Here is a 57,671-nt window from a genome sequence, read left to right on the forward strand (position 1 = left end):
ACTTTCTTCCTCTACATTCCATCGGTCTTTTCCCATTTTTTGTTGCATGAGTTTTGAGATGGCGTCTGCTCCCATTTGAAGGATTACTGCACCCAAAAAAGACAATACGGCATAAATGACCTGATAAAGATTCAGCGCAGGTAAAATTTTAGGGAGTTTGGAGTTTCCTGCCTCGTTTTGCCAAACGAGTGAAGAAAAAATCATCAACAAGCCCAATATCATGGGGATTACGATTTCCGTGGCGATGTTCAAATCCTTTTTCTTCTTCGCCTTTGTCCCGACAGCGACCAATCCAATGAGAATCAGGGTCGCAAACTTTGCGTTGATGGGTGGGTAAAAGAAACTCATCTTCGAAAAATTTTTCAATAGATTTGAAACTACAGGAATATCTGCATCGAGGTAGAAAAGGGACGCACAATCCAGTGCCACGACCGCATAAACCGCCTTTTGAAGGAATCCGTAGATTTTAATTTGGTGTTGTTGTTCCTGCATTACTTCCTATAAATTGTAGTTTTTTAAAAACTCTTTCTCTTTTTCCTCTATAAGGCCTTTACCATAAATCTTCACTGCAATCTCCTTATACCACGCTTTCAGATAAGCCATTTTCATAATTTCCATTTCTATTTCCTTCTTTGCTTTTCTGAGACGGAATAAAAAAATTATGGATATGCAATACGCGATGAAAACGATGAACGTCAGGAGAAGGGCAATAATGAATTCTGTTGGAAATGGGTTCATGACTAAAATGTATCTGCTTTTAAAATGTCTGAATAATTCACCTTCATCTCGATGGTTCTTCCCGAGAGTTGTTCCTCAATCAGGCGGATCATCATCACCTTGCTGTTCGGAAAGGTGAATTTTTTGAAGACATAGATGTTTCTGAAATTTTTCCTGAAATGTTTCGGGGCGTAAAGTCTAAAAACCGGTGTCATCTCGATGCTTTGATTGTTGGTCGCCTTGTAGATTTTTTTGTCCTCGATGGAAAATTTTAGGTCTTCGATATCGTAACTCAGGTTCGAGCTGTTTTTGAAGGTCATATCGAGAAAGATGTAGTCGCTGATAACGTACACATTGTTGAGCTGCATACTGAGTTTAAGGTCTTTCTGCTCCCTGATTGGATTTTCCTCCGTCTTCTTCTTTATGATGTCCATCGCAAACTTGGTCAGCTCCAAGTTGGAAAAGCGGGTTTTGTCCAGTTCAATCGGCTGCATCTCTTCTGGCTGGATATGGATGTTGGTCACGGTGTTTTTGTTTTCCGAATTTCTATAAACCGCCTTATATTGGGCTATAAAGGACTGACCTACGACCGTGATAATTCCTATTTTGTCGCCATTCAATAAAGAAGTGGATTTTGTTTTTTCTTTTGGGTCGGCGTTGGTAGGAGCATCCGTGATCTTGATTCTCGCAATATTGGTGTTCGGTAAATCCCCCGTGAGTTTTTGGGTGGACAAATCCACATATTGGATGGGTTCCGGTGAGATGATGTGCAGGTTGACGCCCTCCGTAATCACGAGTACGGGCAAGTCCGAAATGACTTGTTCCTTGGTTGCGGTTTGGGCAATAAAAAGGTTGGATATAAGGAATAATAGGATATTGATTGCTGTTTTCATTTTTATTTTTTTTGTTGGTTTTGTGAGTCTTTAAGCTGTTTTTCGTCGATGAGAAATACATAAGAGTTGTATTTCAGTTTGGCTTTGTTGGTTTTAATGAGGTTGGCGATGGATTTTGATGTGGACGTGAAGAGTTTGGAGCCGATGCTCGTGAAAAATCCCTGTCCGCCCATATCCATCTGCGTTCCCTGTACGGAGTTGCTTCCCATTTCCCGAATCATGTCCCTGAAGACGCTTTCGGGAACATAAAGCCCCTTCATGCCGTCAATGTCGTAGATGGAGAGGTTGACTGGTAAAATTTCTCCCCTTGTAAATACCGAGACAATCTTGAGGTCAACCCGCTGCATGGAAAATCCAGAGATTTGTCCGTAAAGGATGGAACCTTTCTCAATTTTTTTGTTGCCGACGAAGATGTCTTCCAATAATCGGAACCGGATTCTGCTTCCCAGAAATCCCTTGTTGTTTTCATCAATGACGGCTTTGATAAAGCTGTTCTCATTTTCCCTGTAGAAGGCATTGAACTCGCTGTTGATTCCCGACTTGCCGACATTGAAGGTAGAATTGAGGAACTCGTCCATTTTTTCCTTGTTGGCTTTGAGTTTCTGTTCCGCCAATAGTTTGGCTTGGTATTCGGGATCCCTCGCTTTTTCTAAGGAATCCATGACGAGCATCTGCTGTTTCAGATATTTTACGGGGTCTTGCTGGGTATTTTGATTACCAGATTTTGTATTTTCTGATAATTGCTCATTTTCCTGTTTTCCGTAGGATTTGTCGTTCAGCATTCTAATGATTTCGGAAGACCTTTTAAAGTCCTTGTCCTCGTTTTGTTGTTTTGGATTGTAGTAGGAAGAGTTGCCTCCTTTTGACGCCTGCTGATTTTGTCTGCTCGATACCGCCTTTAGTGAGTCTATTTTTCTTTTCTGGTCCAAGGACAACTGGTCTTCATAACTGAGCAGGCTATCCTGTTCCTTGTCCAATCCTCCGAGCATCGTCCTATTGTCGTCCTTCTTGAAAAAGGCGTCGTAGGCATCATTCTTCGTCATGATGGAGTCCCGTGTTTCTCCCAGAGATAGGGAAAGTTCTTTCGGCTTGTCTTTTTTAGAGGTGTCCTCTTTGGTAAATTGGGCACCCACATACACAAAGAGCAGCAGGAACGGCAATGCCAGAAGGGGCATCACATATTTTTTTTCCTTAAAGTTGATTTTATTCATTGAGTTGTTATTTTTGGATAAATTGACTCCGGTGCTACCGGCCGTTTTTTAGTTCTTGGTATTGGTTGTACAGGTATTCTATTCTCAGGCTGTCTTCTTTTTGTAGTTCCTTTCGGTCTCTTTTCAATTTTAAAGTTTGAAGTTCATTCACTATTTTTTCCATTTCTTTCTCTTGGTTTTTGCCCACCTGTTCCGATTTGTTACTCTTGGAATACAGCATTGGAGGTTTAATTTTAAATGCCGATTCATTCGGGAAGAAAATTCCCTGTACCAGCGATCCTATAAATGACACGGAGAGAAATACCATCGAATAGGTGAAAAACTTCTTCGGATTTTTTGCCGCCCATTCCAATCCCTTTTTTGCGTTTTGTTTTAGAAAATTTTTCATCTTTAATAAGAATTTTTGGTTTGGTTGGAGATTTCCTCGTTGTCGATGATTCTCCAGTTCTTCAGCATCACACCGTGAGGATTGTTTGGGCTTCTGATGATGTCGTCAAAGAATCCTTCGGTGATCAATTTCCTTGTAATCACGGCGGACTTTCTGGTAATCATCTGCTTTCCGAAGAAGGAGAATTTCTTTTGCTCCATATCCAATTGAATGGAATCGGCATGGATACTCACCATAGAACTGGAAGCCACAATCTGGTTATAGAAACCTTTCTCCTTGAGGTTGGTGTATTCCTTTTTTCCACTGTCGTCAATGAGATACAGCGATTTTTGGATATTTTCCTTGATGTAGGCATCATCGGGAGCCAAAGTGAAAAACAGTCGGTGGAAGAGCTCGATTTGGGCTTTGTATTCCACGGGACGGTTTAGCAGGACATCGGTCTGTTTTGCCAATACCGGAACGCCATTGTCCAAAATGTAGATGGACTTTCTGGAATCCTGAATCATCCTATAGGCAAAGAAGAAGCCCGCCAATACGATAATTACGGCAAATGCCACGGTTCCCAATGAAACAATCTTGTTGACTTTAATTCTTTGTTCAATATTTTTAATCAGCATTGTATATTTAATTGTTGTTGGTTGATAGTTGTCGGTTTATTTACTTCTGTTTTTCATTGCGGTATTGACCATTCCCGATGCGGAACCTGATATGGCTGACTTCGCGACGGCTCCAGCCACTGAGGCTCCGCCAGTTTTTGCGGCTAATACCGTTGTTTTGGCTGCATTCGCCATTCTTCCTGCCGCACTCTTCATCTTGGTCATTGCACCTGCGCCTCCCGCTGTAACGATGGTGTCGGCGATTGTAGGCGTCATCAATACCCCGATTCCCGTCACGATGTAGGCGACACAGGTAAAAAGTCCATTGTAAATCATTCCGGAATTGCTCACATAGACCATCAAGGCGTCCAGATTGGTGATGGTTCCGTTCGTTAAAAGGGTGTCGTATCGCTCAATCTCCATCTCGTAACCCGAAGCGATCAGTTGCTGACCGATATTGATGATGGTATAGGCAACAAAGGTGTACAGGTTGATGTTGATGAACTTGGAAACCCAGCTGTACAGCGAGTTTTCAAATCCTGGAACGAGTGCCATTCCCACAGCGATAGGTCCCAGAATAATAAGGATGTAGGCCCAAATTTTTTGGATGAAGAAAATAAGGTAGACACAGATTCGAAGGATGGAAAGGCAAACGAACTCGATAATTTCTGCAACCAGTTTTTGGAGTTGGAACTCCATCCGTAACTGCCATTCCTTGATTGGCTGAATGAGTTTATCCAGTCCCTCGCTGATGTCGAACCAAGAGTCGTCGGCATCTTTGCCGGTATTGTTGATGACGTCCTGCTTCGCATCCTCGTCAGCTTTGAGTTTGATGACGGCATCGAGTAACTGTTGCTGTTTCTTGAATCGTTGAATCCTCAAATCATTCACTTCGGACTCGATGTCGCTGAAGATGGCGATTCCCGGTTCTGCAATGGCTTCAAAGGGTGCCTGAATCAGATTGACAAATCCACTCCAGTACACCAGGGTAAATCCAATAAGGATGGGTTTGAGCATCGGGGTGATTTCCCATTCCCGGTCGCCTGCCGCCATTTGCCAACCCATGTATCCGAGATACATCAACGCTCCCAGTCCTCCGATAGCCCTTCCGACCAAAGCGGATCCGACAGCACCGTCTTGAACGCTGTTGTCCAGTTTGGTAAAGACCTCCATAAACCATTTCTCAAATGCGCCGTCGCCCTTTAGAAATTGGAGCAGGTTGCTGTAGTCGCCGTCGGTTTGGGCAAAGCCGATTATCGGCAGCAATATTGCCAAGAGGCAAAATAAGGGTGTAGTATTTCTTTTCATCACTAAAATTTATGTTTGTACTGCTGCATCGTGTTGTGGATGATCTGCTTGTCGGAAGCGGGAGTCCAAGCCTGTGGCAATGCATAAGGCGAATGGTTTTTCAGAATATTTTTATAGTCCAAAAGAAGTGTCGTCTTATCGTTGTGTTTCCTTAATTCCAGCACGAACCTTCTCCATTTGATAAGGGTGTCATGGTACATCAAAAAGCGTTTTCCTCTCGGCATATCCATCGACCTCGACATTGAATATTTTTCCTTGATTAAGTCCAATTCCTCCTGAAGTCTTTTTAAGGTTCCAGTGGTATTGAGCGTTTCGTAGGTTTGTTGGTTCTTCAGCCTCCATTCCACAAAATTTTGTGGCGTGTCTGGAAATTCGGTAATGGGTCTCAACATCCGTTTGTAGTAGAGCAACCAGAGCGGGTCCGCATCAACCGTCGCAGAAGTCCAATGGGCAAAGTCTTGGACGCTTCTTTTATAGATGGTGTCGGAAGCCGCCTTTATCTTTTTTGCCTCCTCTTCCTGAAATTTGACCTGCGCAAAACGCTGGTTTTGAAGTCCCGTAGGTTTTAGCGGCCGGATGTCTTCTCCATCCTTATAGTCCCTGTTTCTGCTGGGAGCCCACATTCCCCAAACCGTGGCATACGCAAAGTTGGTCTGAATGCCCAAAAGATATTTTGGATAGGGACGCCAGTCGCCCCAACTCTGGAACACCATCCTTTTGTGCTGGGCAACGATGGAGGGATCGTTCAACCGCTTTACGGTAAACTGTCCGAATACGCCGACTGCTGTCAGCAAAAGCGGAACGAGGGCAAATTTTTTAACTAATTTTTTCATCTTTTTAATTGAATATGTATTTGTATTTCTGGATAATGTCTCCGACAATCGCCCTGTCGATATTGAGGTAGTTTCTTAGCACTGGAACCTGGTACAGGTACGGAATCTTCTTGGCGTTTTCTAACCGCAATATGATGTAGAGGATGTTTCCATTGATGTTCCGAACTCGGGTAAACACCTTTTCAATAAGCATCTCCCTGTCCATCGGATCCATCAGGAAATCCTTGTTCTCGTTCAAAATATCCTGCGTGACTTCCTGCTTGAGTTTTAAGGTCTGTTTGCCGATTTCGACATAGTATTTGGAAACCAAGACGGCATATTCCGGATGTTGCGCCGATAAGTCCAGCATCTTGTTGGAGTTGTTCGCCACCTTTCCCAGATATTGGTACAGGTAGATTAACTTTTTGCTCTGCGTAAGTGCCGAGTTGACATTTTTTAACTGCTGGTAGATGTATTCCTGAATGGCTATGATCTGTGCGGTCTGGCTTTTAATGTCGTCGTACAGTTCCTTCTGTTTTTCATAAGAGTTTAGAAAAGCCTGCTCGCTTCCCAGCCTTACGCCGTGATTGGTGGTCATCTGCGCCAAGAGTTTGTCGTTGATGACAATCTGCTGTCCGCTTACCAAACCAACAGAAAAAAACAAGATTCCTCCAATAAATAGTTTTCTCATTTTTAAAAGGATTTAATGTTTTTCATAATGTTCTCGACCACTTGTTTGTCCCGATTCACATAGTATTGAAAGGCTCTTTTGTTTCGTAAAACTTTTGCCTTGATGTCCCGAATCTTTAAAAGCATATGGGTAGAATTTCTGCTCAGCGTCTTGACTTCTCCCAAGGCATAATCCAATAAAATCTTGCGCTCCGACTTTTCCATCTGGTTCATTGCCCCATAGGAAACCACAATCCCGACAATCAGCCTCGTCACCATTTGCAGATCGTCCACAAACTGAACTTGCGAAGGCAGAACCGCGATGATGGAATAGGGAGCCGTACTGATTTCATGGATAATGGCTTGTTGGTTTTGGGTGATTTTCGTAATCTCCCTGCTCATCGCAATTCCTGTGGGAATCGCTTGAATGGCGAACGATACGATTCGAAGTCTGTCCTGAATTTTGGTCACCTTGTCCTTGAAATTGTTCCACTGGGTTTTGTTGGCGGTTTCCACCGTGGCATTGGCAATTTGGTTTTTCCGCATCTCCTTCTGCCTCTCGTTTTCATCCATCGTCGCCTTGATTTCTAGGTTCATCATCGGAAAGGATACGTTTTCCTGCTGCCAAGACGGCGTGGAGCCGCCACTGGATGAAGTGAGCACAAAATAAATCAGCAAGCCCCCAAACCCCCGAAGGGGGCTTTTTAAAGCGTTAATTATGGGATGTTTCATTTTCATCTTATTTTTTTACATTGTTCCCCTTTGGGGACAGGGGCTAGAAATTTCTTTTGTATCGGTTCATAATATTTTCTACAATTCCCTTGTCGGTATTGATGTATCCTGCAAATGGATTGATGGAGTTCCAGAATCCCAAACGATTGGCTTTTTCCAGTCTTAACTTGATTGCCAGAAGCCAAAGCTTTAGGTTTTTGACATTCTCGGAAATGTTGTGCAATATCTTGTATCGGTCTCCCGCAGTGGCAAGGTTCAGCTCTCCCGAGGCGAGGATGTCGGAGACATCAGTCACTATTTTTATACTCTGTTCATAGGTTTTCTGTGAAGCCTTTACCCCGAAAATGGCATATTGTGGATGTGCCGATGCCAACTGAACTACCTGCGATGAATAATTGTAGCATTTATTGAGTTCGGAGTAGATTTCCTTTACCTGTATGCCGTTCTGCAAGGTTCCCGAAACTTCCTTCAGACCTTTCAGAATCTTATTCTGAATGTCGTTGGCAACCACCATCTGGGTTCCCACCCACGCTTGGGCATCCTTGAGTTTGGAGGTTTCATCAATCACGTCGTTCTGCTTGGCTTTCAGGTTTTCTGAATAGAGAATCATTGCCGCCGTTACCGTCGGGTCGATGTAGGTGTTTTGGGAGAATGCTTTCACACCCAAGAGTGGGAAAAGCATCATCAGCATTTTTAGACTAAACTTTTTCATATTCCTCGTGTTTTTGGTTGATTAATTCTGAAAAATGGATACTTCGGTTTTCCAGTTCCTGCGATATGATTTTGAAGAAATTTTGCCCTTTGTGGCTCTTTTTCATCATCATGAAATAGGAAACCACCTTTTTGTCCAATGGCTTTTGATAAAGGTTGACGAGCGATACCAAGTTTTCGAGGCTGTCTCCAAAATTTTTCAAATCATCCACAATCTTGAGCAAAGCCTCGTCGTAGTTTCCGTATTGTTGGACATAGTATTCGACTGCGGATTTTTCGGGTTTTTCCGTGGTGTAGGTTAAATACTGCTCCAAGGAAACCTCATTGCCGTAAACTTCTCCTTTGGAACCCCGCTTCAGATAAAATTCCTTGAAACGGCTTCTTCCAAACTTGTTGTTTAAATTATTGATGGTGAAAATCTTGTTTTGCTCCACCTTGTTCAATGAAAGCAGTGAGGCGATCTTGTCGAAGTTGTCCTTAAACTTCGTCTGGTCTAACAATATGAAGGTATCGGAGTTGTTGATGATGCTGTCTTTCACGACGGCATTTCCGATGATGTCGTCCAATTCCTGTGTAACGACCACGGCTTCTCCCCAAAATTTCCGAACCGTCTTGTAGAGATAGAGAATATATCCGCCCATCAGTTTGCTGGCAATAGCCTTCCACGCTTCCTCGATGATGAGCGCCTTTCTGCGGTCTTTTCGGAGCCGCATCTTTTGGATGAACGTGTCCATGATGATGAGCGTCACGATTGGAAACAGTTTCGGGTTGTCCTTTACATTGTCGATTTCAAAGACGATAAATGGTTCGTCAAAGAGCGTATTGTCTGCACTTTCGTTGAGTGTAGTTCCGTATCTTCCGCCTTTGTAGAAATCCTTTAACACGAACAGGAATGTCCTTAAATTAAATTCCTTTTCGGTGATGTGGTGTTTCTTATTGTTCAGGTAAAGGGGAAGAAATTTATCGCAGTAGTCATAGAATCCGTTGAAGGAAAGTTCTTTTGCCTCCAATTTTTCTTCGAGTTCCTTTATCTTTTTGATAATGGTTTTTCGGAAGGACTCGTTCCATTCTTCCGTCGTTTTCGGCTGCCTGATAATTTCATTGGACTTGATGAGAATGAGTTGCGTCTCATTATAAATTTTTCTCTTATCTTCATCGTTCAGGGTTTCATAAGCTTCGTAAACCTTGTAGAATTTTTCGCTGTCGTAATTCGGGTTGTTCATATTCTTGTCCGGATGATATTCGATGGCGAGTTTTCGGAAAGCCTCCTTAATCTCGTCAGAACCTGCATCGAAAGCGATTCCCAAAATATCGTAATAGTTGTACTGTCCGTTCGACTGGTTCTCAAAATCTGAAATAATGTCTTCCTCGTGGATGTTGTATTTGTTCAGATAGAGAATGAGTTCCTCCGAGGTCTTATGCTCATACCACCTGGTTCCCGAATTGAAATATTGGTGGTAATACGACATCAGCACATTGTCCAAAATAGATTTTTGTGCGGACGACATCGTGGCATCGGGACCTTGCCAAATCAGGAAAATCAAATTGGTCAAAAATTCTATTTTTTCGATGTTGAACTCTTTCTTGTCCATAAAAAAAGGATTCATGGTGATTGGTTTTTCTTCAGTGTATTGGATGTATCTCCCGCCTTTGTATTTGCAGGTTCCCGAATAGGAATCTCCCGTGTCCACAATGACCACGTCATAATTGTAGGTCAGGTATTGCTCAACGATATTGTTCATCAGGAAGGACTTTCCAGAACCTGACGGACCGAGGACAAACTTGTTTCGGTTGTTGATTCTTCCTGTCTTCATCGGCAAGTCCGCCGGATCAACTTTCAATGGAACGCCTTGTCGGTCGGTAAAACGCAGATAAAAATTGGATTCCTCGTTCACGGGGTAACTTTCTTTAAAAAAAAAACACAAGGCCGCTTCGCTTGTCGTCATAAATAAATCGTATTCCCGAAGTTCCGTGGCATTGCCTGGAATGGCGGAGCGAAATAGTTCGAGCTGGTTGTAGGCGTTCTTGGAGACGATAATCCCCTTCGTAAAGAGCTTGTTCTCGATCATCGACTGTATTCCTTCCATTTTTTCCAGTGTATGTGTTGAAAATATTAGGGAGAAATGGGCATTGACCACGAGTTGTCCGTCGATGGCGATATTGTGGAGAAGCGTTTGGATTTCTTCCGCAATAATGGCGTTGGATGGAGAGTTGTTTGCCGCCCCCTCGTGCTTCTTTTTCTTTTTGTCGAGTTCCCGCTGTTGTTGCGCCTGCAGAGGAATGGTGATGACCTGATTGTAGATGATGGTTTCGTAATCCTCCAATTCGTTGATGAAGGTGAAGTTGTCCACCGCCGTTTCCGAGGCTGCTCCGTTTCCTCCCAATATGGAAAAAGGATCTATTTCTGAAGGCAGGTCGATATTTTCGACATCCACATAGGAAATATTTTTGACGAAGCGGTTTCCGATTTGGAGATATTCGTTGGTACTTTTGATATTGTCAAAAACCGGGGTTTCCGTAAACTGCATCGACAATACACCCGAAATGTAGTATTCAAAATCTTTCTTATATAAAAATTGGGGTTCGCAACCGCTCTGCTTCAAGAGCATCAACACCTTTTGGCATTTGTCGCGAAGTTCCTTGTAACTTTTTTCGGAAAACTGGTAGTGCTTGTTTTTCTTCTTGAGTTTGTCGTCCACAATGTCCGTAAACAGGAGTACCGTTTCGATGGTTTTAAATAGTCTTCCGTCAAAATGCTCGGAGTATTTCTGCTGGAGGAACTGGTTGGAGGATTCGGCGGTATATCTCTTTTTGGAAAAGATGTCGAGTTTTTGAACGATTCTTCCTTCGCCAATAATGGATACGACTTGATTCAGCACGGTATGGAAGTTCAGGTAGTTGTCTGGGTCGGCGGAATACTGTTCCACAATGTTCTTAGTTCTGATGCCGATAATCGGATTCCCGTACTGTCCGAAGAGGACATCAAAATCCCATCCAAAATCCTTTCCGTAATCGTAGCCGATGAAGGGAATGTCAAATGCCTGTTTCTTTGTCTTTACCATCTTTTAAAAATCTTTTGTTGTTGAGTTTTTTTGGAAAAATGAATATCTGGTCAAAATTTTTGGTCTTGTCGTAGAGTCCGTTTTTGTCCTGCTTCTTGAAAATGAGGTAGACACCTCCTGCGGTTACCAATAAACCTAATAATGAACCCAGCAATCCGAATTTGGATAAGATGAGTGCCGCAACCACACCTGCGCCGATGACGGCTACCGCATAAATGATGTATTTGCCTTTGAGTCCGAAGAATACAAGGGGTTTTTTGAGCCCCTTGTACAGGTAGTATCCCATCTTAAGCAAAGAATGCGGTTACAAATTCCGGAACCACGATAAGGAAGATCATCGCACCGCCGTAGCCGAGGATTTCTTTGTTGACATCCTGGTCGCCGTTCGTCCATTTGTTGTACACCCTCAATCCTCCGATAAATCCTACGAGTCCACCGACTGCCTTTAATATCAGCTTGATGGGGTCCCAATAGTCCTTAATGTCGGAAGCGGCATTGGAGATGGCGGTCGCTCCGCCCTGCGCAAGCATCGGGGTCATTGCCAGCATCACCAAGGCAAGGGTTAGAACTTTCTTTTTTGTCACGTTTTTTCTGATAAAATTTTTCATCATTTTTAAAATTTAGGTTAGTTATGTATGGTAAATTGGTTAAATCGTCGAGTGGTAAACCTTTTGTCCCTCAATATTGTCCACCAGTTTTACGTTGGTTTCAGAAAGGTTGACAAATTCTTTCCATTGGTCTTTCTTGCTCTGTGCATCATTTTTTTTCTTGGAAACTATTGGCTCAATAATTTCTGGCTTTTTGCTGATTTCCGTTTGCTGTGGCGGATTTTCATGGTGTTTGGTTTCGGGCTGTTTTGAGCTGGTCCCATCCAAATCCTCTTCCTCTTCAAATCGTTTCCTCAATTCTTCCAAACTGGGATTGTCTTCAAAATTGTTCTGTCTTTGAATCGGAATGGGTTCGCTTTTTAGGAATGATTTCGGGGTTTTGAGATTTTCCACATCCTCGATGCCGATCAAGGTGGGTTCCTCATTCTCCGCCTGTGCAAAGTCGCCGAGTGAGTATTCTTCTGCAACATCGGTCTGAACGGTTTTCTCTTTTTTTAGGAAAAGGTCGTAGACGATATTTCCGGCATAGTACAGAAAGTAGGCTCCTAAAAGGATGAGTGAGTATTTTAACATAATGTATTGATTTGAGGTTTGTGGTTTATGGATTATTTTTTTCTTGTCTCTTTTGTCTCTCGTTAAAGCGCAACTTTTTTGACCTCGCTGATCTGCTGTATAATTTCGTCGAACGGCTTCTTTACGGCGTATTTTTGCTCGTAGGTGAGTTTTCTCGTGTCGATGGTTTGGAGGCAGTTTCTCTTGAACACGGGATTTTCTAGTAGAGTTCCGTATTTTGCCAACTCGATATCCATTTCCTTTTGGTTGAGATATTTGTAGCCCTTGTCGTATTTGGAGCGGATGAAGATTCTTTCCGCCTCGCTTTCCAACAAACCCAGAAGATTTTTGAATACCAAGGTTGATTTTACGGACACATCGGAATACTCAAAGGGAATGATGATGAAGTCGCTGTACACCAAAACATCGCTGTATCTCTGGTCCAGTGTTCCCGCCAGATCGAACAGGAACAGGTCTTTGCTTTCTTTCAGGTCGACAACCTGTTCCAAGTCCTCGAAAGGCGGCTCATCGTCATCTTCGCCAATGACTTCCACCTCGTAGAGTTTGGGCAGTTCCGAGTCCGCATCCTCCCTCCATTTGTTGAAGAAGGATTTTTGGTAGTCGAAATCAAACACCTTGATCTTCCTTGTAGAAATTCTGGAGAGATAGTTGGCGAATGCGATGGCGAGGGTGGTTTTCCCTGTTCCGCCTTTTTGGGTGGCAAATGTGATGATCATTCTTATGTTCTTTTTTTATTTTTGCGTCTTTTTCTTAACTCTTCTTCGGCGGGGTCTCTCCCTGTTCCTCCCGACGGTTTGGTGAATTGGAAAATAAGGTCGTCTATGGTTCTATCCAGTTCCTTGGAAAGATTTTCATCTCTACTTTCCGGTGTCAATTCTTTGCTTGGATTGAGGAATTTTTGATAGGCATTCTCTCCAATTAAGTTTTCCAATGAACCCACATAATGCAGTTTGGAGTGGACGGCATAATATTTTCCATCTTCCGATTTTATGAGGTGGACATCCTTGTTATTCTGTGATTTCACATAATCCTTTACATCGTTTTTTATGGAGTTGAAAACCTCCCTGTTTTTTATTTTCTTGGACTCGAAAAGCATAAATTCTTTTACTACGTTTTCGGGATTCTGGCGTTTCAGGTGCTCCATTAAAATCTGTTTTAAAAGACTGTCCGCCAGATTGTAGTCCTTTTGGCTTTCAAATAGTTTCTTGTCTATTTTGTCATCGGTCATCTCAAACAGGTCGTTCATCTTCATAACTTCGCTTCCCTTGAACACCTTTCCCGACTTGTGGTCGATGATGCTGTATCCGAATGGTTTATGTCCGTCCTTGTGGTGGAAAACCACATCCAGCCCGAAGATGTCCCGCAACTTTTTTTGGAGTTCGCTCTCGAACTCAATCTTGGGTTTCCAATGCCCGTTGTGTCTTTCCTCTGGTAGCATTGATTCCTGCAACCTTTTATCCTCTACCTTGAAGACTTTGTTGGAACAGAGGTCTTTATATCTGCTCAAAATGGCTTTCAGCTGTCTCTTTCGCCCGTTGTCCGAATTGGGAGTAAAACTGATTTGGTTACCGTAGATGGTTTTAAGTTTTACCCCGTTCTTCAGAATGGAAAAGTCATTTTCATTATTTGTGTCTTTGGTGAGTTTGAACCCGCTTCTTTCAAGTAGGAGTTCCAGTTGGCTGATGGAACCGATTTGATAGTTTAGCAGTTTTTCTAATTTTTCCTCGGAACTTATTCCGTATCGTTTTTCCAGTAGGTCAGCAAGTGCTTTTTGGGCTTTCAACCGCTCGTAACTGTCGTTGATTTTCTTTCCAGTCTGCTTGTCAACCCTTGTGGAGACTATATGGACGTGGTTGTTCTCGGTGTCGCTGTGGTAAACCACAATAAACGGCTGTTTTCCATAGCCCATTTCCTGCATGAAGTCTTTGGCGATCTCGGTTAGTTCCTCTTTGCTATGGTTCTGATATTTTGCAGAAATCACGGCGTGGAACTGGGGTTTCTTTACCTTTTCATTTTTTGAGATGGATTTGAAGTAGTCCCGAACCTGTTCCGGACTGCTGTCCCCATTGATGAAGGAGGGAAAGTTTTTCATCAGCATCAGTTCTCCCGTCCCTTTCTCCACCTTTTTGTCGTTGTATTGGACTCCGTGAAAATCCGTGCCTGAAGCAGGAATAATCTTGACAATCATTTTGCGAGCATTTCATAGATCTTTTTGAAGATTTGGTTTTGCTGCTTCTTCAATTTGGTGATTTCTGAAAGCTTTGCGGTGAAGTTTTTCAGTTCTGATTCCGAAATAAACTTTTGTCCGTTTGCAATTTTCGCTACCTGGTTGATGTTGGTCTCTATCTTGATGAAGACGTTGTCTTGTTTTTCAATGAACGCCAGTATCTGTCTTCTTTCGTTGTCTAAAATTCTGTTCTCAACTGATGCCGTCAGTAAGTCGGTCAATGTGAGGTTTCTGTCTTTGCATATTTTTTTCCAGTCCTGTTTTTTGGTTTTGGATATTCTGAATTTTATGTAGTCTTCTTTTTCCATTAAGGACTTTGTTGAATCATCAATTAGGGCAGATAAGGCTTGATCCAGTTGGAATATCCTTGAACTTCTCCGTAGGTGTAGTAGGATGTGGACATTGCGTTTAGGGAGGTTTGCGGAATCTGGATGCTGTAATTCTCCAGCAGGGCTGGAAAATATTGCGTGGAATTTTCCGTATGCAGTAAGACAATCTGGTTGGGAATGTATCCGATGTCGCTGTAGATGCTCGCAATGCTGATGAAGGCGTTTCCCGTAATCGGTGCGGAATCAGAAGACCTGTACATCTGAAACCATACATTTACAATTCCCTGTACTTTTCTGAACAAAACCGCTCCCTTTAGTCCTCCGAAATTTTTGGTTCCGATGGTGTAATATTTTGAGGAGGTAAGATAGGCGTGGCTATTTCCCGAATAGTTTACAGGGGCGGACCAAGTTGAAGTTGCTGTCAGTGCGGCGGTGCTGTTGGGATCGAAGGTGAGTACAATTCTGTATTCGACAGGCTGTTTCTCCTTTGCGAAATTCTGCCATACGTTGCCGTCAAAATAATACATTCCTGATTCTGAAATATTGATGACCTGCCCCGAAAGATTGGAAGCCGGAGCGGTGGCAAATACAACCGCACCTTTTTTTGCCTGTGTGTAAAACTTGTTCGCCAACTGGTCGCCCGTTATCCTTGGAGGAATAATCCCGTCATGATGTGAGGTGTCGTTTGGTTTTCCTACTACATCAAAAGTAGTTTCGGGTGTCTGTGTGTTTATTCCGACCTGCGCATTGAGGTTGATGGCAAAAAGTGTCAGGAGAACATAGAGGGTTGCTTTCATTTTTTTGATTAAAATTTCTGTTGCAAAATTGGGACATCAAATCCGTGAAAACAATAGTGTTCATGGGGCGTGGGCTAAATAAGAACAATTTAGACGAGTTTAGATTCTCCGAAGATTAAAAAAGAATAATTTAGACGAGTTTAGATGCTTGAACCAGATTTGGTGATTAAAAAAAACAAGTTCCGCCGTTTTTTCCCCTTTTGCAAAAAGGCAAGACCGTCTTTGTCCCAAAACTTGAAAAGTTTGTGGGTACAAAGACACATCTTGCAACAAAAGTTTACTGATTTTTTTAGAGGTCTGAAAAGGTTCCTCGAATGCTTATATTAGGGTTGTTTTGCGGTTTTTTATGATAAAGTTGCTTTGGAAGGAAAAAAACATGGAAAACGGGGAGAATTGAGGTGTAACTTTTCTACCCACGTTTGCGAGTAGGATGTGGCTGATTTACGCAGGTTGCATGATAACCTGTAGCTAAATTACCCAACTTATTGAAAAAGATAAGTTTATTTGGTGCAGGTTTTGAAGGAAGGTGTGTCTTTTTATCATTGAAATTTTTGTCAGAATGCTTATCATTTAGGAAAATGTAGGGTGGGTCTATTTTACCCAGGTTGATTTTGAACTTGTGTCTATTTTTCGCAGGTGGTTACTTTGGGAGTGCATATTTAACAAAAGAATCGGAAGGACTGAAAATTCTGTAGATGATTATTTCAGAGTTATTTTTTAGATTTTAGTTTAGATAATCTTGGAATTAAAAATAATGAAAAAGATTCTCTTGGAAATGGGCTTTTTTACGCGGCTTTGTGATTGGGATGTGCCCAATTTACGCAGGTTGAAAAATTGCCTGTGGTTAAATCAGGCAGGTTTTTGAAAAAGATGACTTTATTTGTTGAGAATTTGCACTAATAATGCACGGAAATCCCTCGTTTCTGTAAGAAATCTTAGCATTAACAATTATTTTTAATAAAAAATGCAAGAAAATTACAATTGATTGTTTTTCAATGAGTTAAAACTCTATTTGAGTATATTAGGTAACGAATTAGTAACGGAACTCAATTCCCTGATTTGCATCGTTTTTCATTCACTTATAACGTAAGACAAATGTACTATTTATATTTTTTACAGGAAAATTATTGCATGAAAAAGGCAATGACAGATATTAATTTATTCCACTTTTATATTTTCTATTAACTACCTAAATTAAAAATAAATCTTTCCCAAGTTGGGTGCATCTTGGGAAAAAATGTAAATAGAAATAGTAAATTTTGTGCTTTAATTAGGGATAACCTGATTATAAACTCTGGCTATTCCGTCTAAAAATTATAAGCTATGAATTACTCTACCCAAAACATTATTTTAGAAATACATAGAAAGGAAGACAAGATTTCGTCACAGAGCAAAAGGCTGATTGATGAAGCACACGAAATGACAATGTATCTGCAAGACCTACTATTCTCGGTTAAAAACAGTATTATTTCTGAAGGCTTTAAAAGTGAGGATGAAGAGGTTAATTTCTTCCGAACCATTAAACCCCAAATATTGGGAAAGCTGATTTACTACAACAAGATTTACCGTATTGAAACAGCTTGTCCAGTAAATAACGGTAAGATATATGAAAACTATTTTTCTAACCAGTTATCCAATCTGAAACGGGAATATATGGAGCATATTTGTAATTCTGATTTTTATCGGTATTACCGCTCTGGAAGAACAGATCGAGACAATATATATTTTAAACGAGGACATATTAATTACCATGATGGATTGAATAGCATGGTGTTTGAGATGGACCCTTCCTTCTCTACATTTTTCGATTATAAGGTAGCAAGAATTATCAGTAATGAATTGTTATACACATATCTCATTTCAAAAATAAATCCCGACGAAAATCCTGATATGAACTTTCAAAAACCCGAAGGAACTAAAGATGTGTTTTGGACAGAGAGTAAAAATGCACTCATTGAAATTATTTATGCACTTTATGCTTGTGGAGCAATATCGCATGGTAAGATTGGAATCCGGAAAATAAGTCTGATGTTTCAAATACTTTTTCGTATTCCATTAGGTGATTTGCACCATGCTTTTCACCGGATGAAAACACGAAGTGGATCCCGAACAGCATTTTTAGACCAACTGAAAACTTCTTTAGAAGAATATATGGATAAAGACCTATAATTCAATCTACAAACGAAATACAAAAAGCAGTGCATCTATTGGACTGCTTTTTTATTTGCCCATATCTGCCAATTGGCAAAACCTACTATCCGAATACTTATATCTTCCTAAACGCTAGATAAACATAGATTTTCTACGCATAAAAATTTAAAAAAAACTGCCAAACCAATTGGTAAGCCTTGGCAGACATACTCCAAAAATATCTGGCTTCAGTTTTTTAAAGAAATATATTTCATCTTCTTCTTTGTCAAATCCTTTTTCCAGAACATATAGTTTAACTTCCTTAAGATAATTTAGGATGAGAGAAACGGATGCCTCTGCCAGTTGGATTGGTTCATCAAACTCAATTTTATATACTTCAATTCGTTCATCAAGTTCTTTTAGTTTATCTCTATAAAATTTATGCATTTGAAAAATATGATAAAAGTGTCAACAACGAACTAAATTATATTAGCTCGAACACTTAAATTATTGGTATTAATATGTTAGAAGTGTTTATCTATGGAATTTAGCGTAAAGCAAAAAGTACTACCAGCACCATACTCACTCTCTACCCAGATTTTTCCTCCCTGAGCTTCAATAAACTCTTTGCTGATACTTAAGCCTAAACCAGTACCTTCTTTTTTGGTGCCGGGAATGCGGAAATAACGTTCGAAGATTTTATTCAAAAATTGAGGTTGTATGCCTTGACCCGTATCTGTTACAGAAAATCTTATTTGATTTTCTGTCTTTTCAACTTTGACATCAATTGTAGCATTCTCATACGAATACCGAACGGCATTGGAGATGAGATTGGTAAGAACCCATGCCGTTTTTTCACTATCGGCAGCAACCAGTATATTATCTTCTATATCAACATCGATTTTAATATTCTTGTACTCAGCAGCAGATTTATTTGCGTTAACAGCATATTCAATCATAGGCTTTATTTCTGAACTAATTAAGTTTATTTGAATAGCCCCACTTTCAACCTGTGTGATGTTTAGTAGTTCTCCGGTAATTCTTAAAAGGCGGTCAGCATCGTCTTTTATACCATTAACCAGTCCTTTTTGTTCCTCATTTAAGTGACCTGTCTTTTCATTCTCCAGAATTTGAATACCTAACTGTATCGACGCAATAGGTGTTTTAAATTCATGGGAAACAGTTCCCATAAAATTGGTCTTTGCCAGATCCAGTTCTTTAAATGGTGTGATATTTCTCAGAAGAATAACCTGACCTATAAATTCACTGTCTGCTTCTCCGGTTGGAACGATGTTGATATCCACCACCTCTTTTTCAAAGTAGCTTTCCTTTCTGTCTGCATAAATCTTTAATTGTTCGGATTTAGCATTTTCGGGCTTTGGAAGAAAAATATCCTTGATAATACTTCTAATTAAATCATTGGTAACGGCTACATCCTGTATTTGTTTACCAATGAATTCTTCTTTTTTTAGACCACAAATATTTAATGCCTCTTCATTAGCGAAAAGCACTTTTTTGTTTTCATCGATACCGATAACTGGATCATGAAGATTATCAATTAACGTTTCAATTCGTTTTTTACCTTTTAGGATTTTATCGAGCTTACTCTCGGAATATTCTTCCAGCTTCTCCGCCATCGTATTGAATGATTTTGCCAAGTCACCAAACTCATTATGGCTTTCAAAATGCACCCTCTTTTTATAATTCTGCCCGGCTATTTCTTTTATACTATCGGTTAATTCCTTAATCGGGTTGGCTATATTAGAAGGCAAATTGACCAGTAAAATAAATGCAATCAGGAAGCAAAGTGAACCAGTAACTGAAATGATGACAATTGCTTTTTGAGCTGTATCATCGGCTATATCACTTTTTCGGTTGATCGCCTCCATATTTAGACGCATTAACTCCGTGATGTCTTTCCTTATGGATGATATAACTATAGAATCTTCGGGGTTTTCTTTTAAATCTTTAAAATGTTTAACGATAAGATTGGTAGCTTCGATTTCTCCAATCTCAGTTACATTCTGCTTTTGCAGATCGAGATTTTTTTGAAAAGTATCTACAGCGGATTTGTCTGAACGAACATCTTCCAAAGACAACAGCATGTTGCGGGCATACTGTAAGGTATTGTAATTGGCAACTAAGATATTATTAGTGTCTTTTTTCAGTTGGTTTACATACCAGCCACTAACAATTGCCAGTGCCAGTATCAGTAAAAATAGAGCACCAACTCCAACCGTTAATTTTGCTTTAATTCTCATTTTATGATAGTATTACGAGATCAATATTTTCTTGTGACAGCTTGTTCAGTAAGGCATTAAATGTGTCAGTTGCTAATATAATCTTAGCTAAGTTTAAATGTGGTTTACCTATACACACTGTTGTTATCTTACGATCTTCACATTCTTTGATGATTGCCTTAGTGGTATTTTTTGCTTTCACCTTAATTATTTCTGCCCCTAATTCTGTAGCTAATTTAAAATTATTAATCAAATGCCGTTGTTTATCTAGAGCGATTTTATCAGAACTTTCCTTAGGTATTTGCACATACATCACATACCATTTGCTGTTGTAATAATTAGCTAATCGTGCCGTTTTCCTAATAACGTTTTTTGCAGTTTTTTCGTTTGAACTGATACAGGCCAGGAAACGTTCTTTTTTGACACTTCTTGTAAATACTACTTCGGTTTCTACTTTTCGCTGCACCTGCGAAGCTACCTCCTTTAACGCCAACTCACGAAGCTGCAAAATATGCTCGCTCTTAAAAAAATTATTAAGTGCTGCTGTTATTTTAGAGCTTTCATAAATTTTTCCGGCTTTTAAACGATCTATCAGATCTTCTGCTGTAAGGTCGATATTGACTACCTCATCTGCCTGAGCGACTACGCTGTCGGGAATACGTTCCTGTACATCAATCCCCGTAATTTCCCGTACTTCTTCATTCAAACTTTCAATGTGTTGAATATTGACAGCACTGATGACATTGATACCCGCATCTAAAATATCGAGTACATCTTGCCATCTTTTTTCGTTATTGCTGCCTTCAATATTGGTATGAGCCAATTCGTCTACAATCACAACTTCCGGACGAAGGTTTATAATGGCTTGCAGATCCAGTTCTTCGAGTTCTTTCCCTTTATAGAAAAGTTTTCTGCGTGGAATGATCGGAAGCCCATCCAACAAAGCATGGGTCTCTGGTCTTTTGTGTGTTTCGATATATCCGATTTTCACATCGATACCGTTTCGCAATAGCGTATGTGCTTCCTGTAACATTCTATAGGTTTTACCCACACCAGCACTCATCCCGATATAGAGCTTGAATTTTCCTCTTCGGGATTTCTGAATGAGGTCTAAAAAATGTTCTGCACTTTTTCTTTCGTCCATACAATCTGTTTGCTTATATAAATTTACAAATTCCCCTTAGACAAATTGTCCAGGGGAATCATTAGTAAATGGAAATATTTAGAAACGTATCGCCAGCGATGTAACCGCCATAACGTTGTCTTTTTTCATATTGTCATCTCTGTTTAAGAAAATGGCATCTTTACTATTTAAGCTTTTAACTTCTGTTCTCCATACCAAATTAGGCAGAATTTGATAATCAACGTTGAGTGAAGCCCCAAATGTTTGAAATCCGTTTTCCGTTCCCGAGGCGATGATAACGCCATTCTTATCGTGGTAATATTCTCCTCTTGCAGCGATGCTTATTTTTTCAGTAGGGCTGTATTTCGCAATCAGTACAGGCGTATACCATGTATCATAGTCATCACTTGCTTTTTCTTTTTGTTGTGCGCCGATATCAAAGCCAGCGATCAATGCAAATTGATTGCTGATTTGAAACTGCCCATACAGATTGTGGAAGTAACGCATCTTACGCTCTTCATCAGGGAAGTCGTTGCCTATGAAAGAACTACTGTTTAAAGTCACTTTATCCGAAGGACGGTAAGTTAATTGATGACCAAAAGCTGGTGTGCTATTCCCTTCAACACGTTGGATACGTTGCCAGCCATTCAACACCAATATTGCCATATTCCATTTTCCATTATCGGTAGCATACGACAACTTAGCTCCGGTTTCAAAATAGGGCGAATTATCAGCCATCATACTTCTTGTCAATGTAAAGCAGTCCGCTCCGATAGCACTTTCAAAGCCAATGTGAGATGGCAAGATACCTGCATCTAACCATAAATTCTTCGTTTTAGATAGTTTCACACCTACATTTGCTTCATATATATTTTTCAGCACGCCTTCTTCGGCTGCATAATTAGCATTCATATAAGAACCTACTCCAAGAGCCAGATTTGCTCTCATATTTTCTGTTTCATAAGCTGCTTTTATAAATCCCAAATTTAGACTCACTTCATTGTTGCGGTTGTGGCTGTACACAAATCCGGGTCTGGTATTGGATTTCGGGTTATTAAAATCCTGCTGATAATATACCTCAGCATATCCACTGATGGTTAACGGCTTTTTTTCAGTTTCCTGAGCACATACACTTCCTGTTGCTCCCAGAAGAATAGCTGAGAACATAATTATTTTTTTCATCTTATTAATTTGATTTTTAAACGTGATGAAGCTATCAGATTTATCCTCCCTGTGTGGTTGAATAAATCATGATGGTTTCATTTTTGAATTATTAAAATTTTACTGTTTATTGAATTACTCCTACAAGGCATTTTCAATGGCTACACACACATTTGAAAACCTGTAAGTTTTTTTAGGAATTACTTATTTAAGTTGATCCAGAGCGATATTTAATTTAAGTACATTGATCTTTTCGGGACCAAACATGCCCCACAAAGGTTTTTCGGTTTGTTCATCAATTAATTGATTCAATTTAACCTCATCAATCCCCCTTGTTTCAGCGATTCGTGCTACCTGTACCTTGGCAGCCTGAACGGAAAAGTTCGGATCCAATCCACTTCCGCTGGCAGTAACTAAGTCAACAGGTATTTCAGATTTATCAATTCCGGGATTATGTACTAAAAAAGTATCAATTCGTGCCTGAACCTCTGCTAAATATTCCTCATTAGAAGGACCTTTGTTACTACCTCCTGAACCAGCAGCATTGTAATCTACGGCCGATGGTCTTGACCAGAAATACTTATCCTCTGTGAAAGACTGACCAATATTGACATAATGTTTCTTTCCGTTGTGTTCTATAATTTCTCCTTTTCCAGCATTAGGAGCAAACTGTGCGATACCCCAGACTGCAAGTGGGTAAATGACTGTAAAAAACAGGATCATAACAGCAGTCAATTTTATTGCGGGCAAAATATGTTTTTTCATTTTATCTAAATTTTATAAAGGATTAAAAGAAAACGGATATAAGCATATCTATCAGCTTGATTCCTACAAAAGGTATCAGTACACCGCCTAAACCATAAATGAACAGGTTTCTTCGAAGTAATGCACTTGCTCCAATAGGTTTGTAAGCTACACCTTTCAATGCTAATGGAATCAACATCGGAATGATGATTGCGTTGAAAATTACAGCTGATAGTATTGCACTTTCCGGACTGTGTAAATTCATAATATTCAGTCCTTGCAATGCAGGAATCGCTGTGATGAACAGTGCTGGAATGATGGCAAAATACTTAGCCACATCATTCGCAATACTGAAAGTAGTCAATGTACCACGGGTCATCAGCAATTGTTTTCCGATTTCTACGACTTCAATCAATTTGGTCGGATCGTTATCCAGATCGACCATGTTTCCTGCTTCTTTTGCTGCCTGAGTACCAGAATTCATTGCTACACCCACATCAGCTTGTGCTAAAGCCGGAGCATCGTTTGTTCCATCACCCATCATAGCGACCAAGCGACCTTCCGACTGTTCTTTTTTGATGTAATTCATCTTGTCTTCGGGTTTTGCTTCTGCGATGAAATCGTCCACACCTGCCTTCTCAGCGATAAATTTAGCAGTCAAAGGATTGTCGCCCGTTACCATGACGGTTTTGATACCCATTTTACGCAGCCGTTCGAAACGTTCTTGAATACCCGGTTTGATGATGTCCTGTAGCTCAATTACACCCAATGCGATTTCATTCTCTGATACGACCAACGGTGTACCTCCATTAGAAGAGATGGCTTTCACTCTTTCTTCGACCTCTTTTGGAAAGTTATTACCTGCTTTTGTAACCAGATTTTTTATCGCATCGGTTGCACCTTTTCGGATACGCACATTCTCATAGTCTATACCTGAACTTCTAGTTTCTGCTGTAAACTTGATGAATTGAGGATTTTTGACTTCGTAACTCAAAGGGTTGATACCTGCTAATTCGATAATCGATTTACCTTCAGGAGTTTCATCAGCCATGGAGCTTAATACAGCCGCTTTAATTAATCTTTTCTCGTCAATACCATTTGTTGGATGAAAATGAGTTGCTTTACGGTTACCAATCGTGATTGTTCCTGTTTTATCCAATAATAAGACATCGATATCACCTGCGGTTTCTACCGCTTTACCACTTTTTGTAATAACATTGGCTCTCAATGCTCTGTCCATCCCTGCAATACCGATTGCAGACAACAATCCTCCAATGGTAGTCGGGATAAGACATACAAATAAAGAGATAAAAGAAGCAATGGTAATCCCCACATTTGCATAATCAGCAAATGGCTTAAGCGTCACACAGACAATGATAAACACAAGTGTAAATCCTGCTAACAAAATGGTTAAAGCAATTTCATTTGGTGTTTTTTGTCGGGCTGCACCTTCTACCAAGGCAATCATCTTGTCCAGGAAGCTTTCGCCCGGTTGCGTTGTTACCTGCACCACGATTTTATCGGACAAAACTTTGGTACCACCGGTAACAGAACTTTTGTCGCCACCTGCTTCACGAATCACAGGAGCAGATTCTCCGGTAATTGCACTTTCATCGATGGTCGCTAAGCCTTCAATAATTTCCCCATCAGAAGGAATGATGTCGCCAGCTTCACAGATGAAAACATCACCTTTTTGTAATTGAGCAGAGGAGATCGTTTTCCCATTTTTTAATCTTGCAGGCGTTTCTTCTCTTGTCTTACGCAAACTATCTGCTTGTGCTTTACCTCTTGCCTCAGCAATTGCCTCGGCAAAATTGGCAAATAACAGGGTAAGCAAAAGGATAATAAAGACGGTAAAATTATAACCAAAACTTCCTTGTCCCTGAGCTCCTGCCAACGTCCATAAACTCACGACCAGCATAACCAAAGTACCGATCCATACAGTAAACATGACCGGATTACGGAACATGGTTTTCGGATTGAGTTTCACAAAAGATTGTTTCAGTGCTTCCTGAACCATATCTTTTTGAAACAATGATGTATTATTGTTCATTTCTAAATTCTTTAATCAGTTTAATAAAGTGAAAAGTACTCTGCAATAGGACCTAATGCCAATACCGGGAAGAATGCTAAGGCAGCTACGATTGCGATTACAGCGAATACCATTAGTCCGAAAGTTGCCGTATCGGTTTTCAGGGTTCCGTCTCCCTCTGGTATAAATTTCTTTTGAGCTAACAAGCCTGCAATGGCTACCGGACCAATGATCGGTAAGAATCTTGAAAGAATAAGTACAAATCCTGTTGCAATATTCCACCAAGGTGTATTATCTCCCAATCCTTCAAAACCACTACCATTATTGGCAGATGACGAAGTGAACTCGTATAGCATTTCACTCAATCCGTGAAATCCCGGGTTATTTAGAGAGTCCATAGTATATTGTGGTGATGCAGCGGCTAATGCTGTTCCTACTAATATCAGGAAAGGATGAAGCAAGGCAATAATCATGGCTATTTTCATTTCTCTTGCCTCCACTTTTTTACCTAAGAATTCAGGTGTTCTTCCTACCATCAATCCACTGATAAATACAGCAAGAATGATGAAAATAAAGAAGTTAAGTATTCCTACACCGACTCCTCCATAAAACGCATTGATCATCATTGCCAATAGCTCATTCATGCCTGACAATGCCATTGAGCTATCGTGCATAGAGTTTACTGATCCAGTAGAGATTACAGTGGTGACAATGCTCCAAAAGCCAGATGCAGGTGCTCCTAATCGAATTTCCTTTCCTTCCATAGCCCCCAAGGAATTGTCTATACCCATGGCTGCAATTGCGGGATTGCCATTCATTTCCATATTGATATTTGGAATGGCCAGCATTAAAAAACCTACTGTCATTACACCAAATATCATCCACGATAGTTTTCTTCTTCTGGTAAAATAACCAAAGGCAAAGATCATAGCCAAGGGTACAATCAGCTGAGCCACCATTTCGACCATATTGGACAGATAAGATGGGTTTTCAAACGGATGGGCAGAATTCACTCCAAAGAATCCACCTCCGTTGGTTCCTACGTGTTTAATAGGCACAAATGCTGCTGCGGGTCCTCTTGATACTTCCACAGAATCACCTTGTAAAGTGGTAATAGCGTCTTTACCTTCAAAAGTCATCGGAACTCCATCGAATGCAAGAATTATGGCAATCACAAATGATACAGGTAATAAAATACGTGTACATGATTTTATAAAATTGCTGTAAAAATTCCCCAAGGTTTCAGATGATTTGTCTCTGAATGCTCTAAATAGCACTACTGCGGCAGCCATACCAGTTCCGGCACTTACGAACTGTAAGAACATTAACCAGTATTGTCCAAGATAACTTAATCCTGATTCCCCGGAATAGTGTTGCAGATTACAGTTTACCACAAATGATATCACGGTATTGAATGCAAGGTCTGCGGACATACTTGGATTGTTATCCGGATTAAGCGGGAGGCTTCCCTGAGTCATTAGAACAACCATTCCCAACAGGAACCACACCATATTGATCGTGATCATGGCTACCATCTGCTGTTTCCAGTTCATTTCTGTTTGCGGATTGATACCGCTTATTTTGTAAAAGATTCGCTCTATCGGATTAAAAATCGGATCGAGCAGCGTTTTTTCACCGCCATAAACTTTTGCAATGTATTTACCGAAGGGTATTGCAAGCAATAACGACAGGGTAAACATTACGATTATTCCTAAAATTTCTGTATTCATTTTTATTAATTAAATATGGTTTTAAACATCCATCCGAACAGGCTGACCAATGCCAATACAATCAGGAATATCAAAGCAATTCGGGCTACATCTTTCATTTCAGTAAATATCTTTTTCATAGCAATATTTGAATTTTTAGAAAAGCCAGATAATGATCGAAATGAAGAACAGTATCCAGAATATAATGGATATCCATTCCTTGATTTTTCCTTTTGTATCTTTCTTCATCTGCTGAAGCGTTTTAAAATTTTTCCGGTTTGAGCAATACGTAACATATATAGGCAAATACACCTATGGCTACTATGAATAATGCTGTCATAGACTTGTTTTTTGTGTTAAATAATTTGTGTTCTGAAGCTGATAAACATGTTTCAGGTTATTGGGAATGAGCTGGTACATATAAATCCATTGTTCTGTAGTGCAACGTCTTTTCATTCCTTCAAAAGAGCGTACAAACAAATTTTCAACGATGTACTGTACATATTCATTACCTCTTTTATGAAGCCAACCGATGAACTTGATCTTTACCCCAATTTTCTCTATCTGTCCTTTGGAAAGCAAGAGATTGATGTGGTTGACGATTGCCTGAAATATTCCCGCAAAATTTTTTCGCATGGATAGTTCGTTGATCTCTTCTTTAATTTCACCGTAGTGATGTGCCAGGTACGTACTGGCTGCGTTTTCATTTATTTCATTCATTGATTTATAAACTTCTTTTTATTTACTGAAGAACATCGCATAGAAAATACAGAAGACAATAAAAGCTAAAAGTATTTTTGCCAATATATCCGTAACTATTTCCCTGTTTGATTTTCGTTCTTTTTTCATCTGCTTATTAATTGAAAGAATAGAAAGAAAAACACAAAGCCGATCAAAATACCTGCGAATCCTCCGAGCTTTACGCAAACGGCAAACAGGACAAACAATAAGATTGCTAATACTGCTTTTTTTATTTTAGCCGACCAATGTATTTTTCCCTTTAAAACTTTCATTATTTAATTAGTTTTCTAAAATGGTTTTGATATATCCTTTTCGTAATTCGATGGGAAATAAATCCATGTGTTTTTTTAGGCTTCCGGGGCTTTCTTCAAAAGACAAGGCTGTCAGAAACTCATTTTCAATGGCATTCCGGGTGTATTGATTCCCTCCCTGATATAAAAGGTTTATAACTTTGGCTATCTCCTGAACACGCTCTAATTCATCTTCCGATCCAGAACCTATTTTTTGGGAACAAACTTCTGCCAGTTTATGTAGTAACAGATAGTCTGCGATAGAATCGTCCAAAGTATCCAAATCAGGAATGAGTCTTGCGGCTTCAGGAGCCCATTGTTGTATCGTATTTATGATTTTTGTTTTCATTTTATTTTAGATTTTCTCAAAGAAGTCAATTGACTTAATGAACAGACCGAAACAGGCTAAACCTGCGAGTACTAAAACTATTGTTATCATTTTTATCTATTTTTAAGTGGTACTAATGTGCTTCATAATTGCTCCAAAAATCATGACCACAATAAAGGCAAAAAGCAATAAGTGGTATGATTTTAGCCATTTTGGAAACGAAGGAGGCTCTTTTCTTTGCTTCCATTTTACATTTCTTTTCCTCATTTTTAATTTCTTTTATATCCTCTATGCCAAATCCTATTCCAATAGAACTTTTTTGAATTTAAAATATTGATTTTCAATATTTTATCTCGTTATTTCAGGATTTGTTGATGCAAAAACCTTATCAAAATGATAGGGTAATTATCATTTTGATAAGAGCACAGATTTTTTGGTGGTAATGAGCGAAATCCTAAAGGACTATATCACCTTGATTAATACGGGGAATCGTTTTTAATTTTATATTTTCGTACTTTATTAATCATAGAATGACTGGTTTCTAAGTCATTTTCAGCACAAATCGGAGGGATAAGCAAAAAAAGATGAGTAAACAAAAAAAGACCCCTATTGAGAAAATCGTATCGCCAATTCAAAGCTTTATTAAAAATGAAAAAGCAGGTGGCATTGTATTAGGAATCAGTGTAGTGATTGCATTGATGTTAGCCAATTCGCCTTTAGCAGAAGAGTACCATCATGTTCTGGAACATAAATTTGGATTTCAGTTAGACGGAAGCACGTATTTTGAATACAATCTGCATCATTGGATTAACGATGGTTTAATGGCTATATTTTTCTTTGTAGTGGGTTTAGAACTAAAAAGAGAAATCGTTGGCGGGGAGTTATCCAATCCACGTAAAGCTTTATTACCCATCGCTGCTGCATTTGGTGGAATGGCTGTGCCAGCTGCAATTTATTTTTTTTTGAATCCAACAGGAGAAGTGCATAGTGGTTGGGGAATTCCAATGGCGACAGATATTGCATTTGCCTTGGGGGTACTATATCTATTGGGGAATAGAATTCCGCTTACACTAAAAGTTTTCTTAACCGCTTTAGCTATTGTTGATGACTTAGGAGCTGTATTGGTTATTGCATTTTTCTATACTTCGGATATCTCTATGTTCCATCTCATTATCGGTGCTTTGGTGCTTTTGACGATGTATATCGGTAATAAAATGGGGGTAAGAACCATTTTATTCTATGCCATTTTAGGAATAGGCGGAGTTTGGACAACTTTTTTACTTTCGGGGGTACACGCCACTATCGCAGCTGTTTTAGCAGCATTTACCATTCCGGCAGATGTAAAGATCAATGAGAAAATATTCAGTAATAATATCCAAAAACTTTTAGATAAGTTTAAAGGTATTGACCCGGATAACAGTAAACCTACTTTGACAAATGAACAATTACATATTCTGGAAGAAATTCAAAATAGTACAGTAGCCGCCACTCCGCCATTACAACGATTAGAACATGCTATGCATCCCATGGTAACCTTTTTGATCATTCCTATATTTGCTTTGGCAAACGCTGGTGTTTCATTGGCTATCGATATGGAACATTTATTCAGTACCAATGTAGCTTTGGGTGTTGCTTTAGGTCTTTTGGTAGGTAAGGTTGTTGGAGTAGTTGGTTTTACATTGCTTTTGGTGAAGCTGAAAGTGGCTCCTTTTCCAGAAGGAATGAATGTAAGAAATTTGTTTGGTTTAGGTTTACTGGCTTCTATAGGTTTTACGATGTCCTTATTTGTAACTTCTTTGGCGTTCTCGCATGAGGAATACATGACACAGGCGAAGATTGGAATTTTTGCAGCTTCTATTATTGGCGGTGTATTGGGTTATTACGTGCTGAGTAAGCAGTCTAAAAAGCAACTGTAAACCTTGTAAGCAAATGAGCAATAAATTATGGGATTTTATCAATCTGCACAATGGTGAAGAAGATAAACAGAAAGTTTTAGAGAATGTAACAGCTAACATTTCGTTCAGGGGATCCAACCTCTGGATATTAGCTTGTGCCATCCTTATCGCTTCTGTTGGATTGAATGTCAATTCAACAGCTGTGATTATTGGAGCCATGTTGATCTCTCCTTTGATGGGACCTATTTTAGGAGCAGGATTTGCCTTAGGAACCTATAATTTTTTACTCTTACGGAAATCTATTAAAAATCTTTTAATAGCAACTGTGGTCAGTTTATTGGTCTCTGCTTTTTACTTTTATATCAGTCCGTTCAAAGATGTACAATCCGAATTATTGGCTCGTACTTCTCCGAATATATATGATGTATTGATTGCTTTTTTTGGAGGTTTAGTCGGTGTTATTGCGATCACACGGGTTGAGAAAGGAAATCCAATTCCCGGTGTAGCCATTGCTACGGCTTTGATGCCTCCATTGTGTACGGCAGGTTATGGATTGGCTACCTTTAATTTTAGCTATTTCTTTGGTGCTTTCTACCTTTATACCATCAACTGTTTTTTTATTTGTATTGCTACTTTTTTAGTCATCAAATACTTAAAATATCCTGCTTCTGCTACGATCGAACCGAAGAATGAAAAACGTATTCGCTACGGAATTACCACCTTGATGATGATTATGATCATTCCCAGCTTTTATCTGGCGTATAATCTATTTGAAGAAAAGAAGTTTACTAAAACCGTGGAAGAATTCATCAATTCTGAATTCAATAGCAGAGGATATACGGTGATTTACAAGAAACTGAATTACAATTCAAACCCTAAAAAGGTGGATCTGGCATTTCTGAATAAAAAACTCAGCAAAGAAGAAATGGAAATGTATAACCGATTACTGGATGAAAGAGGTATTCACAATACGATGCTGAATTTCAGACAGGATGATGCAGATCTTAAGTCGGAGATACTAAGTGAACTGAATAAGCAGGATGCTTCTTTATCTGAAAAAGATGTAACCATCAACAACCTTCGACAAGAACTGAATAAATATAAAGTAAATGAACCGGGACTTGTTAGAGAACTGAACGTTCTTTTCCCTGAACTGAAAGATGTTTCTCTTGGAAAAATAGAAAAATTTTCAGGAACAGATAGTGCCAAAGTTGAATGGTTGGTGTTATATCATTTGGAACAAGGGACAAAAGAAATTGATAAATCGAAAATGAAAAAATGGCTGAACGAGCGTCTTCATGTTGATAATACATTAATCCTACAAGACACACAATCGGAATAGCCTGAGAATTTTTAAATGAAAGAGTTTTTATATGCCAAATGGATACAACAGCTCATTGTTGTATTGCACTTGGTTGCACTTACAGCATTAATAGCTGATTACGGTTTTATACTCAATCCAACCTTACAACTAAGTATCATTTCTTTGTATCTTTTTGTATTGGTTATTGGTGTTTTTTATACTGTCCTGAAATACTATTATCATCGAAAAGAATTCATATTAAGTGTATTTATTTTTGATACATTGAGTGTTTTGTTTGTACTTTATTGTTTGTACAAACAATTATCAACAGGGGGAATATCGGAAATAACCCATTGGATACGGTTGGCTGTTATCTTAAAATTGATACGGGAGTTTACACGTCCACGTTTGAGCTATAAGCGTTCTTTACTCAATCCTGCCCAATTGTTTATCATCAGTTTCATGGGATTGATTGTCGTGGGAGCCCTACTATTAATGCTGCCCAATGCAACCTATCAAGGTATCAGCTTTGTAGATGCTCTATTCACTTCTACCAGTGCCGTTTGCGTGACAGGCCTTATCGTAGTCGATACGAGTAGTTATTTTACTCCTTTTGGGCAAACCTTAATCATGCTGTTGATCCAAGCCGGTGGTTTAGGTATCCTTACATTTGCCAGTTACTTCAGTTACTTCTTCAAAGGTGGATCTACCTACGAAAACCAATTGGCATTGAGTGATATGACCAATTCAGAGAAAATAGGCGAGGTTTTTACGACGGTAAAGAGGATTTTAACCATTACTTTTTTAATAGAGTTTATTGGAGCGATATTAATTTTCCTCAACCTGGATAAAGCTTTAATTCCATCCTTTTCAGAAAGAGTTTATTTTTCTGTGTTTCATTCTATATCCGCTTTCTGTAATGCGGGATTTTCAACCTTGCCCAATGGAATGATGGAAGACAGTTATGTGTATAATTATCCCCTACAGTTTATCATTGTCATCATCTTTGTATTCGGAGGTTTAGGTTTTCCAATTGTTATTAATTCAGTACGGTACATTAAACATTTGATAGCAAGATATATTCTTTGGTTTGTAGAGAAAAAGAACAATTATCGCCCATGGATTTTAACCTTGAGTAATAAGATAAATTTATTGACCACTTCCATATTGATTGTTTTGGGAACCGTCATTATCTACATCAAAGAATATTACAATGTATTGGGCAATCATCAAGGTTTGGGAAAGGTTGTTACGGCATTATTTACAGCAACTACACCCAGAACGGCAGGTTTTAATTCTATAGACTTTAGCCAAATGCACTTTTCATCTATCATCATTATCATTTTTTTGATGTGGGTAGGTGCATCTCCAGCTTCAACCGGTGGTGGTATTAAAACGAGTACGTTTGCCATTGCTACTTTGAACTATTTTAGTCTTGCAAAAGGAAAAACCAGAATAGAAGTCTTCAGAAGAGAGATTGCGGATATTTCCGTGAGAAGAGCTTTTGCCGTAATGAGTCTATCCTTATTGGTAATAGGAATAAGTGTCTATCTGATTTCTCATTATGATAATCATGTACCTCTTTTGGATATTGCATTTGAGAGTTTTTCGGCTTATAGCACTGTTGGGCTTAGCTTAGGAATAACCGGAGATTTAAGTAGTGAAAGTAAATTGGTTCTTATTGGAACTATGTTCGTTGGAAGGGTAAGTATGTTAACCATTCTGATTGCCTTTTTTAAGAAGGTCAGACAGGGTAACTACCATTATCCATCGGATGAAATATTAATCAACTAAAAGAATAATTGAAATGAAATTTATAATTATAGGATTGGGAAATTTTGGAGGCTCATTGGCAGAAAAACTAACCCAACAAGGAAATGAAGTTATCGGTGTGGATTCACGTTCGGAAAAAGTTGTAGCATTAAAAGATAAATTGTCTCACACCATCTGTATGAATGCTACAGATCAATCAGCCATTACTCATTTACCGCTAAAGAATACGGATATAGTGATGGTTTGTATTGGTGAAGACGAAGGTGCAAATATCATGGTTACTGCTCATTTTAAAAATCTGGGGGTAAAACGATTGATTAGTCGTGCCATTAATCCACTTCACGAAAGTGTTCTACAGGCTATAGGCGTTAATGAAATTGTACGTCCGGAAGAAGAAACTGCTGAAAGATGGGCTAAAAAACTAAGCCTAAAAGGTGTTATAGATTCTTTTGAGCTGAACAAGAGTTATAGTATTGTAGAGATTGTAGTACCAGAAAAATACATTGGAAAAACCATAGAAGAAGTAAAATTCAGAGAATTGCATAATGTGTTAATTCTGACTATTATCAGAGATGCCCAAGAGAAGAGTTTCTTAGGAAGAAGTAAAACCGTTGCTAATGTGCAGGGAATTCCGGAACCTACTACTATGCTACAAAAAGATGATATCATCGTTATTTATGGTAATAATGAAGATCTACAGAGATTTGCAAAAGTAAAATATGAATAATTGCTACGATTACGTATAAATCAAAATGGATAAAATCAATAAATATCAAACGATTGTTATTTTAATCGCAGTCATTGTAGGCTTAGTTATTGGTCAATCTTCCTTGATTTCGGACATCTCGGCATCCTTTATTATTCCGCTATTGATGGTCATGCTTTTCGGTTTATTTCTGACCATTGATATCTCAGAGCTCAAGCACTCGTTTCTGAATATCAAGTTTTCTATAACCAGTATTCTAATCAATTTTGTGTGGACACCGATCTTTGCTTATCTATTAGGAAGTATATTTTTAAATAATGATATAGCTATCTGGATGGGGTTTGTCATGCTTATGGTCACACCCTGTACCGATTGGTATTTGGTTTTTACAAGTGTAGCAAAAGGAAATGTTCCCTTGTCAACAGCTATTCTTCCAACAAATTTAATCTTACAGGTATTACTTTTACCAGTATATCTTTTACTGTTTTTTGGTAAATCAGGCAATGTAGATTTAGGGACACTTGCAGAGAGTATTATTATAGTGTTAGTTATACCTTTTACTTTGGCAGTTTTAGCCAAAACAATCGTGAAAAGCAGGAAGAGTCTAAGTAAAAATGCCTTTTTAGGATTTTTTGAGACTTCACAAGTGTTTTTTCTTTCTTTGGCTGTAGTCGCTATGTTTGCATCTGAAGGAAAAGATTTGATCAATCATCCGAGCATTATTTACAAAATGCTTCTCCCTGTTTTAATATTCTTTTTCGTAGCATTTCTAGTAGCATATTTTGTAAGTAAGATACTGAAGTTCAACTATGCGGACAGAGTAAGCTTAACATTGACAACCATGGCCAGAAATTCACCGATTTCATTAGCCATAGCCGTTTCTGCATTTTCGGCAGAACCGCTGATTGCTTTAGCCTTGGTAATCGGGCCACTAATAGAGTTGCCTATTTTGGTTCTGACCACTCAATCACTTTTGAGGACACAAAAAGAATAATCTGCTACTGAAGTTTATACAATTCCATTTTTCGGTAAAGTGTTGCAATACCGATTTCTAACAAGCGAGCTGTTTCTGCTTTATTTCCATTGGTATGATTTAATATTTTTTGAATGTGCAGTTTCTCTGCACTAGCCATAGAAAATGCAGACAATTGTTTTGCATTTGATTTTGCATATTGAAGGTCTACAGGCAGCGTATCTAAATCAAGCAGGTCATCATCCGCTAAAATCACGCTTCGTTCAATCACATTTTTCAGCTCGCGTATGTTTCCTTTCCAGAGATTATTTTCCAAAGCTGTAACATAATCTTCCGATAGGGCTAGCGGCTTTCTATTGGATTTAATTGCAAAAAGATCGGCATAATACTGTGCCAACAATTTGATATCTTTTCCCCGCTCTCTCAAAGACGGAAGTTCAATACCAAATACAGAAAGTCTGTAAAATAGATCACTTCTGAAATGACCTAACTCAATTTCATTTTCCAGATTTCGATTGGTTGCTGCGATGACTCTTACTTTGACTTTAATGGGTTTGGCATCACCAACACGCAGAAATTCGCCTGTTTCTAATACACGTAAAATTTTAGCTTGCAAGTCCATGGCCATTTCTCCAATTTCATCCAAGAATATGGTTCCATTATGAGCTTCTTCAAAAAGTCCTTTTTGATCTTTGGTAGCTCCTGTAAATGAACCCGCTTTGTGACCAAATAATTCGTTTTCTAAGAGCTCTTTGCTAAATGCGGAGCAGTTTATCGCAACAAAATTTTGGTTTGCTCTCGGACTACCTTGATGAATGGCCTGTGCAAAAACTTCCTTACCAGTACCTGTTTCTCCGGTTAATAATACTGTTGTATCTTTTGGAGCCACTTTTTTAGCCAGTTCAATTGCTTTTAAGATGGGCTTTGATGTACCGATAATTTTATCAAATGAATATTTTCTGCCTAACTGCTTTTCTAATTGTAAGACTCTTTTGTTTAAAGCTACTTTTTCACTGGCTTTATAGAGAAGTGGAATAATCTTATTATTGTCATCTCCTTTGGTTATATAATCGAACGCACCGTTTTTAATAGCTTGTACACCGTCCGGTATATTGCCGTAGGCAGTCAAAAGAATCACTTCTACAGCAGGATATTTATCCTTAATGAGTTTAGCGGTGTCCACACCGCTTCCATCAGGGAGTTTGACATCGCAGATAATAATATCTATTTCTTCAACCTCTAACCTTTGTAATCCTGATTTGATATTGGATGCCTGAAAAACATCAAACCCTTCAAAACCAATTATTTTTGAAAGGAGGTTTCTCAATTTTTCCTCATCGTCTATTATTAATACTTTAACCATTTATGAGCTGAATTATTAGGTGTAAAAATACCAAATATTACGTTTGTTTGATGAATAGATGATCTACAAAAAGTATTATTTTATTTCTCCTGTACCAGATGCTGTAAATCCGGGTCGTTTTTAATACGTTTCAATTCGTTCTCTACAATTTACTTTCTTTTTTTTTTATTTTTTCTTATCCCGAACTTTCTAAGAAGGAAATTCCAAAACTTCGATTGATGGGTATAATTGCTTGTGACAACTGCACTCAAAGCGGTGGGAAGCTAGGGAAAAGACAGCGGTATGACGGTGCGACAGAACTTATAATTAATAGACAAATCCTGTTGCACCGGCATACTGCTGTGCGCGGTAACGGAACTGAAAACGCGGCTCGTCCGTGTTTTGAGTGGAGGAACTTGGGAGGCGGTGGAAAATAATTTTCTATAAAAGACCGAAATTTTCAACTGATACTGCACTAAAAAGCGAGGAAAAGACAGGTGCATTTTTCTGTGAATACTTGGAACAGAAAATTGCTCCTGTGCGCGGTGACGGAAGTGTATAGACGGCAGAGAAAAATGGTTCTTCAGAATCCGTAAAGTGAATGCCGTCTATATACTGGAGGGACTGGTGAAAGACTATGCATTCTTAGAAATTTTTTAATTAATTATTCTAAATTCCGAAAGCATAGGGTCTTTTTCATACGGAATGCCTCTAAAACTAAGCCCTGAGCCAGACTTACTGTAATAATTTTTCAGAATGCGATAAAGTCCGGGTTTATATTGGTACTGTTCCGGATAAAACTTAAAATAAAATCTTTCCAGGAAACCTTCCGTACCGGGATGCAGAGTATATCCTATATCCTGCACGAAAAAACTCAATTTTATTTTTTGCCAATCTTTGCCGTTAAATTTTTGAAGCTCATAACGATCACCAAACAGTATCGTGTTTTTGGTATTGTTAATCACTTTGTAAAACACTTTATTCTTCAGTTCAGACATTTTAAAGGTTTTGGGAATTTCAAGGAAAACCTTCTGCTCGAGCCCTTCTATCAACGGCGTGTAGACTTTAAAATTATCTGTCGCAAAACCTCTGTTGAGATCATTATTATCGATGAAAAATGGTTTATTGATTCTGTAATTTCCAGGAAAATTTAATCCACCATCAAATTTTGGTGAGAAGGTTAAATCGTATCTTCTGCCGGGCTGCAGCCCATAAGCCATTTCAGGAAATACAATGTGTGAATTGATGACATTCCATTTATTATCGCTGTAACTTTCCACCTGAAATTCTTTGCCAAATGTTATCGGCTTATCTGAATTATTAAAAACCGTAAGCGTATAATTCTCCTCCAGTTTTTTGAAATTAATTGAATCTTCTTTAAGCCAAACATACACTTTCTTTTGAAAGGTGTCATTCTTAATATTTTCAGTTTTTGAAGATATTGTTTCCGCCACGTTCTCTTGAATTACAGGGTGAGTCATCATCTGTTTTGATGCGCCCTTTTTACTTTCACAACTGAAAAGCAAAAAAAGAATAAGAAGAGTAAAGTAAAATTTCATAAACGACAGATAACAAAATCTTTACCAAAAAATTTTATGTTCTTATCGTCGCAAGTTAAATACAAGTTCTTTTCAAAAATCACTTTCGCAATTCCTATTGAATAGAAGGATTTATGAAAGTGTACGAAAACCGGGGAAAAAGACTCGCAGGAAAATGGTGCTTTCCGAAATTGTCAACCTGCATAAGCCTTTATTATATGCCTAAATGGAAAAAGCGGCTGCAAAGACAGCGTTATGGAGGGCGGAAAGAAAATGCTTTTGCTTGGGAATTTCAGCACGCGCCATAAACACACTGAAAACCTTTGCCTATGAAACTCAAGTGTTTTTGGTGTATGCTGAAAATATTGGAATGGATAAAGCAATTTTCTTCCGCCTGTAGTACTGCTGTGCGCGGTGACGGAACTGAATACACGGCTCGTCCGTGTATTGAGTGGAGGAACTTGGCAAATCCCGAAACTCTCTGCACCATTTTTCTGCATCCTATAAAAGGGTGGCGGGGAATTGTTGGTTTTTAATTGGGGAACTTACCTTGTAAATTATAACTGCACTGGCGGCTGGAACGCGGTGGAGCAAAAGGGCTTCGCCCGTTGCAAGGAAAGCATTTTACATAATTTCAAATTATAGGCACTTGGTGGCTGGTTGTGAGGGAATACAGTTTTGCAGAAACGATGGAAAAATGCGGTTGCCTGCAAAACTGTATGGAGGAACCCCCCGTAGCGTTGGAAAGTGCGTATAATTTTCATTATGTAACTTGCTGTGGCAGAGCGGGGATTTTGGAAAAAAATCTTTTACTTTGAAAGAATAAAATAATAGCAATCATTTTCTGACTGCTATTAATATTTATCAAAATTTCATATTCTGTATTCTAACCGCGTTTAGGATTGCAAGAAGTGCTACACCAACATCGGCGAAAACGGCTTCCCACATTGTGGCTAAACCGCCTGCTCCCAATATTAATACAATTCCTTTTACTACGAATGCAAGAATAATATTCTGCCAAACAATTTTCTTGGTCTGTTTCCCAATGTTGATTGCCATTGGAATTTTGGAGGGTTTGTCGTCCTGTATTACCACATCTGCGGTTTCTATGGTTGCATCGCTTCCCAAACCGCCCATTGCAAGCCCAACATCACTCAATGCTACAACAGGAGCATCATTTACACCATCTCCCACAAATGCTACTGTTTCGTTCCTGCTTTTTATTTCTTTTACTTTATTTACTTTGTCTTCGGGGAGTAAATCTCCAAAATAATTGGTAATTCCAATTTTTTGGGCTACTTCCTGAACCACAGCCGTTTTGTCACCACTCAACATTGTAGGTTTTACGCCTAATTTTATTAATGCATCAACGGTATTTTTTGCATCTTCTTTTATCTTATCGGAAATGGTAAGATAGCCGGCAAATTTTCCGTCGTAAGCCACTGCAATAAGGGTATCAGCAACAGATTTGTGGTCTACAGTATAAGGGACAGAAAATTTATCCATCAGTTTGAAGTTTCCTGCAAGGAATTCTTTGCCGTTCACCGTTCCTTTAAGTCCGTGTCCTGAAATTTCTTCCACATTTTCCATATTTACGGAATGGTCAATTTCACCTACATATTCGTGAACTGCTGTTGCAATGGGGTGAGTGGATTTACTTTCAATAATATTGAGGTATTTCAGGATTTCTTTTTCATCAAAGCCCTGCTCCATAAAAACCTGCTGCACTTTGAAAACTCCTTCTGTCATTGTTCCGGTTTTATCCATGACCACATTTTTGATTTCTGCCAAAGCATCTAAAAAATTACTTCCTTTGAACAGAATACCGTTTCTGCTACCGGCACCAATTCCACCGAAATAACCCAAAGGAATTGAGATTACTAATGCACACGGACAGGAAATTACCAAGAAAACCAACGCTCTGTAAAGCCAAGTTTTGAAATTGTAATCTGCGACAAAGAAATATGGCAGCAGACAAATTGCCACTGCAAGGAAAACGACAATCGGGGTATAAATTTTTGCAAATTTTCGGATAAAGAGTTCTGTTTTTGCCTTTTGTGTTGTAGCATTCTGAACCAATTCCAAAATTTTTGACAATTTGGAGTTGGTATATTCTGTGTTGATTTTTACCTGCGAAACAGCATTAAGATTTATCATTCCTGCCAAGACTGTATCTCCTTTCTTTTTTGTATCGGGTTTGCTTTCACCTGTTAATGCTGCGGTATTGAAGGAAGCAGTTTCAGAAATCAGTTCACCATCTAATGCTAATTTTTCACCGGGTTTCAACTGAATAATTTGTCCTATTTGTGCGGTTTCTGCTTTAATGTTTTTTGGCTGATTGCCGTCCAAAATCGTTACTTCATCCGGTCTTTGGTCTAAAAGTTTGCTGATATTTCCTTTTGCTCTTTGCACTGCAAGAGTTTGGAAAACTTCGCCCACTGCATAAAAAAGCATTACAGCAACACCTTCAGGATATTCACCGATTGCAAAAGCACCTACTGTAGCAATAGTCATTAAGAAAAACTCAGAAAAAATATCTTTTTTCAAGATACTTTCCCACGCTTCTTTGATAACAGGAAATCCTACAGGAATATAAGCAACTATATACCAGACTATCCGCAGCCAATCTTTAAACCATTCGGGTTTTACCAAATGGTCTAAAGCAAGCCCCGCAATTAAAATAACGAAAGAAATTACGGATGGTAAAAATAGTTGCAGTGTTGATTTACCCGTATTGTCGTGGCTATGATCGTGCTCGTCGGAATGTTCATCGTGCTTTTGTCCATCGTTGTCGGAATGCGTTACGGATGTTTTTGAATTATTTCCTGTACTATTATAGGCTTTATCTGTTGTGGAGCAGCATTTATCTTCTAACAATTTTTTAGCACCGGCATCGGTATAGATTTTACCTTCCTGCGGAGTGCAGCACAATTGATTTCCTTTTTCGTCGTAAATATGTTTGTGTTCTGTTTTCATAAAAGTCTTTTTGTTTTACGTTTGTAATTATTGTAGTTTTCACCATGGCTTTTAAGCAAGTATTCTTCTTCTAATCTTATTTGGACCTGAATAATGAGGTATACTGTGATGAAAATGCAAAAGGTTATGGCGTTTGGAATTATTAGAAACAAGGAAAATACACAAAAAATCATTCCAAGAAAAATTGGATTTCTGCAGATGGAAAATAGTCCTGTAGTAACTAAATCTGTTTTGTTTTTTTCATCAATACCCACTCTCCAACTATTGCTCATTTGTATTTGTGCGATTATTATCCAAATTAATGAAAGATGCAAAATAATAAGCCCCACTATTCTTATTATTTTGATTTCCAAATAGTAAATGGGGACTGAATATTGGTATATACTTTCAACACTATACATCATAATTACCGCTAACAAAGTGCCTAAAAGTATTTTCATAATATTTCCCACATAGTTATGAGCATTGTCTTCTTTGCCGAAAGTAATAGGATTAATGCCGGTTTTTTTATACACTCTGTAAGTAGGAATTACAAATACAAACATCATTACAATTAAGTAAAAAATTGGCAAATAGTATTTTAATAAATCATTCATGTAAATTATTTTTTAATGTCCGTGTCCTTCTTCGCCGGTGTTATTCATTTTAGCCAAGATAAAAAAGGCGTTTTTTGTTACCACTTTTATATTGGCGGGAATTGGTTTTAAAGGTGTAATCTGCGTATAACCCAAATCGGTAGTTCCTTTTGCGACAGGAATTTTTTCAAAAGTCACTTCGCCTGCTGTTTTCTTATTCTGATTATTTTTTGGTTCTGAATGCGTGTGACCGTGTTCATCTTTTTCGTTTTCGGCAATTGCCGTATGTTCTTTCTCGGTATGTTCATCCGAAACGATAAAAATAAAATCCTGTCCTTTATCATTTACTATGGATGCTGTAGGTACAGAAGGTGTAGTTTTGGTATCAAGACTGATTATCGCCGTAACGCTCATTCCATCAATTAATCCGGATTTATCTCCGGTTACATCCGCATGCACGGGAACGGTTTTGCTGTCGCCTTCAAAAGCGGTTCCAATTGAGGTAATGCGTGCGTCATATTCTTTGGCGGGACTGTTTGTTAATGTAAAATGAATGGTTTGCCCGGGTTGTACTTTAACCAAATCTTTTTCATACACATAAATATCCAAATGCAGTGAGGAATTGTTGACAATTTCTGCAATGGGAGAAGCCATATCTACATTACTGCCAATTTGTGCAATGACTTTACTCACTGTTCCACTAATAGGAGCACGAACAGACAGTACAGAATTGTAGCCCTGTGAAGCACCAATACTGCCCAACTGTTTCTGCAAACCTGAACGCTGACTGCGTAAGGTTGCAAGTTCTGTCTGTGCCTGCTGTAATTTTTTGAGCGGTGCTGCATTTCCTTTGTAAAGTTGCTGTGCCCTTGTTACTTCCAATTCTGCCATTTTAATTTGCGCATTCACCTGCTGTAACTGCTGCTGCATCTGAATGAGGTCGGGATTGGAAATGGTTGCGATTACCTTACCTCGGGTAACATAACTTCCGGGCTGCACATACAACGAACGCACTACACCACTATAAACAGGGGTTACAAATGCTTTGTTTTGGTTGGGAACTGTAAGCATTCCGCTCACTTTTACGGAGTTGGTAAGTTCTTTGTTTTCAATACTGCCGTATTCAATCCCGATGGCATTGATCTGTTCGTTGGTGAAGGTTGCAACATTGGGATTTTCGTGTTCGTCTTTGTGTTGGCTTTCTTCCGTAGTTTCACTATTGTTTTTTTCGATTTGGGTTTCTTTCTTGCAGCCTAAGAGTAAAAGAGAAACTGCAAATAGAACTGCTATATATTTTTTCATTTTAAATTCAGTTTTAACCGGTTATTTTCCTGTATAATAGTTGTAATTAATGACTGCCTGATTGTAATCATTGAGGGCTTGCAAATGGTTTTTTCTAATTTCTACTGCCTGTGTAAAGAACTGATACATTTCCGAAAAGCCAATTTCACCGGCACGGTAACTCAACATGGCAGCATCAAAAATTTGGTCTGCCTGTATGAGACCGGTTCCTTCATAATATTTCAGCAGTTCTTCGGCCTTCATAATTTCGGTGTATGCTGTTTGTTTTTTTGTTGATAGTTCAGTTTGCTGAAAAATTAACTGCTGCTGTTGCAGTTTCACATCGGCTTCTGCGGCTTCCACTTTGGATTTATAGGCGGATTTACCAAAAATCGGGATTTCAGCACCCACAGAAAATCCTGTAATTGGGTCTTTAACCCCAAATATGCTTTGAGAAAATATGCGTCCTGAAAAATCAGGTTTGTTCTGCATTTTCTGAATTTCAATATTGGCTTTCGAAATCTCAATATTCTGCTGTTGCAATGCGAGTGCAGGGTGAATGCTGTCTGAAATTATTTCTTCCGTCTTTATTTTATTCAGCGACTGTTTTAAAGGAAGATAATTTTCCGAAGAATTAAGGAAAAGGCTTAACTGTTGTTGCTGCGCTTTAATATCCTGCTGATTTTGTTGCAGGCGTGCCTGCAATTCCTTCATCCGTGCTTCTGCTGCAATGGCTTCCAAACCGGCTGCTTCACCTGTTTTGAAGCGAAGGTTTGCCGCTTTATACATGGAAGTATAATATTCATCCAACTTACTATACAAATTTGCCACCTCCTGCAAATACCACAACTGATAGTAGGAAGCGCTTACTTCTTTGCGAATTACTGCGTCCAAAAGGTTTTTATTTTTCTTGTGATACTGGGTTTGTTCTTCATAAAATTTTCTTCTTGCCTTGTAAACTCCGGGCCACTGAATGGTTTGTGTTACCGCCAACTGCAATGCACCTGTCGCCTTACTTGGACGCATCTCCTCATTTTCAAGAAAAATACCTGTTTTGGGAATTTCTCTTTTGGCTTTGGCTTCAATTTCTGCTTTACTGATTTGGGCATTATTTACGCTGTATTGCAGATTATTTTGGAAAGCGATATTTACCGCTTCTTCGGGCGAAATTCTTTGTTGGGCAAAGGCACTTCCCCCAACAAAAATCAGTAAAAATGAAATGATGGTTACAGGTTTGGACTTCAATTTTTTAAGATGTGTTTTCAAGTTATTTTTGGAATTAAAAATAATGTAAAGCAACGGCAAAACGAAAAGCGTAAGAATGGTTGCCGTAACCAAACCGCCGATAACGACTGTTGCCAACGGACGTTGCACTTCGGCACCACTACCTGTAGAAAGTGCCATCGGAAAAAATCCGAACGAAGCCACTGCTGCCGTCATCAATACCGGTCTCAAACGGATACTTGTTCCCTGAATTACCCTTCGAAGGATATTATGAACACCCGACTGCTGCAAATCTTTGAAAGTGCTTATCAACACAATTCCATTGAGAACTGCTACACCGAAAAGTGCGATAAAACCAACACCTGCCGAAATACTGAAAGGCATTCCCCGTAACATCAACGCAAAAACACCCCCAATCGCACTCATGGGAATGGCTGTAAAAATGAGAACACTGTCTTTGAGATTTCTGAACGTAAAAAACAGCAGGACGAAAATAAGTCCTAATGCCACCGGAACTGCAATCTGCAAACGAGAGGAGGCTTCTTTTAGATTTTCGAAAGTTCCGCCATAGGTATAATAGTAACCTGCCGGGAGAATTTTTGCATCATTCAGTTTTTTTTGTATTTCGGTTACCACACTTTCCACATCCCTGCCCTTAACATTGAAACCTACCACAATACGGCGTTTGCCATCTTCGCGGCTGATTTGTGCGGGTCCTTCTTTAAACTCTACTGTTGCCACCTGCGAAAGCGGTATCTGTACTCCGTTTTCGCCGGGAATAAAGAGATTACTCACATCATCTATAGATGAACGGTTGATGCTGTCGAGCCGTGCAACCAAATCAAATTTTCTTTCATTTTCAAAAACAACACCTGCACTTTCGCCTGCAAAAGCAGTGCTTACTGTATGATTAATATCCTCAATATTCATACCGTAGGAAGCAAGCCTTGCTCTGTCGTAGGTAATGGTTATTTGCGGTAAACCGTCGGTTTGCTCAATTTGCGGGTCTGTAGCACCTTCCACTGTTTTAACTACATTAGCAACTTTTGGAGCCAATTCTGCAAGTGTATCAATATTTTCACCAAAAATCTTAATGGCTACGTCCTGACGAACACCTGTCATTAACTCATTGAAACGCATTTGGATCGGTTGTGAAATTTCAAAGAAAACACCGGGTATCATTTCTAATTTTTCCATCATTTCGGCACTCAGTTCTTCATAAGATTTTCCGCTGTTTTTCCATTCCTTTTTCGGTTTCAGGGTTACGATAAGGTCGGACGCTTCAGGCGGCATCGGGTCTGTAGGGACTTCTGCGCTACCTGTTTTGCCAACCACGGTAATAACTTCCGGAAAAGATTTTAAAATTTTTGAAGCCTGCATTGAAGTTTCGATACTTTGTGATAACGAAGTTCCCTGTGGCAAAATGCAGTGCACTGCAAAATCACCTTCCTGAAGTTGCGGAATGAATTCGCCGCCCATTCGTGAAAAAATTACAAGAGAAACTGTAAGTAAAGCCACTGCTGCTGCAACCACAGCGTATTTCAGTTTGATGGCTTTCTTCAACAAAGGCAGGTAAAAAGCGTGGAGTTTTTCCATCATACGGTCTGCAAAAGTTTTTTTGTCAGTAATTTTTTTAGACAAAAACAAAGCGGACATCATGGGAATATAGGTTAAAGAAAGTATGAGTGCACCAAGAATGGCAAAGGAAACGGTTTCTGCCATTGGTCGGAACATTTTGCCTTCTATACCTTGCAGAGAGAGAATTGGCAAATAGACAATGAGGATAATAATCTGCCCGAATGCTGCGGAATTCATCATTTTTTTAGCACTTTTCGCTACGGCGTTGTCCATATTGGCTTGGTTGAGTTTTTTGCCTCCGTGATGGACTGCGAGAAAATGCAGGGTTGCTTCTACGATAATTACGGCACCATCCACAATCAGTCCAAAATCTATTGCACCCAAACTCATCAGGTTTGCACTTACACCGAAAACATTCATCAATCCCAAAGCAAAAAGCATCGAAAGCGGAATAGCAGAAGCCACGATAAGACCTGCCCGTAAATTGCCTAAAAATAGAACAAGTACGAGGATTACGATGAGTGCACCTTCCACAAGGTTTTTTTCTACGGTGCTGATTGCACGGTTTACCAAATCGGTTCTGTCCTGAAATGCCTCAATAACAACATCCTGCGGAAGGGATTTTTGAATGGTTTCCATTTTTTCTTTTACGCGGCTCACCACTCTTGCAGAGTTTTCGCCTTTCAGCATCATTACGATACCGCCTACAGCTTCTTTGTCGCCATTAAAGGTTAATGCACCGTATCTCACCGCACTTCCCATCTGAACCTGTGCCACATCCTTAATGAGCACCGGAATTCCGTTTACTTTTTTAATGACAGTATTTGCAATATCATCAAGCCCCGAAATCAAGCCTATACCTCGTATAAAATAGGCATTGGGTTTTTTGTCGATATAGGCGCCTCCGGTATTTTCATTGTTTTTCTGTAAAGCGGAAAAAATGTCGGCAATGGTTACATTCATCGCTTTTAGGCGAAAGGGATTAATTGCGACTTCATACTGTTTCAGTTTGCCACCAAAACTGTTAATTTCTGCCACACCGGGTGTTCCGTAGAGTTGGCGTGCTACAATCCAATCCTGCATCGTTCTGAGGTCTGTAGGAGAATATTTGTTTTCTGCTCCTTTTTTTGGGTGCAATACATATTGGTATATTTCACCAAGACCTGTAGAAACGGGACCAAGTTCGGGTTTGCCAATCCCCTGCGGAATTTTTTCTTCGGCTTCCTTCAGTTTTTCGTTTATTAATTGCCTTGCAAAATACACATCCACTTCTTCTTTGAAAACCACGGTAATAACCGATAATCCAAATCGGGAAATGGACCTCATTTCTGTAATTCCGGGAATATTGGCAAGGCTTTGTTCTATTGGAAATGTGACCAACTGCTCGGTTTCCTGTGCTGCAAGTGTAGGTGTGGAAGTAATAATCTGCACCTGATTGTTGGTGATGTCGGGAACTGCATCTATGGGCAATTTTGTAGCACTGTAAAGCCCCCAAATAATGAGTGCCAAAGTAAAGAGCCCCACAATGAGTTTGTTTTTAATGCTAAACTCTATAATTCTATTAAGCATCCTTATTTTTTTAGGTTAAAAATGAGAGAATAAGCATTACAGATATTATACTGCAATGCGTGGCTATAAACATAGCCGCTCTGTTCCGCAGGCAGAAACCAACGGAAAAATTATTAACCTATTTTGGGTGGTTGCCAAATGCCGGAAAGTGCACCCTGCAGAAATGAGGAAGTGTAAGAAACTACCTTCTGTGAATATTTGGTAATTCCAATATTAACAGGCAGCACAGCAACGGTAGTGGTGCTAAATTGTGCTCCACAACAGGTGCAGGTGCAAAAAGGCGTGCAGTTGTCGGAATGTTTTTGTGTTTCGGTTTTTTTTTGGTTCTGCTCTACGGTATGATTATCTCCTGGTGCCGCCACTACATCACTACAGGGTGCAGTGAGGAGGAAGGCAAAAAAAAGTGCTAATATGAACGAAAGTGAACGCACGGTGCAAAGATAATAAAATTGAGGAAAAGTGTGGAAATTATTTAGTTTTTTAGACAAATCACAAATAATTACCTCGGTGCCATAAATCTATCTCCATTGAAGTGAATCATATGGTCTGGAACATCAATTAACCATACTACGGTTTCTCAGGCGATATGTGCTGAATGTTTGCAGTACTTTTAAAGAAGATTTATCATTAAAAACCTTCAAGAAAAATCATGGTAGTGTTAAAGAAATGTATCTAATTTTTCCTTTCTCTTTTCCCAATCCGGCATCATTAGAGTTAATAAATCGAAAAATTCTTTGTTGTGGTGCTTATGAATCAAGTGACAGAGTTCATGCATTACAACATATTCAATACATCGTTTTGGTGTGTGAATTAATTTGGGATTTAAAATTAATCTGTTTTTAACTGAACAACTTCCCCAGCGTGTCGGCATTTCCTGAAAGAAAACCGTAGAAGGTACTTCATGTTTTTTCTCAAACTTCTTTATCAAAGGCTCTGCGATTTGCATAATTCGGTCTTTTGCCCTTTGCTTTAACCAATTATCAAAAACAGTTTTTGCATTAATCTTTTCTTTGACATTTACCTGAAACATGTTGCCTTTGTAAAAAACTTCATCTTTTTCCGCTTTTTCAATATGAAGTTTATACTGCCTTCCCAGATAATGTACTGAATAACCAGATTTTATAATATAATCCAGTTCAACAGGATTGAAGTTCAGGAAATAGGCTTGCTGCTGTAAAATCCACAATGCTTTTTTTCGTACAATAGGTAAGATCTTTTCCAAATCCGTATAATAGGGAGCAATAACTTCAACACTTGCATCAGGCTGAACCTTAATACCTAAAGTTTTCCTATTACTGAATCGTAACGTAAAATATATTTTTTTTGAACCAAACTGTATTTCTTGCTGCATTTTACTATTTATTTGCAATCGCAATTTCAATACATTTTTTAGCCAATTTATCTGCTTCGTCCATCGTAAAGTGATAAACATCCATCAGGTAATCTCCAAACTCTAATTCAATCTTGTTGATAATATCACTTCTCTTTTCCCAATCCACCAATTCGTTTTCCGTAAGCAAATGATCAAAAAAGTTAGTAGCCTGTACCTCATGTTCTGCTAATTTTTCTTCCCCCCTAAAAAGCCTGTATACAGAAACTTTCCTGGTTTTATCTTGCACATCTTCAGGAATATCTACTGAGGATTTCCCCAGCGCTTCTTCTTTTATATGTTTAAGTTTCTCCAATGCCTCCAATTCGGAAATTCTTGCAGCTCGCATATCCTTAATCGTCTGTATGATTAACTCAGAAAGCCGTTTGTAAAGCACTGGATCTATATCTATATTTACAGAAATATGCTTAGAGGTCGCCGCAGCAATTTTTTCGGCTTTCGCTCTGGGACCAATCAGTTTTTCCACCTCCTCCTCAAAAAGTTCCGTATCTAAAATACTTATAGGATCTACCAGCCTTATTACTTCTTCTGTGACCACATGCTGATCCAATAATTTCTGCAACTGCTTTTCGTATTGTCCAAAATTCACTTTGTCCTGATAAATGCCATTAACAGTAGACCTAATCTTGGCGTAAGTTGCTAAAGTATCACGATATTTCTGCATGTCTTTTTCAGAAGTTTCGTTATGAAAATCAATAGAGGAAAGTGCTATTTTAAAAATCCTAGCAAAAACAGAAAACTTCTTATAGAATTCTTCTCGTAATGCTTCATCTGCAAGCAATGATACATACTCATTAATATCAAGTTTGTTCTTTATTGTTTTAAACAAATCAATCAAATCCTCATATGCAACCGGTAATTTGGCGATTTCTTCATTAATGCTGGTTAACGCATCTTCAATTTCTTTTGGATCAAAGCCATCTTCGGCTCCGGAATAAGTTTCCATAGCCTCCTGAAGTTCTTCCATTACTCCTGCGTAATCAATTACATATCCGTAATCTTTGCCAGGATACACACGATTAACCCTTGCTATTGCCTGCAATAATGTATGTTCCTTCAACTTTTTGCACAGGTACATTACAATGGTTTGCGGCACATCAAAACCAGTAAGAAGTTTTTCAATAACTATTAGTAATTCAATACTTTCACCATTTTCATACTGAGATATAACTGATTTATCGATGTCGTTTCCATATTTAGTTTTTAATAATTCATAATACTGTACAACCTCTGCATTTTGGGAACTATGTACATCTTCATTATCTTCCCGCGAATCGGGGCTTGACATCACAATTTCCGTTTTTACTTTATTGATAAGATCAAAGGCTTTCTTATATTTTACTGCGGTGGGTTTATCGGGCGTTACTACCATACCTCTGAAACCTGAATGCTGACCAGTAGCGTCCACACCCCAGTTTGAACTGAAATGTTGACTGATATCGTAGGCAATCTCATAAATATTCTGATCTGACTTTGAAATAAGACCTGCACTGCTCATTTTTTTCTTCAACTCGGCTTTGTTGTAATCGGAGAGACCTTCCGCTACACGGTCAAATCCTTTATCCATTGCCGCCTGATTTACGTCCTGAACTGCCAATCTACCCTCATACAGAATCGGAACAATTGCTCCGTCTTCCACAGCCTCGGTAATGGTATAGGTATCTATCATGCCACCAAATTTTGCTGCTGTGTTTTTCTGCGCTTTCATTAAAGGAGTACCTGTAAAAACAATGAAACAAGCATTAGGTAACACTTTCTCCATATTGACATTGAAAATACCATATTGCGTACGGTGGGCTTCATCAATAAGTACAAAAATATTTGGGCTTGTAAGAGGTGCATCTGACAGACTGTTTACAGCAGCCTGAAATTTATTTATAATCGTCGTCGTCACCATATCCTGATTGTTTTTAAGCAAATGCACCAACTGTTTACCAGAATATGCATTCGTAACTTCAACTTCCACTTTTTGCAAAGTTGTCGTAATCTGCCTGTCCAAATCAATACGGTCTGTTACTAATATTATTTGAGGGTTTTTAACTGTATCTCTAATTTTTCTTGCCAGCATCGCCATTGTGAGCGATTTACCACTCCCTTGAGTATGCCAAATAACACCGCCCAATCTTTTTCCGTTGCGAATGGTTTTTACACGGTCAACTATTTTCTCAATGGAATAATACTGCTGAAATCTTGCAATTTTCTTAACAATTCCAGCTTCAAACAGAATAAAATCCTTCACCAATGACAGAAGTCTTTCCTGGCTTAGAGTACCATAAATGAGTACATCCTGCTGAGAAGGCGACACCTGCGCAGAATACTTTTCCTTGTACGCGATATGGTCGAAAAATTTACGGTTATCTGACTGATAGAAAATTTTCGTTTCAACATCTTTAGGTAATGGGTGATTGACCAATCCTGAAATGTTTTCCAAATACTCTTCATCTTTCTCTTTCCAAACTGCCCAAAATTCTTCTTTGGTATTTGTGGTTGCGTATTTTGCCTCCACCAAAGAAGTTGAGAGTAAAATCTGACTGTATATGTATAGACTTTGGATTGCGTTTTCCTGCTGATTCCGAATATGCTGTGAAATTGCCTGACTGATCGGTTCTTTAATGGTTGGGCTTTTGCACTCGATAATTACGAGAGGTATACCATTTACAAAAACTACTATATCCGGCCGATAAGTATCTTTTCTACCGGTACGCATTACTTCAAACTCTTCAGTAACATGGAAGACATTATTCGCACGATTTTCCCAATCGATAAAATGAACCGTGTGGCTTTTTTTGTCACCCTCTAAAGACTGCTCCAATGCATGACCAAATAACAACATATTATAAGCCTTATTACTCGCATTCACCAAACCTTCTACCAAAGGAATATCTTTAAGCGCGTGAATTGCCTTATCTATATTGGTATCTGAAAATTCGGCTGTTTTGCTGCCAATTTTAATATGGTTTATTTTTTTCAACTGTTCTTTTAATACCGGCTCCAGCAACACCGAAGTGTTTTTGCCATCACGAAGCGCCATTGCTTCAGCAGGCGTAAGGTAGGTATAACCCAGGGTTACAAGCAGACGTAGCGCAGGAATTTGTGAAATATTGTCCTCAGTAAAGTTCATAGCATCTTCAGTTTTAAAGGTTTACTAAAAAAAGTTTAGTATAATTTTTGATATTATTATAAATAACAGTACATTTGTACCATAATTAAAGGATTGGGGTGTCCCCGGTCGAGTGAAAGCCAAACTTCGTGTTTGGCTTTTCCTTTTACGGGAAGGTTTTCAGCCCATATATCTTACCATTTTTCTTATAGAATTTAGGTTTCAAAAGGTCGAAAGCAGGGTTTGCTTTTTCTCTGTCCATAACAAATCTTGCGGTAGGATATGCTACCAAATCTGCCAACTGCAAACCCTCAATATCATCATTTTTTGTACGGAAGTAAATTTTTATTTTCAGATCGTTTAAGCGTTGGGAATTTACAAAACCGGTACCTCTTGCCATAAGTTTCTGAAAATGGGAACTTAACTTCTGATCTTCTTTAGGCCCTCTTTTTTCTATGATAATTTCTAACTGTTTATCAGCATCGGGCATATCGTCTAAATAAAAAACCACTCTCTCTATAATGAAAGAGAGTGCCATTTCGTACACATCATCGGACAGTTTACCGTATTTGGTAATGTATTTCTGTTTATCTATTGCCGAGGCGAAAACGGTGTAATGCTGCTGCGACATCATGGCATTTAACTTACCATAAAAATCTTCCCGAACTGTAGGGTTCATAAGTATTTCGAAGCCATTTTGCCATTTGCAGATATCGCGGGAATGGAAGCAGACTTTCTTACTGCCAAAAAAATGATTTTTGAGCCCACCGAAACATAACTGAAAACGTGAATAATCCTCCTGCGAAAGCAAGACACCACAAAGCAGAAAAACAGGAAAACCAGGGTCCAGATTTACCAGACCGTGGTCTCCGCTTTCATCAATAAACAGATAGTATTTCATTGATTAATTCTAACTTGTCCTATCAATAATTTTTGCATCAATCCTTTCTTTTGAAATTTTAATAAATTTAATTTTATTATATTTTTTCTAATCTCGAGTTCAGCCGATTGCAAAATATCTGCTATTTTATTTTGCTCATCAAGATAAGGCAAATCAATAGTTATTGAAGCCATAACATTATTCATAAGTTTGGGATTAGCCAGCGTTCTTGAAACATATCGAAATGCAATTGTGTTTAACTTATAGGCGAGAAATCTCGGGTTAATTGACGAATCTTTTAACTTGATTGTGCCACAAACATTTGTACAATTAAATTTGCCTTCTCTGTATGTCACTGTGCCAGCATTGACGCCATCTGTGGTCCACGTAATATATGCACCGTCGTAATCATATGTCTTTATTCGCCCGAAAACCCCATCATTAACAGTTTGGGAAGAATAAACTGGATAAATACCCTGATTTTCATTTAAATATTCTTTTGAAATCACACGACCTCGCCCTATTTTACTTATGTCCTCAATAAGAAATGTTTTCCACGTTTCCGTAAACCCCGGCAATCTTTTTTTACCGGAAAGCAGTTGCTGCATAAGGGCTTTTTTGCGCTGTTGTTTGGCGGCTATAAGTTTGGTTTGCTTTTCTATGGCATCGTCCCAGGTGGAAAGGCAGTCGGCAATGGCTTTCTGTTCTTCTTTGGGTGGGATCAAAACCTTAACATTTGAAAGGCTCTCTTTAGACAAACTATACACTTTGGTACCTGTAGCGAAACGATAAAATTGTTCTCTTACAACGTCGCAAGAGGGAATAAAACCTTTGTATCCCAAAACAAAATTTGAATCCTTGTCCCGAAGCAAAAAAGTGTGTAGTCCAGAAATCGCTTTTGAGTCCCCAAGATTTTTAATTTCTACCCCTTTTCCAACTCCGTCGTAATCTTCAGAAGCATCCGCAAGAACCAAATCTCCATTTTTCATGTACGGATAATTTCTTCTTTCAATTTCTGTAATAAAAGGCAAGTTATTTTTAGTAAAATCCAAATGAAAATTATATTTTGTGTGTATATCTCCATAATGTAGATATTGCACTTCACCTGATTCTTTGAGAATATCACGAGAATAGGTAGCAGTTGATAGAAAATCAAATACATCTCCAAATCTTTCAACACGCCAACTTACGGGTATATTCTTTTGCTGAATTTTAAGTAATGTTTTATCCATATTTCATTTACTTAAAAAATTCAAGATACTGATTCATTTTTTCCTGCACTTCAGCCAATTCTGCTTCCAGCGTTTCTATTTCACTCTGTACCGCAAGAATATCAATTTCGGCTTCCTCTTCGTAAGTGTCTACATATCGCGGAATATTGAGGTTGAAATCATTATTTTTTATTTCTTCGAAATCAGCAACATACGCAAACTTATCTTCCACTACGCCATTTTCGACGATATTATCATGGAAATTGCTGTACACTTCAAGAATATGACTGATATTGTCCTGCGAGAGGTAATTTTGGTTTTTAGCGGCAATAAAATCCCGGCTTGCATCGATAAAAAGAACTTTGTTTTTGTTTTTCTTCTCCTTATTGAACAGCATAATTGCGGCAGGAATACCAGTTCCAAAAAACAGGTTCGCCGGCAAACCAATAACAGTTTCCAATAAATCTTCTTCTAAAATATTTTGGCGAATTCTTCCCTCTGCAGCACCACGAAACAAAACTCCATGCGGAATTACCACTCCCGCTTTACCATGATCGTTCAAACTTTCAAGCATATGCGAAATAAACGCCCAATCGCCTTTTGATTTAGGCGGCATGCCTCTCCAAAATCTGTTGTAAGGATCGGACATGGCTTCTTCGGCACCCCACTTATCTAAAGAAAAAGGCGGATTGGCCACCACAGTGTCAAAACGCATCAGGCTTTCTCCATTTTTATGTTTAGGATTTCGCAGTGTATCTCCCCAACGAATAATCGCGTTATCGTAACCATGCAAATACATGTTCATTACCGCCAAAGCCCATGTACTTCCATTGGCTTCCTGTCCAAACAGTGAAAAATTATTGTCACCAACTTCACGCCCTGCTTTAATCAACAACGAGCCCGAACCACATGTTGGATCATAAATTCGTGAACCTGGTTTTGATTTTGTAAGTTTAGCCAACAGTGTAGAAACTTCTGCAGGTGTAAAGAATTCCCCCGCCTTTTTACCCGAATCTGAAGCAAAATTGGCTATTAAAAATTCATACGCACCACCAATTACATCATTGCCTTCCAAATTATGCTGCGAAAGATTGAGCCCACTGAAATCCGTAAGTAAATGACGTAATCTTGTGGATTTATCTTTTGGATCACCCAGATTCGAAGAATTGAAGTCGATATTCCTAAAAATATTGGAACCGTCGTGACCACCCAGTTTTTCGCGGTTGGCTTCTTCCAGTTCTGCCAAGGCATGATTGATCATTTCACCAATTTTAGGATTGCTTCGGTTTTCATAAAGATATTCGAAACTACTTTCTGACGGAACAATAAAACGCTCACGATCCAAGGCACGCTGAACGCGGTCTTCATTGCCTTCGTATTTTTTTATATACTCCTCCTTTTTTTCGTTGTATACATCTGAAACATACTTCAGGAACAGCATGGTAAGGACATAATCTTTGTATTGTGAAGGATCAATAATCCCACGAAAAGTGTCGCAGGCCTTCCAAACTACATTATTAATATCCTTTTGGGTTACTTTATTACTCATTTTTAATTTTGTTATATGTTATTGCATTAATTAAAGTTTCATTAAGGCTGATTAACTTTTTCTGAATTCGGTTTTTTGAATTGTTGAGATTTGCCAAGCCCACAATTTTATCCTGAACTTCAAGCGGTGGCAAATAAATCTTTAAATCTTCCAATTCTTTTTTAGTGACCATAGGCATATTTTGAGTTGATAGCTTCTTGCTAAATTCCTTCATTGTTTCAGGGTGATTGAGGTACCACGCTAGGAATTCCGGGGAAAGAAACTGATCTCTGACTTTCAGGACATGAAATGAAGAACCGGGAACTGCATTTTCGTATTGGCCGTTATACACCACGGCAAAAAACCTTCTACCTTTAGCATTGAACAATACATCTCCCTTTTTTAGAAAATATTTATCCAAGGTTGACTTGTAGAGTGCATTAGGTTTCAAATTTTCGAGCAGAACACCGTCTTCATCAAAATCTGAAGTCATCAGCATCAAAACAAAGGTATTGGTAAGTTTGTCCACATTCAGGTTTGCCGTTTTCTGCAACACAACGCCAGAATGCACACTCGCTACTTCTTTTATCGTAAAAACTTCTGAATTATTCATTTGATTTTTATTTATTCCCCTGCAGTAAATCTACAGGGGAATTTATTAAAATTTTATTTAAGGCCATGAGGATATTCAGGGCCAAGCCAAACTTTGTATTTACGGTACTGTTCATAATAATACACCCACTCTGAAATAAAAGGTATAATATTTACCAAAGGCATAAACAACTTTCCCTTTAAATCGTAAACCGGATGATACAAGCATAAAGATTTATCACCATTAAAATGTGTATCTGCACACTTAATTAAGTCTTTTCCATCAACCATCACTCTGTCGAATCTACCGGGCAAAAATGGTGAATAAGCAATATCGAAACTGTACTGTCTTCCATTTTCCGATAAAGTACCCTTTGCCGTAAGTAAATTCTTAGTAACCACAAATTTCAACCATTTGAAATTTTTCTCGCACTCTATTTTGGTAGCAAGAAGAAATCCTAAAGGAAATCTTCTTGCTTTTTCCAAATCATTCAGCATAAAACCCATGGCTGTCATTTTTAATACCTGAAGTTGTGTTAATATTTCCGAGTGCATCTGTAAGTACAGTACCTGACGCAAAAGCACCTGGACGAACATCACCTTTTATGATAGCATCGTACTTAATCTTCTGTTGTATATCTCTTTTATAGAAGCCACCACCGAAAAGATTATTGTACGATTTTTCGTTTGGACTGTTTTGAAGAAATTCGTTCACATTTTTCTGAAGTTGGTCCACAAATTTCACGAAACTATCGTAGTGTTTTGTCTGCCAAAAATCTGTAAAGTTTTCTCTTCTATCTCTGTCGTCATGATTATCTACTGGATTTTCAACTTTGAATCTAATTCCCTTGAAACGATAATCATCGGCATTTTTCTTCATGATTTTAATGGCATTAACCAAAGCCTGCTGAATGGAAGTTTCTTCCTGATATCCCTTTGCAATCATCGTAGTAAGCACAACACTTGACACGGAAGGCAACTCTTCCAAATTCTTGCCTTCATAAAACACATCCCTGTAGCGTTTAATGATTTGAACAGTTCTTTGAAGCGGAGTTTTCATATAAACATCTTTTGGCAATTCCCGCGTTTCAACTTCAGCCTTTACCAATGCGCCATACATGGACTCCAACAAGAAAAAACCTCTTTTTCTATTGGAAATGGTATCAAACCACTCCGCATATCCCTCGGGCGAAGTTCTTGACCAGAGTAATCTTTTTTCATCCTCTGCAATCATAATCCTGTCATTATCAGTTGTAATCATACATCCCGGAAGAATATCCATATGGAAATCTGATTTATAATTAACCCTTATACATCGCTTCTTCTTCTCTAAAAGCGGCCTGTATGTATCATGATTAGCCAAAACCCTGTATAATTCATCATAAATTTGCTGAGGCGTATAATTAAGATAAGAATCGTTTATTCTTAGCACGATATCTAAATCAAACTCCTTTCCCGGCAACGGCTTTACCGTAGTTCCAATCCTTAAAGAGCCCTGTTCATAAACATAAATTTGAATGTTTTTAAAAAAATCAGGGTCCGCTTTCAGCACATCCGTAACTGCTTTGTAAGCAGTTCTCATTTTTTCCTTTCTGGTTTCATCAAGTTCCAGATTGCTTGCTATAATAGCCAAGAGTTCGTCTTTTTCGAACTCATTATTGTATAAATTATTTATATTATTTCTCATTGATTAAATATTTTGTGTGTTCGCCAATTTTTCCAATTTGTGTATCACCGTCCAATAAACGAAGTTGCTCAATCTCAGAACGGTCTGCCAATATATATCCTGTTTCAGGATTGCGAGGTTGATCCAAAAGTTTACGAAGAACTTCAGTCTGTTCCGGAGTAGGAAGCAAGTTTACAATGTCATAAATCAGCACTTCATAACATCCATGATATGTGCTAAATTTAAATACGTTGGCTACTTTTCTTATGAAATCGAATTTAGGATTTTTGAAAATTTCTCTGTCCAAAATTTCTGTTTCAATTAATTCTTCGTTAAACTCCCTATGAGCATTATCCTCACGCCCTTTTTTGGTTTCGAACCATTTGATAACATCCAACGTATACCTTCCCTTGACAGTGATGCGTAAATCATCTTTGCTAA

55 protein-coding genes (2 of these 55 cut by a window edge) are annotated in these 57,671 nt (G+C 38.7%); 7 read left to right on the top strand and 48 right to left on the bottom strand.

Annotation, left to right across the window (positions count from 1 at the left end; translation table 11 throughout):
- The 21 genes from FOL89_RS09395 to FOL89_RS09485 form a co-directional block, all read right to left on the bottom strand.
- Nucleotides 1-492: the 5' portion of a type IV secretion system DNA-binding domain-containing protein gene (locus FOL89_RS09395; protein WP_144282568.1), read on the bottom strand. The gene continues 1,497 nt to the left of window position 1, outside the view; only the first 492 of its 1,989 coding nucleotides appear in the window; it begins with the start codon at nucleotides 490-492; its stop codon lies off the left edge, out of view.
- 6 nt (nucleotides 493-498) lie between these two features.
- Entirely contained in the window at nucleotides 499-738 is a 240-nt protein-coding gene (locus tag FOL89_RS09400; protein ID WP_144282569.1) for a hypothetical protein, read from the bottom strand.
- Between the two features lie 2 nt (nucleotides 739-740).
- Nucleotides 741-1,610, bottom strand: coding sequence for a DUF4138 domain-containing protein (locus FOL89_RS09405; RefSeq protein WP_144282570.1), 870 nt, complete (start codon nucleotides 1,608-1,610; stop codon nucleotides 741-743).
- Nucleotides 1,611-1,612: 2 nt separating this feature from the next.
- Entirely contained in the window at nucleotides 1,613-2,539 is a 927-nt protein-coding gene (traM, locus tag FOL89_RS09410; RefSeq protein ID WP_317130102.1) for a conjugative transposon protein TraM, read from the bottom strand.
- Nucleotides 2,540-2,855: 316 nt separating this feature from the next.
- Nucleotides 2,856-3,209 (bottom strand): hypothetical protein, encoded by a 354-nt coding sequence (locus FOL89_RS09415; protein ID WP_125202441.1) that lies wholly within the window; start codon nucleotides 3,207-3,209, stop codon nucleotides 2,856-2,858.
- 2 nt (nucleotides 3,210-3,211) lie between these two features.
- A complete protein-coding gene (traK, locus tag FOL89_RS09420; protein ID WP_144282572.1) occupies nucleotides 3,212-3,826 on the bottom strand; it encodes a conjugative transposon protein TraK in 615 nt (204 codons plus the stop codon).
- A 36-nt stretch (nucleotides 3,827-3,862) separates the two neighbouring features.
- Nucleotides 3,863-5,113, bottom strand: coding sequence for a type IV secretion system protein (locus FOL89_RS09425; RefSeq protein ID WP_144282573.1), 1,251 nt, complete (start codon nucleotides 5,111-5,113; stop codon nucleotides 3,863-3,865).
- A 2-nt stretch (nucleotides 5,114-5,115) separates the two neighbouring features.
- Nucleotides 5,116-5,946 carry a hypothetical protein gene (locus tag FOL89_RS09430; protein ID WP_144282574.1) on the bottom strand — a complete coding sequence of 277 codons (831 nt, stop codon included), beginning with the start codon at nucleotides 5,944-5,946 and terminating at the stop codon, nucleotides 5,116-5,118.
- A gap of 4 nt (nucleotides 5,947-5,950) precedes the next feature.
- Nucleotides 5,951-6,616 carry a hypothetical protein gene (locus tag FOL89_RS09435; protein ID WP_144282575.1) on the bottom strand — a complete coding sequence of 222 codons (666 nt, stop codon included), beginning with the start codon at nucleotides 6,614-6,616 and terminating at the stop codon, nucleotides 5,951-5,953.
- A gap of 2 nt (nucleotides 6,617-6,618) precedes the next feature.
- On the bottom strand, nucleotides 6,619-7,326 hold the full coding sequence (locus FOL89_RS09440) for a hypothetical protein (RefSeq protein WP_024567402.1): 708 nt from the start codon (nucleotides 7,324-7,326) through the stop codon (nucleotides 6,619-6,621).
- Between the two features lie 43 nt (nucleotides 7,327-7,369).
- On the bottom strand, nucleotides 7,370-8,038 hold the full coding sequence (locus FOL89_RS09445) for a hypothetical protein (protein WP_144282576.1): 669 nt from the start codon (nucleotides 8,036-8,038) through the stop codon (nucleotides 7,370-7,372).
- Entirely contained in the window at nucleotides 8,025-10,646 is a 2,622-nt protein-coding gene (locus FOL89_RS09450; RefSeq protein ID WP_228444887.1) for a TraG family conjugative transposon ATPase, read from the bottom strand. Before FOL89_RS09450 ends, FOL89_RS09445 begins: the two co-directional genes overlap by 14 nt.
- A 281-nt stretch (nucleotides 10,647-10,927) precedes the next feature.
- Complete coding sequence (locus tag FOL89_RS17700) at nucleotides 10,928-11,074, bottom strand: hypothetical protein (protein WP_228444888.1); 147 nt, start codon at nucleotides 11,072-11,074, stop codon at nucleotides 10,928-10,930.
- Nucleotides 11,071-11,385, bottom strand: a complete 315-nt coding sequence (locus FOL89_RS09455) for a hypothetical protein (RefSeq protein ID WP_024567405.1) — start codon at nucleotides 11,383-11,385, stop codon at nucleotides 11,071-11,073. Before FOL89_RS09455 ends, FOL89_RS17700 begins: the two co-directional genes overlap by 4 nt.
- A gap of 1 nt (nucleotide 11,386) precedes the next feature.
- Nucleotides 11,387-11,710: a DUF4134 domain-containing protein gene (locus FOL89_RS09460; protein WP_024567406.1), complete on the bottom strand. Its 324-nt coding sequence runs from the start codon at nucleotides 11,708-11,710 to the stop codon at nucleotides 11,387-11,389.
- 36 nt (nucleotides 11,711-11,746) lie between these two features.
- Nucleotides 11,747-12,280 (bottom strand): hypothetical protein, encoded by a 534-nt coding sequence (locus FOL89_RS09465; protein WP_024567407.1) that lies wholly within the window; start codon nucleotides 12,278-12,280, stop codon nucleotides 11,747-11,749.
- Between the two features lie 62 nt (nucleotides 12,281-12,342).
- Nucleotides 12,343-12,996, bottom strand: a complete 654-nt coding sequence (locus FOL89_RS09470; RefSeq protein WP_024567408.1) for a ParA family protein — start codon at nucleotides 12,994-12,996, stop codon at nucleotides 12,343-12,345.
- Nucleotides 12,997-12,998: 2 nt separating this feature from the next.
- A complete protein-coding gene (locus FOL89_RS09475) occupies nucleotides 12,999-14,378 on the bottom strand; it encodes a relaxase/mobilization nuclease domain-containing protein (protein WP_317130103.1) in 1,380 nt (459 codons plus the stop codon).
- Nucleotides 14,290-14,484, bottom strand: coding sequence for a hypothetical protein (locus tag FOL89_RS17705; protein WP_228444895.1), 195 nt, complete (start codon nucleotides 14,482-14,484; stop codon nucleotides 14,290-14,292). Before FOL89_RS17705 ends, FOL89_RS09475 begins: the two co-directional genes overlap by 89 nt.
- Nucleotides 14,465-14,815 (bottom strand): hypothetical protein, encoded by a 351-nt coding sequence (locus FOL89_RS09480; RefSeq protein ID WP_144282579.1) that lies wholly within the window; start codon nucleotides 14,813-14,815, stop codon nucleotides 14,465-14,467. The genes FOL89_RS17705 and FOL89_RS09480 overlap by 20 nt, the downstream gene beginning before the upstream one ends.
- 23 nt (nucleotides 14,816-14,838) lie before the next feature.
- On the bottom strand, nucleotides 14,839-15,633 hold the full coding sequence (locus FOL89_RS09485) for a hypothetical protein (RefSeq protein WP_024565584.1): 795 nt from the start codon (nucleotides 15,631-15,633) through the stop codon (nucleotides 14,839-14,841).
- A gap of 1,323 nt (nucleotides 15,634-16,956) precedes the next feature.
- Here FOL89_RS09485 and FOL89_RS09490 point away from each other — a divergent pair.
- Nucleotides 16,957-17,802 (top strand): RteC domain-containing protein, encoded by an 846-nt coding sequence (locus FOL89_RS09490; RefSeq protein ID WP_144282580.1) that lies wholly within the window; start codon nucleotides 16,957-16,959, stop codon nucleotides 17,800-17,802.
- Nucleotides 17,803-17,949: 147 nt separating this feature from the next.
- Here FOL89_RS09490 and FOL89_RS09495 read toward each other — a convergent pair whose 3' ends face one another.
- The 11 genes from FOL89_RS09495 to FOL89_RS17555 form a co-directional block, all read right to left on the bottom strand.
- On the bottom strand, nucleotides 17,950-18,210 hold the full coding sequence (locus FOL89_RS09495; RefSeq protein WP_055041569.1) for a hypothetical protein: 261 nt from the start codon (nucleotides 18,208-18,210) through the stop codon (nucleotides 17,950-17,952).
- Between the two features lie 77 nt (nucleotides 18,211-18,287).
- Nucleotides 18,288-20,024 (bottom strand): ATP-binding protein, encoded by a 1,737-nt coding sequence (locus FOL89_RS09500; RefSeq protein WP_144282581.1) that lies wholly within the window; start codon nucleotides 20,022-20,024, stop codon nucleotides 18,288-18,290.
- A 1-nt stretch (nucleotide 20,025) separates the two neighbouring features.
- Nucleotides 20,026-21,147, bottom strand: a complete 1,122-nt coding sequence (locus FOL89_RS09505) for a sensor protein KdpD (protein ID WP_032131834.1) — start codon at nucleotides 21,145-21,147, stop codon at nucleotides 20,026-20,028.
- Between the two features lie 78 nt (nucleotides 21,148-21,225).
- Nucleotides 21,226-22,308, bottom strand: a complete 1,083-nt coding sequence (locus FOL89_RS09510; RefSeq protein WP_144282582.1) for a porin — start codon at nucleotides 22,306-22,308, stop codon at nucleotides 21,226-21,228.
- Between the two features lie 183 nt (nucleotides 22,309-22,491).
- A complete protein-coding gene (locus FOL89_RS09515) occupies nucleotides 22,492-23,052 on the bottom strand; it encodes a K(+)-transporting ATPase subunit C (RefSeq protein ID WP_055041566.1) in 561 nt (186 codons plus the stop codon).
- 22 nt (nucleotides 23,053-23,074) lie between these two features.
- Nucleotides 23,075-25,084: a potassium-transporting ATPase subunit KdpB gene (gene kdpB, locus FOL89_RS09520; protein ID WP_144282583.1), complete on the bottom strand. Its 2,010-nt coding sequence runs from the start codon at nucleotides 25,082-25,084 to the stop codon at nucleotides 23,075-23,077.
- A 20-nt stretch (nucleotides 25,085-25,104) separates the two neighbouring features.
- On the bottom strand, nucleotides 25,105-26,793 hold the full coding sequence (gene kdpA / locus FOL89_RS09525; protein WP_144282584.1) for a potassium-transporting ATPase subunit KdpA: 1,689 nt from the start codon (nucleotides 26,791-26,793) through the stop codon (nucleotides 25,105-25,107).
- Nucleotides 26,794-27,034: 241 nt separating this feature from the next.
- Nucleotides 27,035-27,112 (bottom strand): potassium-transporting ATPase subunit F, encoded by a 78-nt coding sequence (locus tag FOL89_RS17800; protein ID WP_078691099.1) that lies wholly within the window; start codon nucleotides 27,110-27,112, stop codon nucleotides 27,035-27,037.
- A complete protein-coding gene (locus FOL89_RS09535; RefSeq protein ID WP_144282585.1) occupies nucleotides 27,109-27,492 on the bottom strand; it encodes a DUF7674 family protein in 384 nt (127 codons plus the stop codon). The genes FOL89_RS17800 and FOL89_RS09535 overlap by 4 nt, the downstream gene beginning before the upstream one ends.
- Nucleotides 27,493-27,792: 300 nt before the next feature.
- Entirely contained in the window at nucleotides 27,793-28,152 is a 360-nt protein-coding gene (locus FOL89_RS09540) for a DUF7674 family protein (protein WP_032131840.1), read from the bottom strand.
- Between the two features lie 102 nt (nucleotides 28,153-28,254).
- A complete protein-coding gene (locus FOL89_RS17555) occupies nucleotides 28,255-28,398 on the bottom strand; it encodes a hypothetical protein (protein ID WP_185146954.1) in 144 nt (47 codons plus the stop codon).
- A gap of 317 nt (nucleotides 28,399-28,715) precedes the next feature.
- Between FOL89_RS17555 and nhaA the strand changes: the two genes are divergently transcribed.
- From nhaA to FOL89_RS09565, 5 genes are read left to right on the top strand one after another with little or no spacing between them, the layout of a single operon-like run.
- Nucleotides 28,716-30,047, top strand: coding sequence for a Na+/H+ antiporter NhaA (gene nhaA, locus FOL89_RS09545; RefSeq protein WP_144282586.1), 1,332 nt, complete (start codon nucleotides 28,716-28,718; stop codon nucleotides 30,045-30,047).
- 13 nt (nucleotides 30,048-30,060) lie between these two features.
- Complete coding sequence (locus FOL89_RS09550) at nucleotides 30,061-31,368, top strand: DUF389 domain-containing protein (protein ID WP_055041560.1); 1,308 nt, start codon at nucleotides 30,061-30,063, stop codon at nucleotides 31,366-31,368.
- A gap of 15 nt (nucleotides 31,369-31,383) precedes the next feature.
- On the top strand, nucleotides 31,384-33,123 hold the full coding sequence (locus FOL89_RS09555) for a TrkH family potassium uptake protein (protein WP_228444889.1): 1,740 nt from the start codon (nucleotides 31,384-31,386) through the stop codon (nucleotides 33,121-33,123).
- 13 nt (nucleotides 33,124-33,136) lie between these two features.
- Nucleotides 33,137-33,829, top strand: a complete 693-nt coding sequence (locus tag FOL89_RS09560) for a potassium channel family protein (RefSeq protein ID WP_144282587.1) — start codon at nucleotides 33,137-33,139, stop codon at nucleotides 33,827-33,829.
- 25 nt (nucleotides 33,830-33,854) lie between these two features.
- Nucleotides 33,855-34,802 carry an arsenic resistance protein gene (locus tag FOL89_RS09565; protein ID WP_144282588.1) on the top strand — a complete coding sequence of 316 codons (948 nt, stop codon included), beginning with the start codon at nucleotides 33,855-33,857 and terminating at the stop codon, nucleotides 34,800-34,802.
- 4 nt (nucleotides 34,803-34,806) lie between these two features.
- Here FOL89_RS09565 and FOL89_RS09570 read toward each other — a convergent pair whose 3' ends face one another.
- Both FOL89_RS09570 and FOL89_RS09575 read right to left on the bottom strand, forming a co-directional pair.
- Entirely contained in the window at nucleotides 34,807-36,144 is a 1,338-nt protein-coding gene (locus tag FOL89_RS09570; protein ID WP_055041558.1) for a sigma-54-dependent transcriptional regulator, read from the bottom strand.
- A 635-nt stretch (nucleotides 36,145-36,779) separates the two neighbouring features.
- Nucleotides 36,780-37,682, bottom strand: a complete 903-nt coding sequence (locus FOL89_RS09575) for an immunoglobulin-like domain-containing protein (protein ID WP_144282589.1) — start codon at nucleotides 37,680-37,682, stop codon at nucleotides 36,780-36,782.
- 308 nt (nucleotides 37,683-37,990) lie between these two features.
- Between FOL89_RS09575 and FOL89_RS09580 the strand changes: the two genes are divergently transcribed.
- Complete coding sequence (locus FOL89_RS09580) at nucleotides 37,991-38,197, top strand: hypothetical protein (protein ID WP_144282590.1); 207 nt, start codon at nucleotides 37,991-37,993, stop codon at nucleotides 38,195-38,197.
- A 328-nt stretch (nucleotides 38,198-38,525) separates the two neighbouring features.
- Here FOL89_RS09580 and FOL89_RS09585 read toward each other — a convergent pair whose 3' ends face one another.
- The 14 genes from FOL89_RS09585 to FOL89_RS09655 all read right to left on the bottom strand — a co-directional run.
- The gene (locus FOL89_RS09585) at nucleotides 38,526-40,637 is read right to left on the bottom strand and encodes a heavy metal translocating P-type ATPase (RefSeq protein ID WP_144282591.1); all 2,112 of its coding nucleotides are present in this window, start codon (nucleotides 40,635-40,637) and stop codon (nucleotides 38,526-38,528) included.
- Nucleotides 40,634-41,233 carry a methyltransferase family protein gene (locus FOL89_RS09590; protein ID WP_114303487.1) on the bottom strand — a complete coding sequence of 200 codons (600 nt, stop codon included), beginning with the start codon at nucleotides 41,231-41,233 and terminating at the stop codon, nucleotides 40,634-40,636. The genes FOL89_RS09585 and FOL89_RS09590 overlap by 4 nt, the downstream gene beginning before the upstream one ends.
- Nucleotides 41,234-41,245: 12 nt before the next feature.
- On the bottom strand, nucleotides 41,246-42,514 hold the full coding sequence (locus FOL89_RS09595; RefSeq protein WP_166413058.1) for an efflux RND transporter periplasmic adaptor subunit: 1,269 nt from the start codon (nucleotides 42,512-42,514) through the stop codon (nucleotides 41,246-41,248).
- 21 nt (nucleotides 42,515-42,535) lie between these two features.
- Complete coding sequence (locus FOL89_RS09600; protein WP_144282592.1) at nucleotides 42,536-46,864, bottom strand: CusA/CzcA family heavy metal efflux RND transporter; 4,329 nt, start codon at nucleotides 46,862-46,864, stop codon at nucleotides 42,536-42,538.
- Nucleotides 46,865-46,977: 113 nt separating this feature from the next.
- Nucleotides 46,978-47,295 carry a DUF6660 family protein gene (locus tag FOL89_RS09605; protein WP_317130104.1) on the bottom strand — a complete coding sequence of 106 codons (318 nt, stop codon included), beginning with the start codon at nucleotides 47,293-47,295 and terminating at the stop codon, nucleotides 46,978-46,980.
- 227 nt (nucleotides 47,296-47,522) lie between these two features.
- Nucleotides 47,523-48,215 carry a M48 family metallopeptidase gene (locus tag FOL89_RS09615; protein ID WP_185146955.1) on the bottom strand — a complete coding sequence of 231 codons (693 nt, stop codon included), beginning with the start codon at nucleotides 48,213-48,215 and terminating at the stop codon, nucleotides 47,523-47,525.
- 4 nt (nucleotides 48,216-48,219) lie between these two features.
- Nucleotides 48,220-51,375: a type I restriction endonuclease subunit R gene (locus FOL89_RS09620; RefSeq protein WP_144282595.1), complete on the bottom strand. Its 3,156-nt coding sequence runs from the start codon at nucleotides 51,373-51,375 to the stop codon at nucleotides 48,220-48,222.
- Nucleotides 51,376-51,520: 145 nt separating this feature from the next.
- The gene (locus FOL89_RS09625) at nucleotides 51,521-52,255 is read right to left on the bottom strand and encodes a DUF3800 domain-containing protein (protein WP_144282596.1); all 735 of its coding nucleotides are present in this window, start codon (nucleotides 52,253-52,255) and stop codon (nucleotides 51,521-51,523) included.
- Complete coding sequence (locus tag FOL89_RS09630) at nucleotides 52,252-53,466, bottom strand: restriction endonuclease subunit S (RefSeq protein WP_144282597.1); 1,215 nt, start codon at nucleotides 53,464-53,466, stop codon at nucleotides 52,252-52,254. The genes FOL89_RS09625 and FOL89_RS09630 overlap by 4 nt, the downstream gene beginning before the upstream one ends.
- 7 nt (nucleotides 53,467-53,473) lie before the next feature.
- Complete coding sequence (locus FOL89_RS09635; protein ID WP_144282598.1) at nucleotides 53,474-54,994, bottom strand: type I restriction-modification system subunit M; 1,521 nt, start codon at nucleotides 54,992-54,994, stop codon at nucleotides 53,474-53,476.
- A complete protein-coding gene (locus tag FOL89_RS09640) occupies nucleotides 54,987-55,586 on the bottom strand; it encodes a restriction endonuclease subunit S (protein ID WP_144282599.1) in 600 nt (199 codons plus the stop codon). The genes FOL89_RS09635 and FOL89_RS09640 overlap by 8 nt, the downstream gene beginning before the upstream one ends.
- A 53-nt stretch (nucleotides 55,587-55,639) precedes the next feature.
- Nucleotides 55,640-56,080 carry a hypothetical protein gene (locus FOL89_RS09645; protein ID WP_144282600.1) on the bottom strand — a complete coding sequence of 147 codons (441 nt, stop codon included), beginning with the start codon at nucleotides 56,078-56,080 and terminating at the stop codon, nucleotides 55,640-55,642.
- Nucleotides 56,052-57,251, bottom strand: coding sequence for a nucleotidyltransferase domain-containing protein (locus tag FOL89_RS09650; protein WP_144282601.1), 1,200 nt, complete (start codon nucleotides 57,249-57,251; stop codon nucleotides 56,052-56,054). Before FOL89_RS09650 ends, FOL89_RS09645 begins: the two co-directional genes overlap by 29 nt.
- On the bottom strand, nucleotides 57,241-57,671 hold the 3' portion of the coding sequence (locus tag FOL89_RS09655) for an SMODS-associated NUDIX domain-containing protein (RefSeq protein ID WP_144282602.1). It continues 337 nt past the right edge of the window; only the last 431 of its 768 coding nucleotides appear in the window; the start codon falls outside the window, past its right edge; its stop codon occupies nucleotides 57,241-57,243. Before FOL89_RS09655 ends, FOL89_RS09650 begins: the two co-directional genes overlap by 11 nt.

Origin of the sequence: Chryseobacterium echinoideorum (assembly GCF_007474535.1) — a bacterium.
Lineage (GTDB): Bacteria > Bacteroidota > Bacteroidia > Flavobacteriales > Weeksellaceae > Chryseobacterium > Chryseobacterium echinoideorum.

What these genes read in the sequence shown, in the direction of transcription:
- FOL89_RS09400 (WP_144282569.1), bottom strand. Translation starts at nt 738, where the DNA reads ATGAACCCATTTCCAACAGAATTCATTATTGCCCTTCTCCTGACGTTC.
- FOL89_RS09405 (WP_144282570.1), bottom strand. Translation starts at nt 1,610, where the DNA reads ATGAAAACAGCAATCAATATCCTATTATTCCTTATATCCAACCTTTTT.
- FOL89_RS09415 (WP_125202441.1), bottom strand. Translation starts at nt 3,209, where the DNA reads ATGAAAAATTTTCTAAAACAAAACGCAAAAAAGGGATTGGAATGGGCG.
- traK (WP_144282572.1), bottom strand. Translation starts at nt 3,826, where the DNA reads ATGCTGATTAAAAATATTGAACAAAGAATTAAAGTCAACAAGATTGTT.
- FOL89_RS09425 (WP_144282573.1), bottom strand. Translation starts at nt 5,113, where the DNA reads ATGAAAAGAAATACTACACCCTTATTTTGCCTCTTGGCAATATTGCTG.
- FOL89_RS09430 (WP_144282574.1), bottom strand. Translation starts at nt 5,946, where the DNA reads ATGAAAAAATTAGTTAAAAAATTTGCCCTCGTTCCGCTTTTGCTGACA.
- FOL89_RS09435 (WP_144282575.1), bottom strand. Translation starts at nt 6,616, where the DNA reads ATGAGAAAACTATTTATTGGAGGAATCTTGTTTTTTTCTGTTGGTTTG.
- FOL89_RS09440 (WP_024567402.1), bottom strand. Translation starts at nt 7,326, where the DNA reads ATGAAACATCCCATAATTAACGCTTTAAAAAGCCCCCTTCGGGGGTTT.
- FOL89_RS09445 (WP_144282576.1), bottom strand. Translation starts at nt 8,038, where the DNA reads ATGAAAAAGTTTAGTCTAAAAATGCTGATGATGCTTTTCCCACTCTTG.
- FOL89_RS09450 (WP_228444887.1), bottom strand. Translation starts at nt 10,646, where the DNA reads ATGCTCTTGAAGCAGAGCGGTTGCGAACCCCAATTTTTATATAAGAAA.
- FOL89_RS09455 (WP_024567405.1), bottom strand. Translation starts at nt 11,385, where the DNA reads ATGGGATACTACCTGTACAAGGGGCTCAAAAAACCCCTTGTATTCTTC.
- FOL89_RS09460 (WP_024567406.1), bottom strand. Translation starts at nt 11,710, where the DNA reads ATGATGAAAAATTTTATCAGAAAAAACGTGACAAAAAAGAAAGTTCTA.
- FOL89_RS09465 (WP_024567407.1), bottom strand. Translation starts at nt 12,280, where the DNA reads ATGTTAAAATACTCACTCATCCTTTTAGGAGCCTACTTTCTGTACTAT.
- FOL89_RS09470 (WP_024567408.1), bottom strand. Translation starts at nt 12,996, where the DNA reads ATGATCATCACATTTGCCACCCAAAAAGGCGGAACAGGGAAAACCACC.
- FOL89_RS09475 (WP_317130103.1), bottom strand. Translation starts at nt 14,378, where the DNA reads ATGCTGATGAAAAACTTTCCCTCCTTCATCAATGGGGACAGCAGTCCG.
- FOL89_RS17705 (WP_228444895.1), bottom strand. Translation starts at nt 14,484, where the DNA reads ATGAAATGCTCGCAAAATGATTGTCAAGATTATTCCTGCTTCAGGCAC.
- FOL89_RS09480 (WP_144282579.1), bottom strand. Translation starts at nt 14,815, where the DNA reads ATGGAAAAAGAAGACTACATAAAATTCAGAATATCCAAAACCAAAAAA.
- FOL89_RS09485 (WP_024565584.1), bottom strand. Translation starts at nt 15,633, where the DNA reads ATGAAAGCAACCCTCTATGTTCTCCTGACACTTTTTGCCATCAACCTC.
- FOL89_RS09490 (WP_144282580.1), top strand. Translation starts at nt 16,957, where the DNA reads ATGAATTACTCTACCCAAAACATTATTTTAGAAATACATAGAAAGGAA.
- FOL89_RS09495 (WP_055041569.1), bottom strand. Translation starts at nt 18,210, where the DNA reads ATGCATAAATTTTATAGAGATAAACTAAAAGAACTTGATGAACGAATT.
- FOL89_RS09500 (WP_144282581.1), bottom strand. Translation starts at nt 20,024, where the DNA reads ATGAGAATTAAAGCAAAATTAACGGTTGGAGTTGGTGCTCTATTTTTA.
- FOL89_RS09505 (WP_032131834.1), bottom strand. Translation starts at nt 21,147, where the DNA reads ATGGACGAAAGAAAAAGTGCAGAACATTTTTTAGACCTCATTCAGAAA.
- FOL89_RS09510 (WP_144282582.1), bottom strand. Translation starts at nt 22,308, where the DNA reads ATGAAAAAAATAATTATGTTCTCAGCTATTCTTCTGGGAGCAACAGGA.
- FOL89_RS09515 (WP_055041566.1), bottom strand. Translation starts at nt 23,052, where the DNA reads ATGAAAAAACATATTTTGCCCGCAATAAAATTGACTGCTGTTATGATC.
- kdpB (WP_144282583.1), bottom strand. Translation starts at nt 25,084, where the DNA reads ATGAACAATAATACATCATTGTTTCAAAAAGATATGGTTCAGGAAGCA.
- kdpA (WP_144282584.1), bottom strand. Translation starts at nt 26,793, where the DNA reads ATGAATACAGAAATTTTAGGAATAATCGTAATGTTTACCCTGTCGTTA.
- FOL89_RS17800 (WP_078691099.1), bottom strand. Translation starts at nt 27,112, where the DNA reads ATGACAGCATTATTCATAGTAGCCATAGGTGTATTTGCCTATATATGT.
- FOL89_RS09535 (WP_144282585.1), bottom strand. Translation starts at nt 27,492, where the DNA reads ATGAATGAAATAAATGAAAACGCAGCCAGTACGTACCTGGCACATCAC.
- FOL89_RS09540 (WP_032131840.1), bottom strand. Translation starts at nt 28,152, where the DNA reads ATGAAAACAAAAATCATAAATACGATACAACAATGGGCTCCTGAAGCC.
- FOL89_RS17555 (WP_185146954.1), bottom strand. Translation starts at nt 28,398, where the DNA reads ATGAGGAAAAGAAATGTAAAATGGAAGCAAAGAAAAGAGCCTCCTTCG.
- nhaA (WP_144282586.1), top strand. Translation starts at nt 28,716, where the DNA reads ATGAGTAAACAAAAAAAGACCCCTATTGAGAAAATCGTATCGCCAATT.
- FOL89_RS09550 (WP_055041560.1), top strand. Translation starts at nt 30,061, where the DNA reads ATGAGCAATAAATTATGGGATTTTATCAATCTGCACAATGGTGAAGAA.
- FOL89_RS09555 (WP_228444889.1), top strand. Translation starts at nt 31,384, where the DNA reads ATGAAAGAGTTTTTATATGCCAAATGGATACAACAGCTCATTGTTGTA.
- FOL89_RS09560 (WP_144282587.1), top strand. Translation starts at nt 33,137, where the DNA reads ATGAAATTTATAATTATAGGATTGGGAAATTTTGGAGGCTCATTGGCA.
- FOL89_RS09565 (WP_144282588.1), top strand. Translation starts at nt 33,855, where the DNA reads ATGGATAAAATCAATAAATATCAAACGATTGTTATTTTAATCGCAGTC.
- FOL89_RS09570 (WP_055041558.1), bottom strand. Translation starts at nt 36,144, where the DNA reads ATGGTTAAAGTATTAATAATAGACGATGAGGAAAAATTGAGAAACCTC.
- FOL89_RS09575 (WP_144282589.1), bottom strand. Translation starts at nt 37,682, where the DNA reads ATGAAATTTTACTTTACTCTTCTTATTCTTTTTTTGCTTTTCAGTTGT.
- FOL89_RS09580 (WP_144282590.1), top strand. Translation starts at nt 37,991, where the DNA reads ATGAAACTCAAGTGTTTTTGGTGTATGCTGAAAATATTGGAATGGATA.
- FOL89_RS09585 (WP_144282591.1), bottom strand. Translation starts at nt 40,637, where the DNA reads ATGAAAACAGAACACAAACATATTTACGACGAAAAAGGAAATCAATTG.
- FOL89_RS09590 (WP_114303487.1), bottom strand. Translation starts at nt 41,233, where the DNA reads ATGAATGATTTATTAAAATACTATTTGCCAATTTTTTACTTAATTGTA.
- FOL89_RS09595 (WP_166413058.1), bottom strand. Translation starts at nt 42,514, where the DNA reads ATGAAAAAATATATAGCAGTTCTATTTGCAGTTTCTCTTTTACTCTTA.
- FOL89_RS09600 (WP_144282592.1), bottom strand. Translation starts at nt 46,864, where the DNA reads ATGCTTAATAGAATTATAGAGTTTAGCATTAAAAACAAACTCATTGTG.
- FOL89_RS09615 (WP_185146955.1), bottom strand. Translation starts at nt 48,215, where the DNA reads ATGCAGCAAGAAATACAGTTTGGTTCAAAAAAAATATATTTTACGTTA.
- FOL89_RS09620 (WP_144282595.1), bottom strand. Translation starts at nt 51,375, where the DNA reads ATGAACTTTACTGAGGACAATATTTCACAAATTCCTGCGCTACGTCTG.
- FOL89_RS09625 (WP_144282596.1), bottom strand. Translation starts at nt 52,255, where the DNA reads ATGAAATACTATCTGTTTATTGATGAAAGCGGAGACCACGGTCTGGTA.
- FOL89_RS09630 (WP_144282597.1), bottom strand. Translation starts at nt 53,466, where the DNA reads ATGGATAAAACATTACTTAAAATTCAGCAAAAGAATATACCCGTAAGT.
- FOL89_RS09635 (WP_144282598.1), bottom strand. Translation starts at nt 54,994, where the DNA reads ATGAGTAATAAAGTAACCCAAAAGGATATTAATAATGTAGTTTGGAAG.
- FOL89_RS09640 (WP_144282599.1), bottom strand. Translation starts at nt 55,586, where the DNA reads ATGAATAATTCAGAAGTTTTTACGATAAAAGAAGTAGCGAGTGTGCAT.
- FOL89_RS09645 (WP_144282600.1), bottom strand. Translation starts at nt 56,080, where the DNA reads ATGACAGCCATGGGTTTTATGCTGAATGATTTGGAAAAAGCAAGAAGA.
- FOL89_RS09650 (WP_144282601.1), bottom strand. Translation starts at nt 57,251, where the DNA reads ATGAGAAATAATATAAATAATTTATACAATAATGAGTTCGAAAAAGAC.